This is a genomic window from Mesorhizobium sp. CNPSo 4671 (assembly GCF_057784245.1).
Window position 1 is genome coordinate 1 of record NZ_JBWLUW010000006.1, and the last position, 55,914, is coordinate 55,914.

General features: G+C 61.5%; 55 protein-coding genes, 1 tRNA gene and 2 pseudogenes (1 of these 58 only partly in view). 38 read left to right on the plus strand and 20 right to left on the minus strand.

Annotated features, from left to right (window positions below; all coding sequences use genetic code 11):
- The 7 genes from AC04SF_RS18040 to AC04SF_RS18070 form a co-directional block, all read left to right on the plus strand.
- A partial coding sequence (locus tag AC04SF_RS18040) for a 2-oxo acid dehydrogenase subunit E2 (RefSeq protein ID WP_441940751.1) occupies positions 1–149 on the plus strand: 149 nt, incomplete at its 5' end.
- Positions 150–163: 14 nt separating this feature from the next.
- Positions 164–586 (plus strand): hypothetical protein, encoded by a 423-nt coding sequence (locus AC04SF_RS18045; RefSeq protein ID WP_488478935.1) that lies wholly within the window; start codon positions 164–166, stop codon positions 584–586.
- Positions 583–1,221 (plus strand): SGNH/GDSL hydrolase family protein, encoded by a 639-nt coding sequence (locus AC04SF_RS18050; protein WP_488479180.1) that lies wholly within the window; start codon positions 583–585, stop codon positions 1,219–1,221. Before AC04SF_RS18045 ends, AC04SF_RS18050 begins: the two co-directional genes overlap by 4 nt.
- Before the next feature lie 16 nt (positions 1,222–1,237).
- Positions 1,238–2,686, plus strand: coding sequence for a dihydrolipoyl dehydrogenase (gene lpdA / locus AC04SF_RS18055; RefSeq protein ID WP_488478936.1), 1,449 nt, complete (start codon positions 1,238–1,240; stop codon positions 2,684–2,686).
- Positions 2,687–2,785: 99 nt separating this feature from the next.
- Positions 2,786–3,043, plus strand: coding sequence for a GlsB/YeaQ/YmgE family stress response membrane protein (locus tag AC04SF_RS18060; RefSeq protein ID WP_292185575.1), 258 nt, complete (start codon positions 2,786–2,788; stop codon positions 3,041–3,043).
- A 137-nt stretch (positions 3,044–3,180) separates the two neighbouring features.
- Positions 3,181–4,146 carry a lipoyl synthase gene (gene lipA, locus AC04SF_RS18065; RefSeq protein WP_488478937.1) on the plus strand — a complete coding sequence of 322 codons (966 nt, stop codon included), beginning with the start codon at positions 3,181–3,183 and terminating at the stop codon, positions 4,144–4,146.
- A 10-nt stretch (positions 4,147–4,156) separates the two neighbouring features.
- Positions 4,157–4,603 carry a type II toxin-antitoxin system RatA family toxin gene (locus tag AC04SF_RS18070; protein ID WP_488478938.1) on the plus strand — a complete coding sequence of 149 codons (447 nt, stop codon included), beginning with the start codon at positions 4,157–4,159 and terminating at the stop codon, positions 4,601–4,603.
- A gap of 133 nt (positions 4,604–4,736) precedes the next feature.
- Here AC04SF_RS18070 and AC04SF_RS18075 read toward each other — a convergent pair whose 3' ends face one another.
- Both AC04SF_RS18075 and AC04SF_RS18080 read right to left on the minus strand, forming a co-directional pair.
- On the minus strand, positions 4,737–5,219 hold the full coding sequence (locus AC04SF_RS18075; RefSeq protein ID WP_488478939.1) for a CinA family protein: 483 nt from the start codon (positions 5,217–5,219) through the stop codon (positions 4,737–4,739).
- Positions 5,216–6,439: a bifunctional 2-C-methyl-D-erythritol 4-phosphate cytidylyltransferase/2-C-methyl-D-erythritol 2,4-cyclodiphosphate synthase gene (locus AC04SF_RS18080; RefSeq protein WP_096445826.1), complete on the minus strand. Its 1,224-nt coding sequence runs from the start codon at positions 6,437–6,439 to the stop codon at positions 5,216–5,218. The genes AC04SF_RS18075 and AC04SF_RS18080 overlap by 4 nt, the downstream gene beginning before the upstream one ends.
- Positions 6,440–6,670: 231 nt before the next feature.
- Between AC04SF_RS18080 and dusB the strand changes: the two genes are divergently transcribed.
- From dusB to hflX, 8 genes are all read left to right on the plus strand, one after another.
- Entirely contained in the window at positions 6,671–7,699 is a 1,029-nt protein-coding gene (gene dusB / locus AC04SF_RS18085; protein WP_488478940.1) for a tRNA dihydrouridine synthase DusB, read from the plus strand.
- Entirely contained in the window at positions 7,696–8,838 is a 1,143-nt protein-coding gene (locus tag AC04SF_RS18090; protein ID WP_096445831.1) for a two-component system sensor histidine kinase NtrB, read from the plus strand. Before dusB ends, AC04SF_RS18090 begins: the two co-directional genes overlap by 4 nt.
- A complete protein-coding gene (gene ntrC / locus AC04SF_RS18095; RefSeq protein WP_019858034.1) occupies positions 8,835–10,295 on the plus strand; it encodes a nitrogen regulation protein NR(I) in 1,461 nt (486 codons plus the stop codon). Before AC04SF_RS18090 ends, ntrC begins: the two co-directional genes overlap by 4 nt.
- Positions 10,296–10,423: 128 nt before the next feature.
- The gene (locus AC04SF_RS18100) at positions 10,424–12,709 is read left to right on the plus strand and encodes a sensor histidine kinase NtrY-like (RefSeq protein ID WP_488478941.1); all 2,286 of its coding nucleotides are present in this window, start codon (positions 10,424–10,426) and stop codon (positions 12,707–12,709) included.
- Positions 12,699–14,060, plus strand: coding sequence for a nitrogen assimilation response regulator NtrX (gene ntrX, locus AC04SF_RS18105; protein WP_096445838.1), 1,362 nt, complete (start codon positions 12,699–12,701; stop codon positions 14,058–14,060). Before AC04SF_RS18100 ends, ntrX begins: the two co-directional genes overlap by 11 nt.
- A gap of 101 nt (positions 14,061–14,161) precedes the next feature.
- Entirely contained in the window at positions 14,162–15,025 is an 864-nt protein-coding gene (locus AC04SF_RS18110) for a D-amino-acid transaminase (protein ID WP_488478942.1), read from the plus strand.
- Between the two features lie 145 nt (positions 15,026–15,170).
- A complete protein-coding gene (hfq, locus tag AC04SF_RS18115) occupies positions 15,171–15,416 on the plus strand; it encodes an RNA chaperone Hfq (RefSeq protein ID WP_006202172.1) in 246 nt (81 codons plus the stop codon).
- Positions 15,417–16,808, plus strand: a complete 1,392-nt coding sequence (gene hflX / locus AC04SF_RS18120) for a GTPase HflX (protein WP_488478943.1) — start codon at positions 15,417–15,419, stop codon at positions 16,806–16,808.
- 62 nt (positions 16,809–16,870) lie between these two features.
- Here the strand turns inward: hflX and mazG are convergent, their stop codons facing one another.
- Both mazG and AC04SF_RS18130 read right to left on the minus strand, forming a co-directional pair.
- Positions 16,871–17,695 carry a nucleoside triphosphate pyrophosphohydrolase gene (gene mazG / locus AC04SF_RS18125; RefSeq protein ID WP_488478944.1) on the minus strand — a complete coding sequence of 275 codons (825 nt, stop codon included), beginning with the start codon at positions 17,693–17,695 and terminating at the stop codon, positions 16,871–16,873.
- 80 nt (positions 17,696–17,775) lie between these two features.
- A complete protein-coding gene (locus AC04SF_RS18130) occupies positions 17,776–18,960 on the minus strand; it encodes an amino acid aminotransferase (RefSeq protein WP_488479181.1) in 1,185 nt (394 codons plus the stop codon).
- A 181-nt stretch (positions 18,961–19,141) separates the two neighbouring features.
- On the opposite strand from AC04SF_RS18130, the gene AC04SF_RS18135 reads away from it, so the two are divergent.
- From AC04SF_RS18135 to AC04SF_RS18155, 5 genes are all read left to right on the plus strand, one after another.
- Positions 19,142–19,735: a histidine phosphatase family protein gene (locus AC04SF_RS18135; protein ID WP_488478945.1), complete on the plus strand. Its 594-nt coding sequence runs from the start codon at positions 19,142–19,144 to the stop codon at positions 19,733–19,735.
- An 89-nt stretch (positions 19,736–19,824) separates the two neighbouring features.
- Entirely contained in the window at positions 19,825–20,376 is a 552-nt protein-coding gene (locus AC04SF_RS18140; RefSeq protein WP_488478946.1) for a sigma-70 family RNA polymerase sigma factor, read from the plus strand.
- On the plus strand, positions 20,373–21,146 hold the full coding sequence (locus AC04SF_RS18145) for an anti-sigma factor family protein (protein ID WP_096445853.1): 774 nt from the start codon (positions 20,373–20,375) through the stop codon (positions 21,144–21,146). The genes AC04SF_RS18140 and AC04SF_RS18145 overlap by 4 nt, the downstream gene beginning before the upstream one ends.
- Before the next feature lie 23 nt (positions 21,147–21,169).
- Complete coding sequence (locus AC04SF_RS18150; protein WP_095203348.1) at positions 21,170–21,886, plus strand: Bax inhibitor-1/YccA family protein; 717 nt, start codon at positions 21,170–21,172, stop codon at positions 21,884–21,886.
- 166 nt (positions 21,887–22,052) lie between these two features.
- Positions 22,053–22,952 (plus strand): aldose 1-epimerase family protein, encoded by a 900-nt coding sequence (locus AC04SF_RS18155; protein ID WP_488478947.1) that lies wholly within the window; start codon positions 22,053–22,055, stop codon positions 22,950–22,952.
- A gap of 54 nt (positions 22,953–23,006) precedes the next feature.
- Here the strand turns inward: AC04SF_RS18155 and AC04SF_RS18160 are convergent, their stop codons facing one another.
- From AC04SF_RS18160 to AC04SF_RS18170, 3 genes and pseudogenes are all read right to left on the minus strand, one after another.
- A complete protein-coding gene (locus AC04SF_RS18160; RefSeq protein ID WP_488478948.1) occupies positions 23,007–23,753 on the minus strand; it encodes an outer membrane protein in 747 nt (248 codons plus the stop codon).
- Positions 23,754–23,821: 68 nt separating this feature from the next.
- A pseudogene (locus tag AC04SF_RS18165) lies at positions 23,822–24,750 on the minus strand (agmatinase).
- A gap of 227 nt (positions 24,751–24,977) precedes the next feature.
- A complete protein-coding gene (locus tag AC04SF_RS18170; protein ID WP_488479182.1) occupies positions 24,978–25,574 on the minus strand; it encodes a VOC family protein in 597 nt (198 codons plus the stop codon).
- A gap of 199 nt (positions 25,575–25,773) precedes the next feature.
- Here AC04SF_RS18170 and AC04SF_RS18175 point away from each other — a divergent pair, with 199 nt between their 5' ends.
- Complete coding sequence (locus AC04SF_RS18175; protein WP_488478949.1) at positions 25,774–26,115, plus strand: hypothetical protein; 342 nt, start codon at positions 25,774–25,776, stop codon at positions 26,113–26,115.
- 293 nt (positions 26,116–26,408) lie between these two features.
- Here AC04SF_RS18175 and AC04SF_RS18180 read toward each other — a convergent pair whose 3' ends face one another.
- On the minus strand, positions 26,409–27,833 hold the full coding sequence (locus AC04SF_RS18180) for an ISNCY family transposase (protein WP_488478950.1): 1,425 nt from the start codon (positions 27,831–27,833) through the stop codon (positions 26,409–26,411).
- Between the two features lie 395 nt (positions 27,834–28,228).
- On the opposite strand from AC04SF_RS18180, the gene AC04SF_RS18185 reads away from it, so the two are divergent.
- Complete coding sequence (locus AC04SF_RS18185) at positions 28,229–28,873, plus strand: GNAT family N-acetyltransferase (RefSeq protein ID WP_488478951.1); 645 nt, start codon at positions 28,229–28,231, stop codon at positions 28,871–28,873.
- Between the two features lie 13 nt (positions 28,874–28,886).
- Here the strand turns inward: AC04SF_RS18185 and AC04SF_RS18190 are convergent, their stop codons facing one another.
- From AC04SF_RS18190 to AC04SF_RS18225, 8 genes are all read right to left on the minus strand, one after another.
- Positions 28,887–29,705 carry an MBL fold metallo-hydrolase gene (locus AC04SF_RS18190; RefSeq protein ID WP_488478952.1) on the minus strand — a complete coding sequence of 273 codons (819 nt, stop codon included), beginning with the start codon at positions 29,703–29,705 and terminating at the stop codon, positions 28,887–28,889.
- 4 nt (positions 29,706–29,709) lie between these two features.
- Positions 29,710–30,504 (minus strand): TatD family hydrolase, encoded by a 795-nt coding sequence (locus AC04SF_RS18195; RefSeq protein WP_488478953.1) that lies wholly within the window; start codon positions 30,502–30,504, stop codon positions 29,710–29,712.
- On the minus strand, positions 30,504–32,057 hold the full coding sequence (metG, locus tag AC04SF_RS18200; protein WP_488478954.1) for a methionine--tRNA ligase: 1,554 nt from the start codon (positions 32,055–32,057) through the stop codon (positions 30,504–30,506). Before metG ends, AC04SF_RS18195 begins: the two co-directional genes overlap by 1 nt.
- A 141-nt stretch (positions 32,058–32,198) precedes the next feature.
- Complete coding sequence (locus AC04SF_RS18205) at positions 32,199–33,254, minus strand: DNA polymerase III subunit delta' (RefSeq protein WP_488478955.1); 1,056 nt, start codon at positions 33,252–33,254, stop codon at positions 32,199–32,201.
- On the minus strand, positions 33,251–33,925 hold the full coding sequence (tmk, locus tag AC04SF_RS18210; RefSeq protein ID WP_488478956.1) for a dTMP kinase: 675 nt from the start codon (positions 33,923–33,925) through the stop codon (positions 33,251–33,253). The genes AC04SF_RS18205 and tmk overlap by 4 nt, the downstream gene beginning before the upstream one ends.
- A 76-nt stretch (positions 33,926–34,001) precedes the next feature.
- A complete protein-coding gene (locus AC04SF_RS18215; RefSeq protein WP_202350381.1) occupies positions 34,002–35,168 on the minus strand; it encodes a D-alanyl-D-alanine carboxypeptidase family protein in 1,167 nt (388 codons plus the stop codon).
- 83 nt (positions 35,169–35,251) lie between these two features.
- Positions 35,252–36,481, minus strand: coding sequence for a septal ring lytic transglycosylase RlpA family protein (locus AC04SF_RS18220; protein WP_488478957.1), 1,230 nt, complete (start codon positions 36,479–36,481; stop codon positions 35,252–35,254).
- Positions 36,482–36,757: 276 nt separating this feature from the next.
- Complete coding sequence (locus AC04SF_RS18225; RefSeq protein ID WP_488478958.1) at positions 36,758–36,919, minus strand: hypothetical protein; 162 nt, start codon at positions 36,917–36,919, stop codon at positions 36,758–36,760.
- 938 nt (positions 36,920–37,857) lie between these two features.
- Between AC04SF_RS18225 and AC04SF_RS18230 the strand changes: the two genes are divergently transcribed.
- Positions 37,858–38,049, plus strand: coding sequence for a hypothetical protein (locus AC04SF_RS18230; protein WP_096445889.1), 192 nt, complete (start codon positions 37,858–37,860; stop codon positions 38,047–38,049).
- 797 nt (positions 38,050–38,846) lie between these two features.
- A tRNA-Ser gene (locus AC04SF_RS18235) sits at positions 38,847–38,936 on the plus strand.
- A gap of 1,046 nt (positions 38,937–39,982) precedes the next feature.
- Here AC04SF_RS18235 and AC04SF_RS18240 read toward each other — a convergent pair.
- Together AC04SF_RS18240 and traA are read right to left on the minus strand one after the other, a co-directional pair.
- Positions 39,983–40,660 carry an outer membrane protein gene (locus AC04SF_RS18240; RefSeq protein WP_488478959.1) on the minus strand — a complete coding sequence of 226 codons (678 nt, stop codon included), beginning with the start codon at positions 40,658–40,660 and terminating at the stop codon, positions 39,983–39,985.
- Positions 40,661–40,820: 160 nt separating this feature from the next.
- Entirely contained in the window at positions 40,821–43,868 is a 3,048-nt protein-coding gene (gene traA, locus AC04SF_RS18245) for a Ti-type conjugative transfer relaxase TraA (protein WP_488478960.1), read from the minus strand.
- A 172-nt stretch (positions 43,869–44,040) separates the two neighbouring features.
- Between traA and AC04SF_RS18250 the strand changes: the two genes are divergently transcribed.
- The 4 genes from AC04SF_RS18250 to AC04SF_RS18265 all read left to right on the plus strand — a co-directional run bounded on the left by AC04SF_RS18250 (position 44,041) and on the right by AC04SF_RS18265 (position 45,463).
- Positions 44,041–44,367, plus strand: a complete 327-nt coding sequence (locus tag AC04SF_RS18250) for a conjugal transfer protein TraD (protein ID WP_488478961.1) — start codon at positions 44,041–44,043, stop codon at positions 44,365–44,367.
- Position 44,368: 1 nt separating this feature from the next.
- Positions 44,369–44,599: a conjugal transfer protein TraD gene (locus AC04SF_RS18255; RefSeq protein WP_488478962.1), complete on the plus strand. Its 231-nt coding sequence runs from the start codon at positions 44,369–44,371 to the stop codon at positions 44,597–44,599.
- A gap of 320 nt (positions 44,600–44,919) precedes the next feature.
- A complete protein-coding gene (locus AC04SF_RS18260) occupies positions 44,920–45,138 on the plus strand; it encodes a hypothetical protein (protein ID WP_488478963.1) in 219 nt (72 codons plus the stop codon).
- Positions 45,139–45,241: 103 nt separating this feature from the next.
- On the plus strand, positions 45,242–45,463 hold the full coding sequence (locus AC04SF_RS18265) for a hypothetical protein (RefSeq protein WP_488478964.1): 222 nt from the start codon (positions 45,242–45,244) through the stop codon (positions 45,461–45,463).
- A gap of 110 nt (positions 45,464–45,573) precedes the next feature.
- On the opposite strand, the gene AC04SF_RS18270 is transcribed toward AC04SF_RS18265, so the two are convergent.
- Complete coding sequence (locus tag AC04SF_RS18270; protein ID WP_488478965.1) at positions 45,574–45,783, minus strand: hypothetical protein; 210 nt, start codon at positions 45,781–45,783, stop codon at positions 45,574–45,576.
- 518 nt (positions 45,784–46,301) lie between these two features.
- Here AC04SF_RS18270 and AC04SF_RS18275 point away from each other — a divergent pair.
- The 4 genes from AC04SF_RS18275 to AC04SF_RS18290 all read left to right on the plus strand — a co-directional run bounded on the left by AC04SF_RS18275 (position 46,302) and on the right by AC04SF_RS18290 (position 48,362).
- Positions 46,302–46,586: a hypothetical protein gene (locus tag AC04SF_RS18275; RefSeq protein ID WP_488478966.1), complete on the plus strand. Its 285-nt coding sequence runs from the start codon at positions 46,302–46,304 to the stop codon at positions 46,584–46,586.
- A 111-nt stretch (positions 46,587–46,697) separates the two neighbouring features.
- On the plus strand, positions 46,698–47,054 hold the full coding sequence (locus AC04SF_RS18280; RefSeq protein WP_488478967.1) for a hypothetical protein: 357 nt from the start codon (positions 46,698–46,700) through the stop codon (positions 47,052–47,054).
- Positions 47,055–47,608: 554 nt separating this feature from the next.
- Positions 47,609–48,052: a Ros/MucR family transcriptional regulator gene (locus AC04SF_RS18285; protein WP_488478968.1), complete on the plus strand. Its 444-nt coding sequence runs from the start codon at positions 47,609–47,611 to the stop codon at positions 48,050–48,052.
- 97 nt (positions 48,053–48,149) lie between these two features.
- On the plus strand, positions 48,150–48,362 hold the full coding sequence (locus AC04SF_RS18290) for a hypothetical protein (RefSeq protein ID WP_488478969.1): 213 nt from the start codon (positions 48,150–48,152) through the stop codon (positions 48,360–48,362).
- Positions 48,363–49,160: 798 nt separating this feature from the next.
- On the opposite strand, the pseudogene AC04SF_RS18295 reads toward AC04SF_RS18290, so the two are convergent.
- Positions 49,161–49,319 (minus strand): annotated as a pseudogene (locus AC04SF_RS18295) (transposase domain-containing protein); the annotation flags it as partial.
- Positions 49,320–50,434: 1,115 nt separating this feature from the next.
- Here AC04SF_RS18295 and AC04SF_RS18300 point away from each other — a divergent pair.
- The 6 genes from AC04SF_RS18300 to AC04SF_RS18325 all read left to right on the plus strand — a co-directional run.
- Positions 50,435–50,875, plus strand: a complete 441-nt coding sequence (locus tag AC04SF_RS18300) for a YidH family protein (RefSeq protein ID WP_488478970.1) — start codon at positions 50,435–50,437, stop codon at positions 50,873–50,875.
- Between the two features lie 81 nt (positions 50,876–50,956).
- The gene (locus AC04SF_RS18305; protein WP_488478971.1) at positions 50,957–52,261 is read left to right on the plus strand and encodes an alpha/beta hydrolase; all 1,305 of its coding nucleotides are present in this window, start codon (positions 50,957–50,959) and stop codon (positions 52,259–52,261) included.
- Positions 52,262–52,413: 152 nt separating this feature from the next.
- Positions 52,414–53,649: an anaerobic sulfatase maturase gene (locus tag AC04SF_RS18310; RefSeq protein WP_488478972.1), complete on the plus strand. Its 1,236-nt coding sequence runs from the start codon at positions 52,414–52,416 to the stop codon at positions 53,647–53,649.
- Between the two features lie 91 nt (positions 53,650–53,740).
- Entirely contained in the window at positions 53,741–54,109 is a 369-nt protein-coding gene (locus AC04SF_RS18315) for a hypothetical protein (protein ID WP_488478973.1), read from the plus strand.
- Positions 54,110–54,422: 313 nt separating this feature from the next.
- Positions 54,423–55,394: a SphA family protein gene (locus AC04SF_RS18320; protein ID WP_488478974.1), complete on the plus strand. Its 972-nt coding sequence runs from the start codon at positions 54,423–54,425 to the stop codon at positions 55,392–55,394.
- A 70-nt stretch (positions 55,395–55,464) separates the two neighbouring features.
- Positions 55,465–55,914 carry the beginning of an arylsulfatase gene (locus tag AC04SF_RS18325; RefSeq protein WP_488478975.1) on the plus strand. The gene runs 1,920 nt beyond the window's last position, so 450 of the gene's 2,370 nt are visible here — the first part of the coding sequence; it begins with the start codon at positions 55,465–55,467; its stop codon lies beyond the right edge, outside the window.

Genomic DNA, 55,914 nt, shown 5'->3' on the forward strand with positions numbered 1-55,914 from the left:
CGGTGGTCAAGAATGGCGAGATCAAAATCGCGACTGTCATGTCGGTGACCTTGTCGACCGACCATCGCGCCGTCGACGGAGCGCTCGGCGCCGAACTGCTGGTCGCCTTCAAGCGGCTCATCGAGAACCCGATGGGCATGCTGGTCTAGGAAGGGAAAAGGCGGTGCGGAAATTCTTCACCAGCCTTTTTGCCTTCATCCTTTCGGGTTTTGTCGGCGGCCTGGTCGCGCAGCAACTGGCCGTCGCTACTGGTGCCGAGGAAGAATACATCATCGTCTTCATGTTCTCGGTGCTGGTGACGTGTGTCGTCACCTTCGTCTTCTTCGTGGCGCAGTTGATGAATGATCCGGTTGCGGCCGCGGCCAGGACAGGCAAGTGGACACTGATTGTTTTTGTGGTGTTGCTCGTCCTGTTGATCGCGCTGATCCTCTACAGCGATAGCAGCGCCGCGGTGGTGAAGAAGGACATTCCAATGGTAGCCGGCCTTGGTCTGCCGGGCCTGGTGACCATCATTTTGCAATGGCTGTTCGTGCGCTGGCGCGTGAGACGCGGTTTGATCAAAGCACAAATGGGTGTGAGTGCATGAAGACAGTTCTTTGCTACGGCGACTCGCTGACCTGGGGACACAACCCGGAGACTTTGGGTCGACATGACTATGAGGATCAATGGCCGACCGCGCTGGCGACAGCGCTCGGACCGGGCTTCCGCGTCATAGCCGAGGGACTGGGCGGTCGCACCACAGCCTATGACGACTTCCTGTCGGCCGCGGACCGAAACGGCGCGCGGGTATTGCCGACGGTCCTGAGCACGCATTCGCCGATCGATCTGATCGTCATGATGCTTGGCTCGAACGACATGAAGCCGTCTATACACGGCAGCGCCGTCATAGCGTCCTATGGCATGCGGCGCCTCGTTGAGATCGTGCGAGGGCACGCTTATCCATTCGGCGGTGTCGCCCCCAAAATTATCCTGGTTTCGCCTCCGCATATCGTGGAGACCCGCAAGGCGGACTACGCCGAAATGCTGGGAACGGGCGCAATCGAGTCGCCCAAGCTCGCCGGCTTTTATCAAATCGCCGCCGAGGAGTTGGGCTGCGGCTTTTTTGATGCCGCGACCGTCGCCAGATGTACACCGCTCGACGGCGTCCATCTCGATGCAGAGAATACGCGCAGCATCGGCACGGCATTGGCGCCAGTCGTGCGCGGCGTGCTGGAATTGTGATTGAAGGAGAAAATCCGTGGCTGAGAACTACGACGTCATCATCATCGGCTCAGGCCCCGGCGGCTATGTCACGGCGGTGCGTTCCGCCCAGCTTGGCTTCAAGACGGCGATCGTCGAGCGCGAGCATCTCGGCGGCATCTGCCTCAACTGGGGCTGCATCCCGACCAAGGCGTTGCTGCGTTCGGCCGAGATCATGCACTATTCCGATCACTTGAAGGATTACGGGTTGAAGCTCGAAGGTGGCAAGATCAGCGCCGATACCGCCGCCGTCGTCGACCGCTCGCGCAAAGTTTCGCTGCGGCTCAATGGCGGCGTTGCCTTCCTGATGAAGAAGAACAAGGTCGACGTCATCTGGGGCGAAGCCAAGCTGTCGAAGCCCGGCGAGGTCGTCGTCTCCAAGACGGCCAAGAAGCCAATGGAGCCGCAGCCGCCGGTGCCGAAGGGCGTCAAAGGCGAGGGCACCTACACCGCCAAGCACATCATCCTGGCGACCGGTGCGCGCCCGCGCGCGTTGCCCGGCATCGAGCCGGACGGCAGGCTGATCTGGACCTATTTCGAAGCCATGGTGCCGAAGGAGATGCCGAAGTCGCTGCTGGTGATGGGCTCGGGCGCCATCGGCATCGAATTCGCCTCTTTCTACCGCACCATGGGCGCCGACGTGACGGTGGTCGAACTGCTGCCGGCGGTAATGCCGGTCGAGGATGCCGAAGTCTCGAAATTCGCGCAAAAGCAGTTCGAGAAGCAAGGCATGAAGATCATCCTCGAAGCCAAGGTGACCAAGGTCGAGAAGGGCGCGAACTCGGTCACCGCGCATGTCGAGATGAAGGACGGCAAGGTCGAGAAGATCACCGCCGACCGCATGATCTCGGCCGTCGGCGTGCAGGGCAATATCGAGAACCTCGGCCTCGAAGCGCTCGGCGTGAAGACCGACCGCGGCTGCGTCGTCGTCGACGGCTACGGCAAGACCAATGTGCCGGGCATCTACGCCATCGGCGATGTCGCCGGCCCGCCCATGCTTGCTCACAAGGCCGAACACGAGGGCGTTGTGTGCGTGGAGAAAATCGCGAACTTCCCCGGCGTGCACGCCATCGACAAGCTCAAGATCCCCGGCTGCACCTATTGCAACCCGCAGGTCGCCTCCGTCGGCCTGACGGAAGCCAAGGCCAAGGCCGAGGGCAAGGATATCCGCGTCGGCCGCTTCCAGTTCGCAGCCAACGGCAAGGCGATCGCGCTGGGCGAGGACCAGGGCTTCATCAAGACCATCTTCGACAAGAAGACCGGTCAGTTGCTCGGCGCCCATATGGTCGGCGCCGAAGTGACCGAGCTGATCCAGGGCTTTGTCGTGGCTATGAACCTCGAAACGACCGAGGAAGAACTGATGCACACCATCTTCCCGCATCCGACACTGTCGGAGATGATGAAGGAAAGCGTGCTCGACGCCTATGGCCGCGCCTTGAACGCATGATAGATTCGCCGCAGGAGACTCAGCCGCGAACGCCCTGGGAACTCGGCGGCAAGGCAGTTCGTTTCCGGATGCATTTTTACATGCGCAAGGAGAAGGCATATGCACTTGAACGGCGTGGGCTGGATCGCAGCCATCATCATCGGCGGCTTGGCAGGCTGGTTCGCCGAAATGTTCATGAAGAGCAACACCGGCATTTTCATGAACATTGTCATGGGCATCGTTGGTGCGGTCGTGTTGAACGCCATCCTTCAAGCGCTCAATGTCGGCCCGTTCGGCGTCGGCTGGATCGCTTATCTGATCACCGGCTTCATCGGTGCCTGCCTGCTGATCTGGGTCGGTCGCCTGGTGCGCCGCTAGCCGATATTGTTCCCTTCTATGCGAAAACGGTTGTAGCGGCATGCGCCGCTGCAGCCTTTTTCTTTGTGCCGAAAAGTCCTAGATGACGTAAAAGTGACGATCGCCGACGGGCGGTCGCAAGAAAAGCCAGGGTTCAGATGGTCACTGTCCTCGACACGATCGCCAACGCGCCGCGGCTGCGGCACCCCGAGAAGGCGCACAAGCCCGACCAGGAGGTGTTGCGCAAGCCGGACTGGATCCGCGTCAAGGCGCCGGTCTCAAAAGGGTACGCCGAGACACGCGAGATCGTGAAATCGCATAAGCTGGTGACGGTCTGCGAAGAGGCCGGCTGCCCCAACATCGGCGAGTGCTGGGAAAAGAAGCACGCCACCTTCATGATCATGGGCGAAATCTGCACGCGCGCCTGCGCCTTCTGCAATGTCGCCACCGGCATTCCGACCGCGCTCGATGCCGATGAGCCGGCCCGTGTCGCGCATGCCGTCAAGCAGATGGGGCTCAGCCACGTCGTCATCACCTCGGTCGACCGCGACGATCTCGCCGATGGCGGCGCGCAGCACTTCGCCGAAGTGATCCGGGCGATCCGCGCGGCGACGCCCTCAACAACGATCGAAATTCTGACGCCCGATTTCCTGCGCAAGGACGGCGCGCTGGAGATCGTCGTGGCGGCGAAGCCCGACGTCTTCAACCACAATCTCGAAACCGTGCCGTCGAACTATCTGACGGTTCGGCCGGGCGCCCGCTATTTCCACTCGATCCGGCTGTTGCAGCGGGTCAAGGAACTCGACCCCTCGATCTTCACCAAGTCCGGCATAATGGTCGGCCTGGGCGAGGAGCGGAATGAGATCCTGCAGCTTATGGACGATTTGCGTTCGGCCAATGTCGACTTCATGACCATCGGCCAATATCTGCAGCCGTCGAAGAAGCACCATCCGGTGATCCGCTTCGTCACCCCCGAGGAGTTCAAGTCCTTCGAGACGATCGGCCGGACCAAGGGTTTCCTGCTGGTGGCATCGAGCCCGCTGACGCGCTCATCGCACCATGCCGGCGACGATTTCGCCCGACTGCGCGCGGCGCGGGAAGCGCAGCTCCAGAAATCGGTCTAGCGCTGGTTGTATGCCGAAATTCGAAGCCACCCGCCGCGTTGCCCATACGCCGCAGCAGATGTTTGCATTGGTTGCCGATGTCGAGGCCTATCCGCAATTCCTGCCGCTTTGCGAAGCGCTGACGGTGCGTTCGCGCAAGGAACGTGACGGACGCACTGTTCTCCTCGCCGACATGAGCATCGGCTACAAGGCGATCCGCGAGACCTTCACCACGCAGGTGCTGCTGAAGCCCGACGAGAAGACCATCGACGTCAAATATATCGACGGCCCGTTCAAATACCTCAGCAACATCTGGCGCTTCGACCCGGCCGGCAGCGGTTGCGAGGTCCACTTCTTCATCGACTACGAGTTCAAGAGCCGCATTCTCGGCGTGCTGATGGGAACGATGTTCGACCGCGGCTTCCGCATGTTTTCCGAGGCCTTCGAGAAGCGTGCCGACATCATCTACGGCGTTTAGAGCAATTCCAGGAAAAGTGTGAGCGGTTTTCCGCCTGGGATTGCGTCAAAACAAAGAGTTAGAGCGTTTCTCCGTTTCCATGAAACGGTGAAACACTCTAGCCGGCCTGACGCTATCGCGGTGAATCCGCGCTTTATCCAAGCGCGCGCAGGCCGAGTTGCAGCGCGTGTCTTACCGTTTCGTGCCGGATGAATTCGCGGCCCTTGTGGCCAAACAGCTGGCGCTCGGCGACAACCGGCTGGTCGGTGAGCGCAAGGCCGAACCAGACGAGACCGACCGGCTTGTCGGCCGAACCGCCGCTTGGGCCGGCAATGCCGGTGACGGCAAGAGAAAGGCTCGCGCGCGAATGCGCCAGCGCGCCGGCCGCCATCTCCAGCACCGTTTCGCGCGACACGGCTCCGTGCGCGTCAAGTGTTTCGGCGGAAACGCCGAGCATCTCCATCTTGGCTTCGTTGGAATAGGTGATGAAGCCGCGGTCGACCACGGCGGAGGAGCCGGCAATGTCGGTGAGCGCGGCGATGATCAGGCCGCCGGTGCAGCTCTCGGCTGTCGCCAGCATGATGCCGCGTCGCTGGCAGGCGAGCAGCAGGGCGTTTGCGAGCTCGGCGTTGCTCATTCCGGCACCTCGCCAGGAAACACCACGCTGGCGGTGGCGATCGCGGCGATGCCTTCTTCGCGACCGACAAAGCCGAGTTTCTCATTGGTTGTCGCCTTGATCGAGATGCGGTCGGCGGAAATGCCCAGCATCTGCGACAGGGCTGCCGTCATCGCCTCGCGATGCGGGCCGACGCGCGGCGCCTCGCAGATCAGCGTGATGTCTGCATTGGCGATGCGTCCACCGCGCTCGCGCACCACTTTGGCCGCATGCTCGACGAAGATCCGCGACGCAGCACCCTTCCATTGCGGATCGGACGGCGGGAAATGCGTGCCGATATCGCCGGCGCCACAGGTCGCCAGCAGCGCATCGGTCAAGGCGTGCAGGCCGACATCGGCATCGGAATGGCCGGACAGTTTTTTGCCGTGCGGAATGGCGACGCCGCACAGGGTGACATGATCGCCAGGCTCGAAGGCGTGGACGTCATAGCCGTTGCCGGTGCGGATGTCGGGGAAGTGTGTGCGTTCGCTGGAAAGCCGCTGGTGCGCCATCGCGATGTCCCGTGCCCAGGTGAGTTTGACATTGTCCGGTGAGCCGGGAACCAGCTTGACCGGAATATGCGCCCATTCGGCGATGGCCGCGTCGTCGGTGAAGTCCAGCCGGCCCAGCTGATGGGCCTTGTCGTGTGCGGCAAGGATCGGCCCGTAGGGGAACCCTTGCGGTGTTTGCGCCGCATGGAGCCCGCTGCGGGAAACGGTCTCCGCGACCACGCCGGCAGCCGACTCGCGCTTCAGCGTGTCGGCGACGGGCAGGGCGGGCAACGCCCCCTCGTTCTCGCCGATGGCGGCGATGGTGCGGTCGATCAAGTCCGCGTCGACGAACGGTCGGACGGCATCATGAATCAGAACCTGGTCCGGCGCGTGGTCTTTGAGCGCAAGCAGCCCCAGCCGGACGGACTCCTGCCGGGTCGGCCCGCCAATGACGGCGGTGACACGCCGAGCCTGGGTGCCCGCCGCCTGCCGAAACAGTTCGTGGTCGTCGGCGTGGATGGCGACGACAATCCGGCCGGTTCGCGGATGCGCCAGAAACATCTCCAGCGTATGCGCAATGACGGCTCGACCACCGATGTTCTGGTACTGCTTGGGTCCGTTGGCCTGTCCGGCACGCGCGCCGCGGCCGGCGGCGACAATCACCACCGCAACCCCACCTGTCGCGCTTGCGTTTTCAGTTCCGTCAGTCATGGCGATTGGCTTAGCGCACGATCCCCAAAAGTGTAATTGGTTTTCCAAAAAGATCGTGCGTCAAATATGAACTCCAAAGCATCTTGAAGGACGCGCGGGCCCTGGTTGCGGCAAAAAATCGAAGGCCGGGATTTTCCCAATTGCGCCTTAATGTGGCGTCATTCCGCGTTGCACATTGCGGCCGATATGGCTAGAGAATGTGCAACGAATGGACGTGCTTGGTTTTTGTGCATGGTTAACCTGACCAAATTGGCCGCGCCTCTCGACGTCGGCGGCGTGGAAATCCGCAATCGCGTATTCCTCGCGCCGATGTCGGGTATCACCGACGAGCCTTTCCGGCGACGCGCCCATGCGCATGGCGCGGGCCTGGTCGTGTCCGAAATGGTGGCAAGCGGCGAACTCGCCAAGGGCAGGACCGGCTTCGACCTGCGCATACGTCATTCCGGCCTCCCCGTCCATATGGTGCAGCTGGCCGGCCGCGAAGCGGCACACATGGCCGAGGGCGCGCGCATCGCCGCCGGCGAGGGCGCCGACATCATCGATATCAACATGGGCTGCCCAGCCAAGAAGGTCACCGGCGGTTATGCCGGCTCGGCATTGATGCTGGATCTCGAGCACGCGCTGTCGCTGATCGAGGCCGTGGTCGGCGCGGTCAAGGTACCGGTGACGGTCAAGATGCGGCTCGGCTGGGACGAAGGCGCGCTCAATGCGCCCGTCCTGGCGCGCCGTGCCGAGCAGGCGGGTGTCAAGATGGTGACGGTGCACGGCCGCACGCGCTGCCAGTTCTATCAGGGCAAGGCCGACTGGCGCGCCATCGCCCGCGTCAAGGACGCCGTGTCCATACCGGTCGTTGCCAATGGGGATGTCTGCTCTCCCGCCGAGGCCGCCGCCATCCTAGACCAATCCGGCGCCGATGCGGTGATGGTCGGCCGCGCGCATTACGGCGCGCCGTGGATCGCCGGTGGCATCGCAGCCGCGGCGGCAGGCGAAACAGCCTCCGACGTGCCGCAGAATCCCACGGCTTTGGCCGATTATATCGTCGCCCATTACGAGGACATGCTGGCGCTTTATGGCGTCGAGAGCGGATTGCGCCAGGCGCGCAAGCATCTGGGCTGGTATTTCGATCGCCATGCCGTCGGCGTCGCCGATGACGACCGAAAAGCCATCCTGACCACGTTCGAGCCGGCCCGCGTCATTGCCTTGCTGCGCAATGTGTTCTCGCGTGATCCGCAACCCTTGAACCTGCGGAGCGCCGCATGAACGCCACCGCTGGCCAAGGCATCGAGACGCCGAATGCCGCCCAGATCGTCCTCAACACCATCCGTCGACCGGTGATCATGATCAGCGAGGAAGGGTTCATCACCTTCGCCAATGCTGATGCCGAGGACTTCTTTCGCTCCAGCGCGACCATGCTGGCGCGCAACACCCTGTCCAAGCTGATTCCCTTCGGCAGCCCGCTGCTGACGCTGGTCGATCAGGTGCGCGAGCGCCGGGCTCCGGTCAACGAATATCGGGTCGACGTGTCGTCGCCACGCCTCGGCATCGAGAAGGTCGTCGATCTTTATGTCGCGCCGGTGCCGGAATTCCCGGGGGCCGTCGTGGTCATGTTCCAGGAGCGGTCGATGGCCGACAAGATCGACCGGCAAATGACGCATCGCGGTGCGGCGCGCTCGGTGACCGGCCTGGCGGCGATGCTTGCCCATGAGATCAAGAACCCGCTCTCCGGCATCCGCGGCGCCGCGCAGTTGCTCGAATTGTCTGCCTCCGACGAAGACCGAGCGCTGACCCGGCTGATCACCGACGAGACGGACCGCATCGTCTCGCTGGTCGATCGCATGGAGGTGTTTTCCGACGAGCGGCCGATCGATCGTTATCCCGTCAACATCCATGTCGTGCTCGACCATGTGAAGGCGATCGCCAAGAACGGTTTTGCCAAGAAAGTCAGGATATTGGAGGACTATGATCCATCATTGCCTCCGGTATTCGCCAACCGCGACCAGCTGATCCAAGTGTTCCTGAACCTGGTCAAGAACGCCGCCGAGGCGATCGGCAGCGACCCGCAGGGCGAGATCGTGCTGTCGACCGCCTTCCGGCCGGGCATTCGCGTTTCGGTTCCAGGCACACAGGACCGTGTCTCGTTGCCGCTGGAGTTCTGCGTGCGCGACAATGGCTCCGGCGTCTCGGAGGACATTCTGCCGATCCTGTTCGATCCCTTCATCACCACCAAGCCGAACGGCTCGGGGCTGGGGTTGGCGCTGGTCGCCAAGATCGTCGGCGAGCATGGCGGCATCATCGAATGCGATTCGACCCCACGCGGAACCACCTTCCGCATCCTGATGCCGGCCTGGAAGGAAACGCCGTTCGGCGCTGAAGAAGACGGTGAAGGAGACCGCAAATGACGGTTCGCGGCAATATTCTCGTCGCCGATGACGACGCGGCGATCCGCACGGTGCTCAATCAGGCTCTCTCGCGCGTCGGTCATGAAGTGCGCGTCACCTCCAACGCCTCGACCTTGTGGCGTTGGGTGGCGGCCGGCGAGGGCGACCTCGTCATCACCGACGTGGTGATGCCGGACGAGAACGCCTTCGACATGCTGCCGCGCATCAAGAAGGCACGGCCGGAACTGCCGGTCATCGTGATGAGCGCCCAGAACACATTCATGACGGCGATCCGCGCCTCCGAGACCGGTGCCTACGAATATCTGCCAAAACCGTTCGACCTGACCGAACTGCTCAACATCGTCAACCGGGCGCTGTCGGAGCCAAGGCGGCCGAAGATCGATGCGCGGCCGGATGAGCAGCCTGAAACCATGCCGCTGGTCGGCCGCTCGGCGGCCATGCAGGACATCTACCGCATGCTGGCGCGCATGATGCAGACTGACCTGACGGTGATGATCTCGGGCGAATCCGGCACCGGCAAGGAACTAGTGGCGCGCGCCCTGCACGAATATGGCCGCCGTCGCGGCGGGCCGTTCGTTGCCATCAACATGGCGGCAATCCCGCGCGACCTGATCGAATCGGAGCTGTTCGGCCACGAGAAGGGCGCTTTCACCGGTGCCCAGAACCGTTCCACCGGCCGTTTCGAGCAGGCCGAGGGCGGCACGCTGTTCCTCGACGAGATCGGCGACATGCCGATGGAGGCGCAGACGCGCCTGCTACGCGTCCTGCAGCAGGGCGAATACACCACGGTCGGCGGCCGCACGCCGATCAAGACCGATGTGCGCATCGTCGCCGCCACCAACAAGGATCTGCGCACGCTGATCAACCAGGGACTGTTCCGCGAGGATCTGTTCTATCGCCTCAACGTCGTGCCGCTCAGGCTGCCGGCATTGCGCGAGCGTTCCGAGGACGTGCCCGACCTCGTGCGCCACTTCTTCAAGCTTGGCGAGATGGAAGGGCTGCAGACCAAGCGCATCTCTTCCGGCGGCATCGAACTCATGAAGCGCTACCCCTGGCCGGGCAATGTGCGCGAATTGGAAAACCTCGTTCGCCGGCTTGCCGCGCTCTATTCGCAGGACGAGATTTCCGCCGAGATCATCGAGGCGGAACTGAAGACCGGCGAGCGCCCCGTGGTACCCGGCGGCGGCAACCTCATTCCCGACGACCTCTCCATCGGCCAGGCGGTCGAGCATTTCCTGCAGCGTTATTTCGCCTCGTTTGCCGGCGAATTGCCGCCCGCCGGGCTCTACCAGCGCATTCTGTCCGAAGTCGAATATCCGCTGGTCCTGGCCTCGATGACGGCAACCCGCGGCAACCAGATCAAGGCTGCGGAACTGCTGGGGCTGAACCGCAACACGCTACGCAAGAAGATTCGCGAACTGGGCGTCAACGTCTACAAATCGTCGCGGCCGGGCTGAGCGCTGATCTGACGCACTCTTTTCAGGGGACTGAGCGGCGAAACATTTCCGCCATTGTCACACTTGTTGCATAATCGCCACAATGCGTTGCATAGATCGGACGCAATCATTGGCTCCCAGACGGCGACATGGCTCCGCAGGCACCTGTACTCAACCAACCGCTTTTCAGCGAACCCGGCGCGCGCGACGGGCGCCGTTTGCTGGCGCTGCCCGGCGTCGTGGCGGTCGTCGGCGCGCTGGTCATGGCCGCCATTTCGTTCACCATCCTGGTCGGCGCGACGCCGATCGCGCCTGACGCCAGGACGACCTGGGCGCTGATCGCGCTCAACGCCGCCTTCGTGCTTTTCCTCAGCGCGCTGGTCGGACGCGAGGTGCATCGCATCGTCATGGCGCGCCGGCACGGCAAGGCGGCCTCGCGCCTGCATGTGCGCATCGTCGCCATGTTCGCGCTGGTCGCCGCCATCCCCGCCATCATGGTGGCGATCATCGCCTCGATCACGCTCGACATCGGCCTCGACCGCTGGTTCGAGATCCGCACCAAGACAATCGTCAATTCCTCGCTGTCGATCGCCGATGCCTATGTTCAGGAAAATGCCCGCAATTTGCAGGGCACGACATTGTCGATGGCCTATGACCTCGATGCGTCGCGCACGCTCTACGGCCTTGATCGCACAGGCTTTCTCGACCTCCTGAACAAGGAGGCGGTGGGCCGGTCGCTGGCCCATGCGGCGCTGATCAAGCCCGACGGCTCGTTCGTCATGAGCGCCAAGACGGATGCCGACTTCGCCATGCCGGAACCGCCGGAAGGCTCAGTCAGCAGCGCCACCGAAGGAAAACCGGTGCTGATCGAGCCGCGCACCCGCAACATCATGGGCGCCATCGTCAAGCTGCGCGAGATCGAGGGCCTCTACCTCTACACCATCCGCCTTGTCGATCCCGAGGTGATCAAGGCGCGGCAGATCGTCAGGTCCAACACCGACGAATACCGCAACCTCGAAGACAACAGGCGCACCTCGCAAGTGGCCTTCGCGCTGCCCTACCTATCGCTGACCCTGATCATCATCCTGTCGGCAATCTGGACCGGCATTGCCGTCGCCGACCGTCTCGTGCGGCCCATTCGCCAGCTTATCGGTGCCGCCGATGAGGTGGCGACCGGCAATCTCGACGTCGCGGTTCCCGTCAGGCCTTCGGACGGCGATGTCGCCTCGCTCGGCGATACCTTCAACAAGATGTTGCTGGAGCTCAAATCGCAACGCAACGAGATCTTGTCGGCAAAGGACCTGATCGACGAGCGGCGGCGCTTTTCGGAAGCCGTGCTCGCGGGCGTCACTGCCGGTGTCATTGGCGTCGATCCCTACGGCATCGTCACCATCGTCAACCGTTCAGCCGAATCGATGCTGGCCATCTCCGCCAGTGCCGCACTCGGGCAGAATCTTTCCGCCATTCTGCCGCATGTCGGCCGCGTCTTCGAAATCGGCCGCCAGTCGGGCAAGCCCGTCTATCGCGAGCAGGTGACATTCTTCCGCGCCGGAACCGAGCGTACCTTCAACGTGCAGATCACCATCGAGGCGGGCGACGACGGCTCGGAGGAAAAATCCTACGTCGTGACGGTCGACGACATCACCGATCTGGTTCAGGCGCAGCGTTCTTCCGCCTGGGCCGATGTGGCGCGCCGCATCGCCCACGAGATCAAGAACCCGCTGACGCCGATCCAGCTTTCGGCCGAGCGCATCAAGCGCCGCTACGGCAAGGTCATCACCGAAGACCGCGAGGTTTTCGACCAGTGTACCGACACCATCATCCGGCAGGTCGAGGACATCGGCCGCATGGTCGACGAATTCTCCGCCTTCGCGCGCATGCCCAAGCCGGAGATGAAGGCCATCGATCTGCGCGAATCGCTACGCGAGGCGTCGTTCCTGGTCGAAGTCAGCCGCGCCGACATCACCTTCGAGCGGGTTTTCGGCAACGAACCGCTCAAGGGCACGTTCGACAGCCGCCTTCTGGCGCAGGCTTTCGGCAATGTGATCAAGAACGCCGCGGAGGCGATCGACGGACTGGAACAAAAGGACGGTTCGCACGGCATAATCCGGATTCAAGCCGGCCGTCAGAATGGCGCGATTCGAATCGACGTCATCGACAATGGCAAAGGCCTGCCGCGCGAGAATCGCCAACGGCTGCTCGAGCCCTATATGACCACGCGCGAGAAGGGCACCGGGCTCGGTCTCGCTATCGTCAAGAAGATCGTGGAGGACCATGGCGGCAGGCTGGAACTTCATGATGCGCCCGCGGACTTCCATGGCGGCCGCGGGGCGATGATCAGCATCATCCTGCCGCCGGCTGCCGCCACGCCGTTGCGCGGCGAAGGCAAGACGGAACACGAAAGAGAAACTGAAAAGGTCGGTAATGGCGTCTGATATTCTCATCGTCGATGACGAGGAAGACATCCGCGAGCTCGTCGCAGGCATATTGAGCGACGAAGGTCACGAAACCCGTACGGCATTTGATGCCGATAGCGCGCTGGCCGCCATCGCCGACCGGGCGCCGAGGTTGATTTTCCTCGACATCTGGCTGCAGGGCTCGCGCCTGGACGGACTGGCGCTGCTCGACGAGATCAAGACCATGCATCCCAGCCTGCCGGTGGTGATGATCTCCGGCCACGGCAACATCGAAACGGCGGTCTCGGCCATCCGCCGTGGCGCCTATGATTTCATCGAGAAGCCGTTCAAGGCCGACCGGCTGATCCTCATTGCAGAGCGCGCGCTGGAAACCTCGAAGTTGCGGCGCGAGGTTTCCGACCTCAAGCAGCGCAGCGGCGAGACCTTCGACCTGATCGGCATGTCGTCGGCGATGAGCCAGCTGCGCCAGACCATCGAGCGCGTCGCGCCGACCAACAGCCGTGTCATGATCATCGGCCCGTCGGGATCAGGCAAGGAACTGGCGGCGCGCGCCATCCACACGCTGTCGGCGCGCAAGAGCGCGCCGTTCGTGACGCTGAGCGCCGCCAACATCACGCCCGAGCGCATGGAGATCGAACTGTTCGGCACCGAATCGAACGGTGTCGAGCGCAAGGTCGGCGCGCTGGAGGAGGCTCATCGCGGCATCCTCTATATCGACGAAGTGGCCGACATGCCGCGCGAGACACAGAACAAGATCTTGCGCGTGCTGGTCGAGCAGCAGTTCGAGCGGGTAGGGGGCACCAAGCGGGTCAAGGTTGATGTTCGCATCATCTCCTCGACCTCGCAGAACCTGGAAGCCATGATTGCCGACGGGCGTTTCCGCGAGGACCTCTACCATCGCCTGGCGGTGGTTCCGGTGATGGTGCCGGGGCTGGCCGAGCGGCGCGAGGACATTCCCTACCTCGTCGACAATTTCATGAAGCAGATCGCCCGCCAGGCCGGCATCAAGCCGCGCCGCATCGGCGACGACGCGCTGGCCGTGCTGCAGGCGCACAATTGGCCGGGCAACGTGCGCCAGCTGCGCAACAATGTCGAGCGGCTGATGATCCTGGCGCGCGGCGACGACGTCGACGCGCCGATCACCGCAGACCTTTTGCCGTCCGAGATCGGCGATGTCATGCCGCGAACGCCGAATCAGTCCGACCAGCACATCATGGCGCTGCCGTTGCGCGAGGCGCGTGAACAGTTCGAGAAGGACTATCTGATCGCCCAGATCAACCGCTTTGGCGGCAACATCTCGAAGACAGCCGAGTTCATCGGCATGGAACGTTCCGCCCTGCACCGCAAACTGAAGTCGCTGGGCGTCTGACGCGCGCCATCTCCATTGAGCCGCGTGTGGGCCAACCATTTGCCGGTTACGGCAGCGGCGGAATCGCATAAGACAGCCCGAGAATTTCCCAGGGGTCGCCAATGCCACGCATTGCCTATGTCAACGGGCGCTACGTCGCTCACGCCGACGCTTCCGTGCATATCGAGGACCGCGGCTATCAGTTCGCCGACGGCGTCTATGAGGTCTGCGAGGTGGCGCGAGGCTTCATCGTCGACATGCCGCGCCATCTTGCACGGCTCAACCGCTCGCTCACCGAACTGTCGATCGCCTGGCCGGTCGCGCGCAACGTGCTGCCGCTCATCCTGCGCGAAGTGGTCAACCGCAACCAAGTCGTCAACGGCCTTGTCTATGTCCAGGTGACGCGCGGTGTCGCCAGCCGCGACTTTGTTTTCCCGTCGGCGGACACCAAGCCGTCTTTGGTGGTCACTGCCAAAAAGGCAGATCCGGCGGCTGGAGCAAAGCGGGCCGAGACCGGCATCGCGGTCATCACCGTGCCGGAGAATCGCTGGGACCGGGTCGACATCAAGACTGTCGGACTGCTGCCCAATGTATTGGCCAAGCAGAAAGCCAAGGAGGCCGGCGCCCAGGAGGCGTGGTTCGTCGATACCGATGGCAACGTCAAGGAAGGCGGTTCGTCGAACGCCTGGATCGTCACCCGGGACGGTGTCCTGGTCACCAGGCCGGCCGAGCACGGCATTCTGCGCGGGATCACCCGCACAACCATGTTCGAAGTGGCGGCGAAGCTCGGTCTGAAGATCGAAGAGCGCGGTTTTTCCGTTGCCGAAGCCAAGGCGGCGCGCGAGGCGTTCATCAGTTCGGCGACGACGATTGCCATGCCTGTCGTGGCCATTGACGGCGATCCGGTGGCCAACGGGCACCCCGGCTCTGTGACACTTTCGTTGCGGCAGGCCTTTTTTGACATTGCGGAAAAAAGTCCAGCCTGATAACCGCACAGGTGGAATGAACATCAATATATCTCGTTCTGCTTGTCGTTACTGACGACAAGACGGTGTTTGCGCGCTTGACATGTGCCCGACAATTTGGCGCATTGGCTTGCAAACCGAAGGGGATCGGCGAAAGACAAGAACAATGGCGGAACGATCGCAAAACCTTCAGGACCTGTTCCTGAATTCAGTTCGCAAGAGCAAGAACCCGCTCACCATCTTCCTCATCAACGGCGTGAAGCTGACCGGCGTGGTCACTTCGTTCGACAATTTCTGTGTGCTGCTGCGCCGCGACGGTCACTCCCAGCTCGTCTACAAGCACGCCATTTCCACGATCATGCCGAGCCAGCCGGTTCAGATGTTCGATGGTGAGGAAAGCCAGGGCGCCTGATTGGCACGTGAGAAGGACGCGGACGGTACGGTTCGCGGAAAACCAGCGCATCATCCCGGGACGGAAGCCAAGGGGCCGACCCGGGCTGTCGTCATTGTGCCCGTGCTTACCCGCCAGCCGCGCGGCGACGACGAGACGAACCGTCCACGGCTGACGCGTTCGGCCGATGCTCGCCATGACGAGGCGGTCGGCCTCGCCCGCGCCATCAATCTCGACCCCGTCCATACGGCCGTCGTGACCGTCAACGATCCGCGTCCGGCAACCTTGCTCGGCAGCGGCAAGGTCGAAGAGTTCGCCGAGATCGTCAAGGCGAACGACGCGGAACTGGTCATCGTCGACCATCCGCTGACCCCGGTGCAGCAGCGCAATCTCGAGAAGGAACTGCATGCCAAGGTTCTCGACCGCACCGGCTTGATCCTCGAGATCTTCGGCGAGCGAGCCCGCACCAAGGAAGGCACGCTGCAGGTCGAACTTGCGCATCTCAACTACCAGAAGGGCCGCCTGGTCCGCAGCTGGACCCACCTTGAACGCCAGCGCGGCGGCGCCGGCTTCCTAGGCGGCCCCGGCGAAACCCAGATCGAATCCGACCGGCGGCAGTTGCAGGAAAAGATCATCAAGCTGAAGCACGAGCTGGAAACAGTGCGTCGCACCCGCGACCTGCACCGCGCCAAGCGCAAGAAGGTGCCGTTCCCGGTGGTGGCGATCGTCGGCTACACCAATGCCGGCAAGTCGACGCTGTTCAACCGGCTGACCGGAGCGGACGTGCTGGCGCAGGACATGCTGTTCGCCACGCTCGACCCGACGCTGCGCCGCGTGCGCCTGCCGCATGGCACGCCGATCATCCTGTCGGACACGGTCGGTTTCATCTCCGACCTGCCGACGCATCTGATCGCGGCCTTTCGCGCGACGCTGGAAGAGGTGGTCGAGGCCGATCTCGTCATCCATCTGCGCGACATTTCCGATCCCGACACGGCTGCACAGGCCGAGGACGTCGAGCGCATCCTGGCCGACCTCGGTGTCGACGCCAGTGACACCAAGCGCGTGATCGAAGTCTGGAACAAGATCGACCTGCTGGACGAAGGCAACAGGAGCCGGCTGCTCGCCGATGCCGCCGACGGCAGCAAAGGTCCGCCAATCGCCATTTCGGCGGTGACCGGCGAGGGCATCGATGCGCTGAAGGCGGTCATCGAGACACGTATGGCGGGCGAACTCGAAGACCTGACGGTGACGATCGGGCCGGCACAATTTGGCCTCGTCGACTGGCTGTACCGCAATGGCGATATCGTTTCGCGCACCGACAATGAAGATGGCAGCGCCACCCTCTCGCTCAAGGCCACGCAAAGCGCCCGCGGGGAAATCGAAAGCCGATTGCGCCGTAAAAACAACGGCTAGGCCGGAACAATTGCTGGAAAAGTGTATAACGCTTTTCCGTCCCGAATTGCCGGTCAATAGGCCTACTTCGCAGTTTTTGCTTCCTGCCAGAACGCTTCCATCTCGTCCAAGGTGGCCTGTTCCAGCGTGTTGCCGGATTTTTCCAGGGCTCGCTCGACATAGTGGAAGCGCGACCGGAATTTTTCATTGGTGCCGCTCAGCGCGGCTTCCGAATCGAGCTTGAGATGACGGCCGAGATTGACGACGGCGAACAGCATGTCGCCGAACTCGTCCTTGATCGACGCCGTCTCGCCCTTGGCCAGCGCCTCGCGCAACTCGCCGATCTCCTCCTCGATTTTGTCGAGGATAGGGGCAGCTTCGCTCCAGTCGAAGCCGACGCGGGCGGCCTTCTCCTGCAGTTTGAGCGCCCGCGTCAAAGCGGGCAGGGCGACCGGAACGCTGTCCAGAAACCCCTTGCCATTGTCTTCGGGGTCGAGGCCGCGCGCGAGACGGGCTTGCCGCTTCTCCGTCTTCTCCTGCGCCTTGATCTTTTCCCACATGCCCTTGGCCATGCCGGCACTGCGGGCCTCCTCATCGCCGAAGACATGCGGGTGGCGGCGGATCATTTTCGTCGTGATCGCCTGGACCACATCCGGAAAGGCGAATTCACCGGCTTCTTCGGCCATTTGCGCGTGATAGACGACCTGCAGCAGCAGGTCGCCGAGCTCGTCGCGCAGATCGTCGAGGTCGCCGCGCGCGATGGCGTCTGCCACCTCATAGGCCTCCTCGATCGTGTAGGGCGCAATGGTCGAGAAATCCTGCTCGATGTCCCAGGGACAGCCGGTCTTCGGCGCGCGCAACGCCGCCATGATCTCGATCAGCCGCGAAATGTCTTTAGATGGCGTCATGCGGCGGATGCTATCGCGCCGCCCGGCGCGCGGCCAATGCTGTCAGCCGGCGAGGGCGCCTTGTCCACAGGTGAGCCGTATCAGTCGAGTACGGAGACGATCGCCTTAGCGAGGTCATCCATCCCATCCTCGGGCAGTCCGGCGACATTGATGCGGCTGTCGCCGACCATGTAGACGCCATGCTCGGCACGCAGTCGCTCGACCTGCGCTTCAGTCAGGCCAAGCCGCGAGAACATGCCGCGATGGCTGGCGACGAAGTCGAAGCGGTCGGAGTTGGACTGCCGGCGCAGTGCGTCGGCGAACGCCACACGAAGCCTCAGCATGCGCAGGCGCATCTCTTCCAGCTCGGCTTCCCAGTCGGCACGCAAGGCGGCGTCCTCCAGCACGATGCGCACCGCCGCGGCGCCATGGTCCGGCGGCATCGAATACATGGCGCGCGCCGCCGACAGCATCTGGCTCATAGCCACATCGGCTTGGGCGCTGTCCTTGGCCAGGATCATCGCCGCACCGACACGATCGCGGTAGACGGCGAAATTCTTCGAGCAGCTCGACGCCACAACCATTTCCGGAACCTTCGCCGCCAGCAGGCGCAGGCCGAGGGCGTCGGCTTCAAGCCCGTCGCCAAAGCCCTGATAGGCGATGTCTACGAATGGCAGCAGGCCACGCTCGACGACCAGATCGGTGACCGCCTCCCACTGCGCCGCATCGAGGTTGGCGCCGGTCGGGTTGTGGCAGCAGCCATGCAGCAGCACCACGTCGCCACTCTCTGCCGTCCGCAACGCTGCCAGCATGTCGTCGAAACGAACCGCACCCGAGGCCGCGTTGAAATAGGGGTATTCGCGGATCTGCAGGCCGGCGGCACGCATCACCGGCATGTGGTTCGGCCAGGTCGGGTCCGACAGCCAGACGGTGGCGTCCGAACGCGTCCGCTTGAGCAGCTCCGCCACCAGGCGCAGCGCACCGGAGCCGCCAGGCGCCTGTGCCGCCCGGATGCGCGTCATGTCGGCGCCCGGACCGAAGGCGAGCTTGGCCATCACCGCGTTGAAGCCGGTATCACCGGCCAGCCCGAAATAGGTCTTGGTGTCCTGGTTATTCAGCAGCCGCTTTTCGGCCTCACGCACGGCGCGCATGACCGGCGTCTTGCCGTCACGATCCTTATAGACGCCGACGCCGAGGTCGACTTTGTTGGGGCGCGGATCCGCGCGATAGAGGCCGATCAGGGCCAGGATCTTGTCGGCGGGAGCTGGCTGCAGGTCTTCGAACATCATTATGGTTCCGTTGGCGCGGCGGAGTGATACGCAAATCGAACGCGCTCCGCCAGCGGTTTTGGTTGCCTCAACGCGAAAGGCGGCGCCTACGGGAGCCGCCTTTCGATCGAAACGATAGCCGCTATTCTAATCCCAGCGTATGCGTCACTAGGAAAGCAGTTCAAGGAATGACAGCTTCATGCTCGTACGGCTGACGATGATTTGTAACGGCGCCACGGCCGCGACCCGGAAGGGGGCGTTCCCGTCGGACGAGCCGTTGGAGCCGCGATCACTCACGCTGGCGAAGGCGATGCGCGGGACTTTGCGCCGTGCCGACCGCGTGTGGACGGCGCCTTCGCTTCGCGCCCGGCAGACCGCCGAGGCGCTGGCGCTGAACGCATCGGTCGAACCGCTCCTGGCGGACCAGAATCATGAAGGCTGGGCCGGCAAGAGTTTCGAGGACGTGCAGGCACAACAGCCCGGCGACATCGCCGCATCGCTAACCGACCCCCATGCAGCGCCGCATGGCGGCGAGTCGCTGGCCGACGTTGCCCGCCGGGCCTCCGCATTGATGGATCGGTTGATGGCCGAGCGTGGCCATACGATCGCGATAACCCATGCCAGCGTCATTCGCACCGCGATCCTGCATGTTCTGGGTGCCCCGCTTGCCGCTAGTGGGAAGATCGACATCGAGCCGCTGAGCATCACCGATTTTCGCAGCGACGGCCGCAGATGGGTTTTGCGCGCCTGCGGCGTAGTTACGCCCAAATCGGCAAAACCGCTTCGCCCCTGAGGGCCACGCTGGGCGAGGGGGATGCAAACGCACCCTCCGGCGAATCCGGCGCAAAAGAAAATGGCACTGGTCGGGATTAAGATCCCCACATGCTCCGTAAACAGGGCATGAAACGGTCGATGCCACGCTTTGACATCATAGGGCAGCTCGGATCGCTGCGGCGCTATGCGCAGTCGCTGACGCGCGACAGCGCGGATGCCGAGGATCTCGTGCATGACGCGCTGGTGCGCGCCTATGAGCGGCGTGGCACCTTCCGCTCCGGCGGAAACCTGCGGGCCTGGCTGCTGTCCATCGTTCATAACGCGTTTATCGACCGCGTGCGTTCGCGCCGCTCGGAAGCGTCACGCATCGAACAGGCCGGGTACCTCGCCGATGCCGCCACGCCGGCGCCGCAGGAGCATTCGGTGCGACTGGCGCAGGTGCGGGAGGCCTTTTTCAATTTGCCGGAAGAGCAGCGTTCGGCGCTGCATCTGGTTGCGATCGAAGGGCTTTCCTACAGCCAAGCGGCCAATGCGACAGGCGTGCCGCTGGGCACGCTGATGTCGCGCATCGGCAGGGCGCGCGCCGCCTTGCGCCAGATGGAAGAAGCCGCCCCGGCGCGTGGGAAAAACCATCTCAGGATCGTGGGAGGTGAGCAATGACCGCTCTTGTCGACCCGGTGACCGACGCCGATCTCGACGCCTATGTCGACGAGCAGCTCGATGTCACCCGCCGCATCGAGGTCGAAGCTTTCCTGTCGACACGTCCGGAGGCCGCCGCGCGCATCATGTCGGATCTGCGGACCCGCGACGAACTGCGCGTGGCGCTTGCCGGTTCCAAGGGCATGGCACGGCCGGCGACGGCTGACGCGGCGCGGCGGCTGGAGAGGGGACTTGTCCGTGGCCGCATCTTCGGCGTCTTGCAACGCGCGGCGGCGGTTGCCGCCTTCGTTGCCGCCGGCTGGCTGGCGAATGGCATCATTGGCCCGATGTCTGTAACCAAGGTCGTCGCTTCGCCGCAGCCGCCCGCTTATGTCGACGAGGCGGTGCGGGCACACAGGACGACGCTGGTGCGCGAAACCATGCCCTCGCAGCCGGAAGCGCCCAATTACAACGCCGGCGAAATCCGCGCCGCGACGGCGATAGTCATGCCGTCGCTGCCGAAGGACTGGAAAGTGCGCGACGTGCAGATCTATCCGTCACGCTTCGGCCCGAGCGTCGAGATGGCGGTCGACACCAAGGATATGGGCCTGGTGTCGCTGTTTGCGATCCGGCCAGGAACCTTCGATGTGGTCAAGCCGACCGTCGCGCCCTCGGGGGACATTTCCTCGGCCTACTTCCAGATCGGCGAGGTCGCCTATGCGGTGGTCGCTAAGAGCGGGGTTCATGACCTCGACCGCGCGGCCGAGACGCTCGCCAGAACACTTTACTGACCGATCCAAAAAGGAGACTGCAAATGAACACGCCCAATCTGGGATATCGCGTTGGCACCGGCGCCCAGGCCGGAGCCGTCTTTGACGAGGGCCTGCGCCAGCACATGCTGCGCGTCTATAATTATATGGGCCTTGGCCTCGTGGTCACCGGCCTGGTCGCCTTCCTGGTGTCGTCGACGCCGGCGCTCTATGTCCCGATCTTCTCCAGCCCGCTGAAATATGTGGTGATGCTGGCGCCGCTCGCCTTCGTCCTGCTGTTTTCGTTCAAGATGCAGACCATGTCGGCGGCCAGCGCCCAGGCGATGTTCTGGGCCTTCTGCGCGGTGATGGGCCTGTCGCTCGCCTCCGTATTCCTGGTCTTCACCGGAACCAGCATCGCGCGCACCTTCTTCATCGCCGCCACCATGTTCGGCGCCACCAGCCTCTATGGTTACACGACCAGGCGCGACCTGACGCAGTTCTCGTCGTTCCTGATCATGGGCCTGATCGGTGTGGTGATCGCCAGCATCGTCAACATCTTCCTCGGCTCGACCGCGTTGCAGTTCGCCATCTCTGTGATCGGCATCGCCGTCTTCATCGGCCTGACCGCCTGGGACACACAGACGATCAAGGAACAATATGCCGAGAATTTCGACGCGGAATCGCGCCAGAAGCTGGCCGTCTTCGGCGCCTTCTCGCTCTATCTGAACTTCATCAACATCTTCCAGCTGCTGCTGAACTTCACTGGCGAGCGGGAGTAACGACTGTCCGCTGTGGGCAAGGGCGGGATTCTCGCCCTTGATGCGGAGAGGTGGCCGGAGGAGAAATCCTCCGGCCACAATTCGTTTCGGCAAGACTGACTACGGCTTGAGTCCTCAAAAGCCTTTGCTAGTCTGCCTCGCGACAGCCTTCAAACCGCGAGGACACATGGAACAGGACAGTCAGACCCTCCATGGCGACGGCATTTCGGCTGTAATTGTCGGGCAGGGCGCCGAACTGGTTTCTCTTCAGGATGCGAACGGATTTGAGTTCCTGTGGCAGGCCGGGCCAGAGTGGCGGCGTCATTCGCCGGTGCTGTTCCCGATCGTCGGCCGGCTGAAGGGCGACCAACTGCGCCATCGCGGCCGGACCTATCCGATGACGCAGCACGGCTTCGCCCGCGACAAGCCGTTCACCTGGGCGGAGAGGGGGCCTCGGTCCTGCACGCTGGTCCTCACCGACGACGCCGACACGCGCGCGCACTACCCCTTCGCCTTTCGCATTGCCGTCACCTATACGCTGGACCGCCAGCAGCTTGGTGTGATCTTGGAGGTCGCCAACACCGGCGACGAGCCATTGCCGGCCTCGATTGGGGCACATCCTGCGTTCAACTGGCCGTTGCTGCCGGAATTGCCCAAGGAAGCCTATCGGCTGACCTTTGCCGAGGCCGAGCCGGCCCCGATCCGTCGCCTCAAGGACGGCCTGCTGTTGCCTGCGAGGCAGCCGACGCCGATCGAAGGCAAGACGCTTGCGCTGTCGGAACGGCTGTTCGATGACGATGCCGTCATCCTGGATCGGCCCGCCAGCACCAGCGTGCGCTACGCCGCCGACCGTGGCCCGGCGATCGAAATGTCATGGCAGGGAACAAAGGAACTCGGCATCTGGTCCAAGCCCGGCGGCGCGCCGTTCCTGTGCATCGAACCCTGGCACGGTATTGCAAGCCCGGCCGGTTTCGACGGCGAATTCAGCGACAAGCCCGGCGTGATGCTGATCGAACCAGGGGCGAAGCGTTCGCTGAGCTACCGGATCAGCCTGGAGCAGGGGACTCGACAGCCTCCCAGCAGGTAGGAAAGCCCGGCCGAGGCCGGGCAAAACCCTGGCAAGCATTGTCTATCCGGTGTGTTAGCTGCCGCCGAATTTGTAGCTCAGCCGGGCCATCACCGCATCTACCCTGGCCTTGGTCTCGTAGGTCTCAGGGTTGGCCCCAAGCGAGCCGTCGTCGAACACGTTGGATCCGGTGCTCGTCTTGGAGCCGAGATCGACATGCGTATAGTCGACGCCAAGGCTCAGTCTGTCGGTGAGGGCATAGTCGATGCCAATGCCCAGCGCATAGCCATTGTGCCATTCATTCTGCTCATAGGTGACCAAAGCATTATTGTCCCGGGCCTTGAACCCGACCTCGCCGCCGGCGTAGCCGCCCTTCGCGTAGATCAGAACACGGTCGAACGCATAGCCGATCTTGCCGACCACCGTCGCATAGTGCTGGATCTTGCCGGTCTCGGTGTCGGAGTCTGGGAAGTATGGGCTGACGATCTCCTTGCGGATCCCCGTGGCAGTCCAGGTCGCTTCGCCGCCCAGGACGAATTGCTGCCACTGGTATTGGGCACCGACATGCACGCCGCCCGCTATATTCGCATTGCGGAAATCGAAACCTTCTGTTCCGGCGGGGACCAGGTCGGTGAAAAACCCGCCGTTCGGCTGTGTGACGTCCGTCGCGGTGATGTTGCCGTTGGCCACGCCGATATGCGCGCCGACATAAAAACCGCTCCAGTCATAGGCAGAGCCGGCGACTGGCGCGGCCATGTCCGCTGCTGACGCCGCGGTCGCGCTGAGCCCGGCCAGCGCAATGATTGCAAGAAGTCGTTTCACAGAATGCCTCCCGTCCCGTTGTCCAGTGAAGAGGAAAATACACGAATACAATAAAGAGGGTGTGATTATTACGTCGCACTGTCTCTAAAATCAGCAACTCGGGCGATGGTGCCGATCACATTGACGAGAAGGCGCGCGGCGGTCAGCGCCGACAGGCCGTCCATGTCGGTGGGTGGGTAGAGCTCGACAAGGTCGAATCCCGCGATCCTGGCGCGCTTGCCGAGGCCGGCGACCAGGTCGATCGCCTGAGTGTAGGTGAGGCCGCCTGGCGTACGCGCCGCCACGCCGGGCATGATGCCGGGATCGAGGCTGTCACAGTCGAAGGTGACGACGACCCGTGCGCCTTCCGGAATATGCCGAAGTGCTGCTTCCACGCCTTGAGTATGAACCTCGCGCGCGGTCACGAAACGGCTGCCATAGTGCCGCGCCGCTTCGATTTCAGCGAGGCGCGCGCTGCCGACGCCGCGCAGGCCGACTTGCACCATGCCCGCGACATGCGGCATCTCGCTCGCCCTTCGCATCGGGCTCGAATAGCCGTAACGTTCGCCATGCACCTCGTCGCGCCAATCGATATGGGCGTCGATCTGCAGAATCCAGACCGGTCCGTGATCGGCAAAGCCGGCTAGGAACGGAATGACGACGGAATCGTCACCGCCAAGCAGGATCGGCACGGCGGGTAAGGACAGAATTTCGCGCGTCTTCGCTTCGATCCGGGTCCTGTTTTCGGGATTGTCGTGCAGGATGGTCGAGATGTCGCCGACGTCGACGCAGCACACCGGCTTGTCGTCGAACAACGGACCGCCGAGATCGAAATCCCAGTGCCCGACAAGCGGGGCATCACCCTGGCTGGCCGCACGGATGGCGTCGGCGGCCAAGGCATAGCCGCTGCTGTCCTTGCCGGGATAGGTACTGCCGTGGCCGGCTCCGAAGATCACCGCACGAAGCGTGCGGCCATCGGGCGATCGGGAAGGCCGAGAAAGGAAGGTGAGGCGGTCATTCTTGATGGTCCTGAGTTCAAGCACGACCGCAGGCTAGTTGCTTCGCCGCCTCGAAGCCATCGCCGAAATCGTTGGCGGGCTATCGCGCATGGGTCAAAGCGGGCGCGTTCGATTCGTAGGACCTGAACGCAACCACATTGCGGCGTGGTGGAGGGGCGGGGTGTGACCCATGCGGAACAAGGCGATGGCGGAGCAACCGCCATCGCTTGAGGCGCAATAGCTGAGTTCAATCGGCGGGCCCAGCGAACAAGATGAGATTGCCGTCTGGATCAAGGCTCACACCGGCGGCTTGATACTCCAAAAAGAGTTGTTTGATCTCCGCTGCGGCATCGACAGTGATCGAAGCCGACAGAAGGTGTTCGCGCTGGCGTATATTCCCGACAAAGACCGGCTCGCAAACAAGCCGCATGCAAAGTCGAGCATGGTCACGCTTGACCATGCCGTAGAACGGTGGGTCACCATAAACGAAGTCGACTGTGAAGCCGAGCTTCGACGTGAAGAAATCGCAAGACGCCTTGAGGTCGGTGACATAAAGTTGCGCTTCGGTTCCGCTGAGGATCGGTGGCGTCATCGCGTGCTTGAATTGAGTGTTCATGGCCGGGGCTCCTGCTTTGAGCGCCTGCCATCCCTCGAAACCCAATTGGCGAGCTACAAGCTCCTGCGCATCGCTGAGCCTGAATGATGCCTCCAGCACTTGATTGTCATCAAGGTGCCGAAACCGCGGCAACGCGGCTCTGATCTCGGCTGCGACCGGATGGTATCGATCACGATGCCAGCGCAGATATTGCTTTGCCTGCTTCTTCAGGTTTTCGAGGTTTGGCATGGGCGCGGCTACGGTTTGCACATCGTAGGTGGGCATTGCCCCTTCGGCCTCGGCCGGTGCGCCCCACGGCAACTACCTGACAGTGCCAGTGTCGACGGCGGATTGTCACCGGCGGCAATCGTCGGCCATCCATATCCACAACGCCGCTGAAACCGTGAACACCGACGTCACGGCTGGACGATGAGCTGGCGGATCTGAAATGATATCGGTTCCGGAGGAAACGAAGCTGACAAAATTCGAGTCGCGGGCAGGGCTGCTTATCGGCCTGTGCTTCACGCCCATCGCGCTGCTGCTGGCGCTCTTCTCGGCCGGAGCTGGGCATGGGGACTATGTGCTGGCGCGCCTTCTCTATCCGATACCCATGTTGGCGACGCTATTGACCAACAACACTATCACCGGCTTGTCCGTGGGGCTGGCTGGGGTGCAATTCCCCGCTTATGGAGCCTTCGCTGCTCCAGGCGGCATCAGATGGCTGTCGCTTGGCATCCTGCACGCTGTTGCAATCGCAGCCGCCTTCAGTGGGCTTCTCGACTATTTCTAAGGACCGCAGCTGCTGCATCAAAGGACAGCCGCATTGCTATATCTAATGTCAAAGCGATTTAGAGACGCAACATCGCCAGCAAGTTGGAAATGCGACAGTGATGCTCCTACCTGGCACGACCCAAGCGCCCGATCGGGCGTCAGCTGGTCAGGGTTGCGCAGCCCAATCGGGAGCGATCCATACGGGCTCCGCGGCTTTAGCTTTGAGAGCCCGTCACGACATGGATACGAAGGGCAGGGTCCAACCAGCCTACGAGGTAGGCGCAGTGTCGCTGATGATCTTGTCGCGACATGTCATTCCGCAGCTTCCAGCTTCGCCAGCGCCTGTTCTCGCCGTGCGATGACAGCGGGATCGTTCATGAAATCCGTCCTTCGGCCAGGCTTGCGCCTACGCTTCACATAGCCGTTGCTCTGGCTGCCATCCGGGATGCCGAACATGTGGTTCGTCTGCCCGGTTCGCTGTGGTCCGTGCTGGCTGCGCTGCAAATCCCGGCCGGCCTGCATCTCGGCGACCATCGCCAGCGCTTCGTCCAGGCGCTTGTTCTCGACCACCTCTGATCTGTGAACCGAACGTAGCTTATCGAAGGTTCTGTAGGGCAGGGACGTGCTGCCTCCCATGATCTCGAGGCGGCCGTCGGGATAGTCGCAGACGACGACCTTCTTGCCGGCCAAGCGCTTCGCGAAGGCGCTTGGATCGAGAATGAACAGCACCTTGTCGTAGCGCAGTGTCAAAGCCTGGGACAGCGTGCGAAATTCCTTTCGACACATCGCGCCGTCGAGGTTCTCATGCTCGGCGAGGAGGCGGTGCATATCCTTCGGATTGCGTGGTTCCTTGCCGAAACGGACATTGAAATCGGCGGCGAACTCGGCCGCATAGGCATTAGCCGCCTCGATCGTGCTGATGCCGCGCAGACGCAGCTCCTTCACAAGCCGGTCCTGCAGCGTCTGATTGGCGCGCTCGACGCGCCCCTTGGCCTGCGGGGTATTGGCGCAGATGATGTCGATGTTCAGTTCGTAAAGCGCGCGACCGAACTGCGTCAGGCCAGTCGTTCGATCCTTCTCCGAACCATGCGTCGTGCGAAACACACCATGCTTGTCGCTGTAGAAGGAGATCGGCTTGCCCCATTCCTGCAAATAGGCCTTGGTGGCGATCAGATAGTCGAACGTATTCTCCGAACCGGCAAAGCGCAGATGCAGCAGCTTGCCCGTGGCGTCGTCGATGTAAACGAGCAGGGCGCATTTGGGGCCGCGGTTCTCGAACCACCAATGGTGCGAGCCGTCGATCTGGACGAGTTCTCCGAGGCAGTCGCGCCGGCCCCGTGGCTGGTGAAGCTGCTTCTTGCGCTCCCGACGCGATGTCCAGATGCCGGCTTCCGTCATCCATTTGCGTAGCGTCTCGATGCTGACGGCGATCTGGTGCCACTCAAGCAGCTTCTCGCGGGCAAGCGTCGGGCCGAAGTCCCGGTAGCGATCGCGCACCAGATCCAATGCGGTGTTGCGGAAGTCCTCATCATGGCGTCGATTGCTCGGCCGGCCGCGCTTCTTCGACGCCAGCCCGCCGGCGCCGTCCTGGTCATAGGCCTGCAACAGCCGGTGAACCTGACTGCGGCTGAGATGAAGAAGCTCCGCCGCCTTGACGACGCTCAGCCGCCGGTCACGGATCTTCTGGATGGCTTCAAGACGATGCAGCTCTTTTTGCGACAAGGTGACCAAAGGCATGACGGCTCCCGCAACAAGCCCGGTCTCACGCCAGGCTCCGTGAAGTCGCCAGCCTTCCTTTCCAGCTTCATGTTGACCAGCCTCGGAAGCGGGAAGTGTCGCATCTCTAACTGGGGCAACTGTCGCATTACTAAATAGCCGCTACATCTAAAAGTCGCATAAGATAGATTATGGAACTGGAGCGTTGACCAGCAGCTGGAAATTGCTGCTGATTTTCATAGGCTTGGCACGATCGATGCGTATTGCCTTGAGCTGACGGCCAACGCTACGCTGCGTGAATGACGACAGCAAAGCCCGAGATCGAAGCGGCGATTGAAGTGTTCGTGCATGGCTACAGCACGGGCAGAAGCCGCACCTTTCCTTATGCGGCCAGCCGCGTCGGACCATTGTGGCTGATGCGCGATGCCGAGCGCAAGAATCCTCGTGACTACCGCAGCGAGGAATGGGTCGTCCATGACGTCGCTGCCGAGCAAGCTGATGCGGTCGTGCGGCAGCATGCGCGGCCGGGTTTTGCCATTTCGGTGGTTGTCGCGAATGGCGAACCGGATCAGCCGGTGCGAACGGCCTACAAAGCTCTCGGCTACAGACTGCTGAGGACGGAAGGCTTTTTCGTCCAGCCACTGCGCCGGATACCGAGCCCGCCGGCTGTCGGTTCGATCGAACGCGTGCAGACCGTCGAACGTGCCGCACAATTGGCAAAGATCATCCGCAGACGGCCCATTGGCGACGATCTGCTCGGCAACGACGCGCCGTTCCGGCAGTATGTGGCGGTGGACGGCGACGCTATTGTCGGGCGCGTGCGCAGCGTGGATGCCGCCGGCGCTAGCTGGTGCGAGGCCATGTTTGTCGAGCCTTCTCATCGGCGCCGCGGCATCGGTCAGGCGCTGATGGCCAAAATGCTGCACGACGATCGGGCCCATGGATTGCGCTGCTCGGTGCTGATGGCGACGCACGCCGGAGCGCTGCTTTATCCCCGCATGGGCTATGAGCGGATTGGAACGCTGCTGATATTCAGTCCAAAGAGCCGAACGCCCTCATGAGAGGTCGTTCATATCACGCTGATTCATAAGGAATTTCGATCACCATGCCGTCATAGGCCGGCACCACATGATCAGGCGTCTCGGCCATCACTGTGGCATAGTCGAGCGGCACATGCATGTGGGTCAGCACGGCATTCCTGGGCGCCAGCCTCCCGATCCATTCCAGCGCCTGGCCGAGCGACAGATGGCTGGGATGGGTGTTGTACTGCAGCGCGTCGATGACCAGCATTTCCAGGCCGCGCAGCCGCGCGGCGGTGGCGTGGGGAAAGCCGCTGATATCAGGGCAATAGGCCAGACCGCCGATGCGGAAGCCGAGCGAGATGATGTCGCCATGGAATTGCGGCAGCGGCTCGAGGGTGAGGGCGCCCCCCTCGCCTTCGATCACGACAGGCTTCGCGTGGTCGATGATATGGGCCCGCACGATCGGCGGATAGGAACTGCCCGGTGGCGTCTCGAAGCAATAGCCGAACGCCTGCCGCAGGCGCAGCATCGTCGGCTGGTCGGCATGGATGTCGATCAGGCGGCGCTGCTCCTGCACATAGCCGCGCAGATCGTCGATGCCATGGATATGGTCGGCATGCGGGTGCGTGTAGACGACCGCATCGATGCGTTTGACCGAAGCGAGCAGCATCTGCTCTCGGAAATCCGGCCCGGTGTCGATAACCACGGTGGTGCGGCCGCCATCGGCTGCAATCCGCTCGACCAGCGCTGCCGTGCGCATGCGCCGGTTCCGTGGATTGGCCGGGTCGCAATTGCCCCAGTCGCCGGTGATGCGCGGCGTACCTGGCGACGAGCCGCAGCCGAGAATGGTGAGGCGCAGCCGGTTGGTCATCGTTTCAGGCGCTCTGTTCGGCAGGCCGTGGCATCTTGCCGAACAGCCGGAAGAAATTGTTCGTCGTCAGATCCGCGACTTCAGCCTCGCTGACGCCAATCGTTTCGGCCAACACCTTGGCTGTGTGCGCGACATAGGCCGGCTCATTGCGCTTGCCGCGAAACGGGATCGGCGCCAGATAGGGTGCGTCGGTTTCGACGAGCAGCCGGTCATGCGGCACGTCGGCGGCGACGGCGCGCAGTTCGGCCGAGTTCTTGAAGGTCAGGATGCCCGAGAACGAGACATAGCCGCCGAGCGCGACGCCCACCTCGGCCAGCCGGCGTCCGGAGGAGAAACAATGCAGGATGAAGGGGAAGGCGCCCTTCCCTGTTTCGTCCTCGAGAACGGTTGCCATGTCGTTATCGGCGTCGCGCGAATGGATGACCAGAGGCAGGCCGGTCTCGCGAGCGGCGGCAATGTGATTGCGAAAACCCTGCGCCTGCGCGTCGCGCGGCGCCTTGTCGTAGAAATAATCCAGCCCCGCCTCGCCGATCGCCACCACCTTCGGATGAGCCGACAAACGGACAAGCTCCGCAGCGGTGACGTCGAGCTCCTCGGCGGCATTGTGCGGATGGGTGCCGACCGAGCAAAAAACCTCGTCGAAAGTCTCAGCGATTTCAAGTATTTGCTGAAGGCGCTTCACACGGGTCGAGATCGTCACCATGCGGCCGATGCCGGCCGCTTTGGCGCGGGCGACAATGGCCGCCCGCTCCTCGGCGAAATCCGGAAAGTCCAAATGGCAGTGGCTGTCGACGAGCATCAGGCGTTCGCACCCGGCTGTTCGACATAACGCGGAAACACGCCTTCCGGCACCGGCAATGCCGTGCCGGAAACCAGCGCATGGTCGGCATGGACATGCTCGAAGTTCCGCTTGTCCGCCGGCACCGCCAGCAGGTCGAGCAGCTTGGCGGCCGACCCCGGAATGTAAGGCTGGCTCAGAAGTGCGACGCGACGGACGATTTCGGCGGTCGTCCACAGCACCGTTTCCATTCGCACCGGGTCGGTCTTCTTCAGCGCCCAAGGCTCCTGAGACGTGAAATAGCGATCGGCTTCGGCGGCCACGCCGAAGATCGCCGCCAATGCCAGATGAATGCCCTGCTCCGCCATTGCGTTGCGCGCCGTACCAAGCGCTTCCACTGCCTGGTCGAGGATCGCACCGTCGGCTTCGGTCAGCTCGCCACGCTGCGGCACCGCGCCGCCACAATTCGCGGCGATCATCTTCAGCGAGCGTTGTGTCAGATTGCCGAGACCATTGGCGAGGTCGGCATTGGTGCGGTTGACGATCGCTTCATGGCTGTAGCTGCCGTCCTGGCCGAACGGCACCTCGCGCAGGAAGAAATAGCGCACCTGGTCGACACCGTAATGGTCGACCATGGTGAACGGGTCGATGACGTTGCCGACCGATTTCGACATCTTCTCGCCGCGGTTGAACAGGAAGCCGTGACCGAAGACGCGCTTCGGTAGCGGGATGCCTGCCGACATCAGGAAGGCCGGCCAGTAGACTGCATGGAAGCGCACAATGTCCTTGCCGATGATGTGCGCATCGGCCGGCCAGAAACGCCATTTCTCATCATTTTCATCGGGATAACCGACGCCGGTGATGTAATTGGTCAGGGCGTCGACCCAAACATACATGACGTGCTTCTCGTCGCCAGGCACCGGCACGCCCCAGTCGAAGGTGGTGCGCGAGATCGACAAATCCCTGAGCCCGGATTTGACGAAGCTCATCACTTCGTTGCGGCGCTCGGCCGGGCCGATGAAGTCGGGCTGGTTTTCGTAGAGCGCAATGAGCTTGTCCTGATAGGCCGACAGCCGGAAGAAATAGCTTTCTTCCTCGACCCATTCGACCGGCGTTCCCTGCGGCCCGTAGCGGACATTGTCCGGGCGGACCTCGGTCTCTTCCTCGCCGTAATAGGCTTCGTCGCGCACCGAGTACCAGCCGGCATAGCCGCCCTTGTAGATGTCGCCATTGGCGTCCATCGCCCTCCAGATCGCCTGCGAGGACGCATAGTGGCGCTCTTCCGTGGTGCGGATGAAATCGTCATTGGAGGCGTTGAGCGCGGTCGCCATGCGCTTGAAATCGGCGGAGTTGCGGTCGGCCAGTTCGCGCGCCGAAATGCCTTCGCGTTTTGCCGTCTGCAGCATCTTGATGCCGTGCTCGTCCGTGCCGGTGAGGAAGAAAACGTCCTTGCCGTCGAGCCGCTGGAAGCGCGCAAGCGCGTCGGTGGCAATCAGTTCGTAGGCATGGCCGATATGCGGCTTGCCGTTCGGATAGGAAATCGCGGTCGTGATGTAGAATGTGTCGCGTGACATGAATGAACCATCATGAATGTCTGAATGGAAGCCGTGGCGGTGGATATCGCATCGGAATGGTGATTGCCATCCCGCGCCCAATGCATGCCGCCCAAAAGTGGCCCCGGTTTTGGGGCAACGGCATGCATCAAGAAAAGGCCGTCACATTCGCATCGCAGAATTCAGGCGGTCGATCATGGTCAAGGCGTGCTGCTTCTTGTCGAGATTGTAGGTGTCCGTCTCAGATATAGCGTCCAGCGCCTCATGCCAAGTGTCAGACAGGATATTGGCCCGCGCGAGATCGCCCGACAGCGCCGCCCGGCTTGCCGCATCCGACAACAGGTCGAGCGCGCGGCGGTTGAAGATGTCGAACTGGATCGCCTGGTCTTTGCCGGCGACGGCTTCGGCGAGCCGATAGGCGCCGCCGATGTCGCTCTTTCCCTTCGCCACCAGTGCATCGAGCGTCTCGGCGATCTCCAGCCCGCCATATTGCGTCAAAAGGATCGCGTTGCGGGCGCTGCCCCCTGCCCGCTCGACCAGTGCCGCCCGCGCGGTCGGATCGTCCGGTGGCGGCGGTTCGGCCGTCTGCAGCACCGCCAGCAGATCGTCGGCGTCGAGCGGCGTCAGGCGTATGACCTGGCAGCGCGAGCGGATTGTCGGCAGCAGGCTGCCCGGCGCGTGGACGATGAGAATGAACAGCGTTCGCGCCGGCGGCTCCTCGAGGTTCTTCAGCAAGGCATTGGCGGCATTGGCATTCATGTCGTCGGCTGGATCGACGATGACGACCCGGTAGCTGCCGTCATGCGAGGTCATCGACAGGAAGCGGCTGACCCTGCGGATCTCGTCGACGGTGACGACGGTCTTGAAGCTCTTGGTCTTGTCGTTCAGCGGACGGGTCAGATGCAGCACGCCCGGATGCGCCCCGGTCGCGATCTGGCGAAACAGCGGCGAGGCCGGATCGGGAACGGCCAGGCTTTCCGGCGCCTGCGCGAAGGCCGGGTGCTTCAAGAGGTGATGCGCCAGATGAAAGGCCAGCGTTGCCTTGCCGATGCCGACCGGTCCGGCAAAGATCAGCGCATGCGGAAGCTTTCCCTGGCGATAGGCGGCGGCGAGCATGCCGGCCGCCTGCCCGTGCCCGACCAGTCGAGGCGTTTCGGACGGTTCGGGTACGCCGTCCAGCGTGTCGTGCTGTTCCGGCGCGATGCGTTCGAAGATCATACCGGTGCGGCCTGCCTGTTGCGCGCGGGCGCCCTCGCCTCCAGCGCCGCGAACACCGCGGCGGTGACGACGTGCTCCACTGTATCGGGATCGGCGGACGCGTCGACGACGATGCAGCGTTCCGGCTCGGCTGCTGCGATCGCCAGAAAGGCATCGCGCCGGGCCTGATGGATGGCCAGCGTTTCCTTTTCGAAACGGTCGGCGCCGGCATCGCTGCCGCGCCGCAGCGTCGCGCGCCTGAGACCCTCGGCAGGATCGATATCGAAGATCAGCGTCATGTCGGGCATCATGCCGTTGATGGCGACCTGTTCCAGCGCCGTCATGAAGGCCGGGTCGATCCCGCCGGTGACGCCCTGGTAGACGCGCGAGGAATCCAGGAAGCGGTCGCACAACACGATCGAGCCGCGCTCGACCGCCGGCCGGATGACCTGCTCGACATGGTCGGAACGCGCGGCGGCGAAGAGCAGCGCCTCCATCTTCGGTCCAAATGGCTCGGCGGCGCCCGAAAGCAGCACATGCCGGACCGCTTCGGCGCCTGGTGAGCCGCCCGGTTCGCGCGTGAGCTGGACATCATACTTCTTGGCGCGCATCTTCCTCGCCAGCCGCTCGATCTGCGTCGACTTGCCTGCGCCCTCGCCGCCTTCGAAGGTGATGAAAAATCCGCGCGCCAATCGAAAGGGCCTTTGTCCAGGTGGATTGTTGCGCTCTAGATAGTCCGCGTTCGGGAAAACGTCCATGCCGTCGATGCTATCGCAGCCAGCCGATCGCCAGTTCCTTGACGGCATCGAGCGCGCGCTGCGGCAAGGTGCCGACACCGATCGATTCAGCGGCGAAAAGCGGCGTCTCCTGGCTCAGCGTGTCGCCGATCCAGACGCGCAGCGCGCCCACCGGCTGGCCCTCCTCCACGGGTGCCGCGACCGGGCCGGTATAGACGATCCTCGCCGTCAGCTTGTCGCGGTTGGTGATCGGCAGGAAGATGTCGATCGGCCCTTTTGCCTTCAGCGTCACGCCGGATTTGGCGCCGCCAAAAACCTGGGCCACACCGACCACCTCGTCCTTGGCGAAGATTTCGGTCTTCTCGAAGGAGCGCGCGCCCCAGTCGAGCAGCTTCCGCGCCTCCTCGGCGCGTTCCTTGTCGTTGGCCAGCCCGTTCATCGCCATGATCACCCGCGTGCCGTTATGGCTGACCGAAGCAACAATGCCGAAGCCGGACGTCTCGCTTGCACCGACAGCCAGGCCATCGGCGCCGATGTCCATCGCCAGCAGCGGGTTGCGGTTTTTCTGCGAGATCTTGTTCCAGGTGAAATCCTTCAGGCCGTAGTAGCGATAGAAATCCGGGTAATCGCGCCATAGATGCAGGGCCAATAGCGCCAGTTCGCGCACCGTCGTCTGCTGGCCGTCGGCCGGCAGGCCGGTCGAATTGACGAAGGTCGATGTTTTCAGGCCGATCTGGCGGGCCCGTTCTGTCATTTGCGCGGCAAAATTGTCCTCGGATCCGGCCATGCCTTCGGCGATGACGATGCAGCCGTCATTGGCTGCCTGCACTGTCACGCCCTGGATCAGGTCCTCGAGCCGGATCGCCGATTTGAGCTTGGCGAACATCGTCGATGTCCCCGACGGCGCACCGCCCTTGCGCCAGGCGTTTTCGCTGACCACGAACGTGTCGTCGAGCTTGAGGCGTCCTGATTTGATGGCGTTGAAAACCACTTCCATGGTCATTAGCTTGGCCATCGAGGCTGGCGGGATCGGCTTGTCGGCATCTTTCGCGAACAGCACCGTGCCGGTGTCGGCATCGATCATGAAGGCCTGTGTGGCCTTGGTCTCGAAAAGCTGCGCGTTGGCTGGGGTGAGGCAAAGCAGCAGCAAGGCCAGTCCCAGGAAGCCGGCAAATGGCGGAAAGGCGCGCAACTGCATGAAATCTCGACCCGTTTGCCGGTTTTGGCACAGCCAAGCTATCAGGGTTTTTTCCGCCGGATCAACCGCGCGGGCAAAATAGATCAGTTGCGCACAGCCAGCGCGTCCGGAGCGCCGTGCGACCATGCCGCCTGCAGCAGTTCGTCCAGGCCGCCATGGCCATTCGGATAGAGATTAACCGCATACCAGTCATTGCCGTCGAGATCGGAACGCTGGATTTCCGTTCTGCCGAAGGGCTGAAGTGCCGTGGCCACTCGTTTGGCTTCGGCGGCGTTGTCGAACGTCCCGGCGGCGACATAGTCGGCATTGGACGGTGACGCTTGCGGATTGGACTTCTTCCACGACTGCAGGATGTCGGCCGGCGACATGCCGCTATCGTCCAGCGCGGCAAAGACGTCGGCGCGCTGCACGCGTTCATCCGCATAGGACAGCGAGGCCACCGCGAACGGCGACTGCGGCGGCAGCCCGATCTCCGGACGTTCCGGCACGATCGGTCCGAAATCGGGCAGCACCAGGTCGCCGAAAGCCGGCGCCTGCGCCGACAGGGACGGTTGCGCGGCGAACGCCTGGCCGGAATTCGTCAACTGACCGGGGAACGGCACGGCGGTGGCGCCCACCGGGACGCTTGGTGACGGCCCGTTCATGGCCACCATGACGCCGGTCGGCAGGCCATCCGACGGATCCGGAATCCGGTTGCCCGGATGGTAGGATGCCATCAAATACTGATCGTCATTGCCGTCGAGCGGCGCGCGGCCGACATATTCGACCTTGACCTTCGCGGTGCCGACCTTGTCGTAGTCGAGCATCTGCGCCGCGCGCTCCGAGACGTCGATGATGCGGCCCTCATGATACGGGCCCCGGTCGTTGACGCGCACGATGACCGAACTGCCGGTTTCGAGGTTGGTGACGCGGGCGTAACTCGGCAGCGGCATGGTCGGATGCGCGGCCGTCAGTTGCGCCGTGTCATACACTTCGCCATTGGCGGTCAGCCGGCCATGGAAGGCGTCGCCGTACCAGGAGGCCAGGCCGACCTTCGCGTAGTGCCGATCTTCCTTGGGATAGTACCACTTGCCACGAACCTGGTAGGGTTTGCCGAGTTGGTCGCGACCGCCGCCGCGCCGCATGAAGTTGACGCGCGGGCTCGCCTTCACGCCATATTCGGTCTCGGCGAAATATTCCTTGGAACGATGCTTGGGATTCACCATCGCCTTTGGCTCAGGCTGCGACGCGCAAGCCGCCAGCAAGGCAGCCGACGCAGCAAGCAGCGTAAGCGTTGAAGCGCGACGAAGACGCGGGCGCGTCGTAGCCTGCATTTTTCCCGAAATCCCCTACAGTCTCAATCAAGACGCCGTCGTTTGAACAGCAGAGGAGCCAAAGCACTCACTCGACGATATCAACGACGCCCTGAACCCCGATCCTTTGTGCACAGGAATTGTTTATCACGGTATTAATCGACTATGTTCGGAACCCGGCAAGATTGTGGCGCGAATGTGCATACTGGACCGAGGTGACGGGACAGATAGCGGAGGCTGCGCGACCTTGGCGACGGCGTTACGGGAGCGATATTCGCATCGCTGCATAGTCAAGTCCTAGCGCTTCGGCTTCGGCGTGATCTCCTCGACCCGCACCTTGTCGCCGATCTCCTTGGCCGTATCGAGCGCCTTCTGCTTGTCCTTGGTGGTCGGCACGGTCCGCCAGTGCGGCTGTTCAAAGACGCTGACGATATAGGTTGTGGCCGGCTCGTCGTTCATCGCCAGGACTTTTTGCTTTTTCCTTCATTCACAGGCTGCAATCATATTAGCATTAGTGCATATATTCGCCAGCCGGCGCGCTGTTGCTCACAAAACAGCCCGTCGGCTAGGCCCGGCGTCCTATTCACATCCCAATCTATAGGTGCCGGGCCGCATTGCTTGTGAAAGCATTGGCTAAAACCGCGCGGCCATTGCGGTGGAACCTCGGGCGCCTGCTTCCCTGAAGGTCAGAGGGGCCGGCTAGGGCTCAATGGCGTGACCCGAATCTTAAGCGAAATGACGCGGCCTTATCTCTGCCGAACAGCTTCCGATCTTAACCATAAAACAGGCAAGACTAAGGTCTTGCGCCCTGCCAGCGAAGGTCTGACGTTACCGCTTTAGTTCCGCGAATGTCCGTTGGACGTTCCATTACTTTAGCCAAGCGTGATATTGGCCATTTGGTACCGTTCACACCTTGGCGCTATCCAGCGGTAGGGGAATGGCTAGGGGGCTTGTATCGCCCCGCCCTTCTACAAGGCGGGCCGTTCGCGTTATGAGTACCCTGATTGGGAGTGGGGGCTTATGTCGCGAGATACTGTAATCTCACTATTCCCGACAGTAGCAATGGGCGTTGCTACTGTCGTGTGCATATTCTTGCAAAAGTGGTACGCGATCTCGCGGGGGCATCTCGTCCGCATATTTTTGTTGGTGACGCTGGCGACGGCTTTTCTTGAGATGCAGATAGTGACAGCTGTTACGGGGAGAGAGGATCTCCACCCTATCTTGACCCACCCCCAAACCAGCGGATGAACGCCACTTCTTTCCCGGTGGCATCGGCGGTCGCCAGGCAGCTTTCCCTGTGGCGAACCAGCTTTTGCACAAAAGTCCCATCCTATGAAACCATCGGCTCCTCCGTTCGTTTTTGAGCACCGGTTTGCGAGTGGAAGAGAAGAAGTGCTATGCCCTTGTCCGACGAGTTGCGCGATGTACCGGTCGAGTTTCATTGTCCTGTCTGTTCCTATCCGACGGTGAGAAACGGCTCCTGGCTGAAGACGATCGGCAGCTTCAAATGCGATGGCTGCGAGACAAAGGTGCGGATTGGCTACGAAGAGAAGCTCACGATTTTCGAACGTCACCTGAGAAAAGGTTAGCCGAACCGCCCGGCCATCCTGATTCAGCGAACTCGTGGTTATGCCCGAGCCACTCGATCAGCGCCTGAATATTGAGCTTGGTCCACGGTCCGCGCGCCAATGCCTTGCATTTTAGCTTAATTGAATGTGAGGTGGTCATGAAATTCCGAGCGGGGGCTCATGACCACAGACCTATTTCTGACCGCTGTCGCGGCATTCTCGATACTCGTCCCGCTGTACTTCATCCTTAAGTGAGGCGTTAGGCCGCCCGTCGGCAGCGTAGGACAAGGTCGGCCGAAACGCGCGATGGCGAGGCCGACGAAGCGTCCCGCGCGTCCTGGCGCCTTCCTGTGGTCAGCGGCAGTGTCTGGTTGCCCTGCAAAATCTGCTTGAACGCAGAAACCTCGCCGCTCCATTTGCGAAGCGGCGAGGCCCGCCCCACGGCCCCAACAGCCGGCATTGCTGACAGTGCAATTGTTGGGCCATCGGCAATTGATCCACTATGGGACAGAAGCATCGGTCGCCGCATGTTTACGCGGCCGCATCGTCCGGACCGCTCAGTTGCCTCCGTTGCGCACCAGAATGGCCAGCGCACGCTCTTCCGCGGCAAGCCGGTAGCACGGCAGTGACGCTGAACATTTATGCGCACTTGCTGCAAGGTCAGCAGGAAGGCGCCGCCGCAGTGGTTGACGCGGCCCTCAATGCCGCATTACAGGAATGAACAGCGAACCGGTCGGGAACGCCTTCGGTGCCAATCCGGTGCCAACCGCTCAAAAACGGCCGATAGCGAAAGTCCTAAGTGATTGAATAATCACAACGGAGGGATGGCCGAGCGGTTTAAGGCACCGGTCTTGAAAACCGGCGTGGGCGCAAGTTCACCGTGGGTTCGAATCCCACTCCCTCCGCCAGTTCATCAACGAAATCAATAACGTAGGGCGAATTTCAGAACTTACCCGCCAAAATGCCCATCATGCAGGATGCTATTGGTTTAGACAGCATGCGACGGCATGAGACATCCAGCCGGGTGCCATTCCCATCGTAAAACGGTATCGCGGACCCCGTTAAGATCGGTGAGCGACTAGGGGATGCCCGTCCTTGACTCCTCCCGAACTAACGCCTGCTGTGGGCGGACCGGTGGGCGTTTTCTTATTGACGATGGCCGGCGGCTTCGGCTTTCGGACCGTCGCCATTCCCTCAGTCCGTCAGCGCTTCAGGCGCGGGTAGCGGTTACCTCCCGGCGCCGACGCTACGATTCCGGGCAGCCGCATACGTATCGATTAATGCGCTGCTCACAGTGGTACTTGCCGCCATGCGGACAGCCGAAAATCAAGGAATAGATGGTCGACACCGCAGCGAGTAGGAACATCAGCGCCGCAATGCCTACAATGACCTTTCCTACTAAGCCTCTCACAGCAGTTCTATTTGTGCCTTGTGCCGACCGGAGGACGCTTAATCACAACGCCGCCGCCCGGAGGATTTGATGTGGCGCTGCAATCTTCGGTTCCGGAGGTGGACGGACACAGCCCGTGACCATCGGAGCCGCACTTTCCTGTTATCGATTCGCCTTCGCTATTTGTGCAGGTGACCTGCGTGGATCCTACATTGGGCGAGCATTTGGCGCCCGTTCCGCCAACTGAGACGTGAACACTACCATTCTTACACGCTACACCATCCCCCGCAGCATGAGCCTGGCCCGAGATGCAGAGAACCGCGAGCGTCAAAATCGCTGACGTAGAAAGAATAAAACGTTGCATGGCGTCTCTCCTAACGACGCCTCTCCGTCCCGTGGGAATGATACTCCAGGTTTGTATATTAGGTCATCCTAACGCAACGAGACTTGGTAAACGAGTTCTTTCCTAACCCGCGTGGCGGCCCAAGCCGTCATGGTGTCTCTCGCCACTAACGAAAAGCCCCGGACGATGCCGGGGCTTGATCATCGTTGATGACGGTCCGATCAGAATTTGTAGCTCACGCCAACACGAACTGCGTGGTCCCGGATCTTCATGGTTTCGATCACACCCGGGAAGGACGGCGCGAGACTTCCATTGGCGGTCCCGAAGTCCGTGTAGCGATACTCAACACGCGCGCTCCATTTGTCGGCGAACGCGTACTCCAATCCGGCACCGATGGTCCAACCAGTTTTGGTCTTCGTCCAAGACTGCAAAGTTGCCGGGTCCGGACCGCCCTCGAAGCGGAAATTGCCAAAGGCCACGCCACCGGTAACATAGGGCAAGAAGCGATCGACGGCGTAACCGACCCTAACGCGCGCGGAGCCCTGCCACCGCAAATCGGCGCTACCGGCGCTCAAATTGCCAAATGGATTGTTGAAGCTGGCTTTGACATTGGCGTATTCGATATCGCCTTCCACACCGACGACGAGCGGCGAGTCGAATTGGTGATTGTACCCAACATACAGACCACCCACGAAACCGCTCGGGGTAAAGGACCCGCTTGGGACAGGACCGTTGAAGCTGTAGCTCGTCCTCGCCCACTCATAGCCAGCCTGAGCGCCGACATAGAGCCCAGTCCAGTTGTACGTAGCGGCCACAGGTTCCTGGGTTAAAACGTCAGCCGCGAATGCGCTGCCGGTTGCTGCAACAAGAGCGGCGACCGCGAGCAGAATCGATTTCATGGCAAGCCCCTTTGCGTTCGATACGAAAACTTAGAACGAACCTCCCAATCGGAAAATGGTTTGGGTGGCCCCTGGCAGCGATTTCAATATCTTGTTGCGGATGTGTCACGCCGCGAAACATAGGAAAATTTCCCTTGGTACGTCACGTATATAATTAGGTTTAGATACCTATGCCACGCCCCCTGCCAATGCCGTGGTTGAACCCGAGTTCCACACCCAGGCGCCGGCCGGATTCGACCTGGATGCCAAGCGCCTTTTTGTGATTGGCGAGCAGCGATTCCAGTTGCGGATCGCGCTCGAGGCCCTTGGCCATGTCGGACATGGCCGAGCGCGTTGACTTGTAGCCTGACATGTCGCCGGCCTGGTATTGCAGCTGGCTTGTCCGGTGGAGCTTCTGCCAGCGTTCCACAAACCGGTCGGCCCGGCCGCCCAGATCGTTGTCCAGTCCGGTGCGGATTTCCGTCTCCAGCTGGAGAGCCAGCACGATACGATTGACGCGGCCAGCGCCAGCCTCACGGACAAGCTCGGGGTTCTTCACGTAAGCCGCTTCGGCATCGCGCCAGCCATGCGGCCGAACCTTCTCGAAAGCGTCGCGGGCATTTCTCAATTCGCGCATCTGCTCGGGACTGCCTCGGCCATCCGCGTTTCCGCTACGCAGGATCGTGTCGATCGCACGCGCGTGACGCACGAGCGCCTGGGTGCGGGCTCGGCGCATTTCCGGTTCTGGGTTCCCCGGCACAGTCGTGTCGCGCTGCGCTCCCCCAGCAAGAGCTTCTCTTCCAGGCGTGGCGCCAACATCTCCGATCTGCGCCCCAACATTCTCCCTTCCTGGACTGCGCCCACGGTCCTGGCCGGCCTCGGCGTCTGCGGGCGAGCGCAATCCGTCCAGCAGCCCGCCGATCCTGTCACGCAGCTTCTCCGGAACGATCCGGCGCACGATCTCAACCACGCGCTCGCGGAAGGTGATCCCGCGCCGTTCGGCATAGCTCTGCGCCGGATCGGACTGCTTGTAATCCGACGCCATGTCCTTGGCACGGTCGCGCGACAGCGTGCGGACGAGCCGGTCTCGTGTCGCGAAGTCGTCGCTGGCGTAATGCAGGTCCATCCCGTCTCGATGACGCGATAGGGCGACATAGCTCCCATGGGCGTCCAGGCCCTGCGTCGCTAGAACGTGGGTGCGGTCAACCGTCATGCCCTGAGCCTTGTGGATGGTCGCCGCATAGCCGTGTTCGATGTGGGCATAGTCTTTCAGGTCGAAGCGCACCGACCGGTGATCGTCAGTGCGCACGGTCATGCTCTGTCCGCTGACGTTCTCCACGATGCCAAGCGTGCCGTTCTTGACGCCGAGCCCACGCTCGTTGCGCAGGAACATGACACGGTCGCCGCTGGCGAAGTTCCGTGCACCGCGTTCCACAACCACCTGAACTTCGTCGCCGAGATCTCCGGCGGCGCGCATGCGCTCGCGCGCTGCCTGGTTGAGTGCGCGCACCTCGTCGTTTGTGTGGGTGAGAATGATCCGGCTCGCCGCAGGCTCTGCCTGCCTTTCACGATCCCAGCGCTCGACCAGGTCGCTGCGCGCATCGTCCCGCGTCGCGGCCTGGTGCACCATGCCTTGCGCTTCATATGAGCTGATCGCAGCGCCGATCCTGCCGGTTGCCAGATCGCGCGTTGCCTCACGCTGCCAGTCCTCGCGCTGGCGGCGCACGTGGCCGATTTCGACGCCGCCATGACGCTCGTGGATGGAACGGAACGCGGCGCCAGCCTCGATCGCCTGCAACTGCTGCGGATCACCGACAAGTACGACCTTTGCGCCAACGTCCGCCGCATGGGAGAGCACGCGCTCCAATTGGCGCGTGCCGACCATGCCTGCTTCGTCGATCACCAGGACATCGCCCGCGGTGAGCAGATCCCTGCCCTGTCCCCAGCCATGTTCCAAGCTGGCAATCGTGCGCGAAGCAATTCCTGATCCGCTTTCAAGAGTCTCGGCCGCAATGCCGGAGAGTGCGGCGCCTTTAACCTCATAGCCCGCTGCCGCCCATGCCCGGCGCGCAACGCCGAGCACGGCGCTCTTCCCCGTTCCGGCAAACCCGACAACGACACCAAGACCGCGGCCATCGGTAATGTGACCCAACGCATCGGACTGCTCGCCCGACAAAACAAGCCCGCGTTGCGCGGCGCGCGCCAAAGCAGCCTCGTGATGTCTCTCACTGACCGGATGACGCTCCTGTCCAGCCATCAATTCCGCCGCGCGATGCAGGCGCTGTTCGGTATCGATCATCTGCAGGGTGGTGAAGCGATCCTCACCACGTCCATCCTTGCCGAGTTCGACCAGGTCGGGTGCGTTGCCGATCGCGCCCATCACCTTCTTGAACTGCTCCATTCCGTCGCTGTGGCGATGCGAGAACTTTGCAATGTCTTTTCGGGTGAAGGTCGATTGCTGATGCGTGATGGCATCGAGCGCCACGGATGGATCGGCAATGATACGCGCACCATTGTTGCGGGCGATCTCGCGATGGAGTTCGGCTCGATCTGCTTCAATACCGGCAGCGTCAAGGCCGTTGCCCTCAATGCGTTGAGCCGGAGCACCAATCTGGGTTTGCGGCTCCAAGGCAATGCCCTGCGCTTCCAGGCTGCGATGATCGATGCGGGCGTCGATGTCGAGCTCGGCAAGCCGCTCATTGGCAAGCTCGGCCCACCGTTCGCGCCAACGCTCGACCATCTGGGTAGCATTCCAGTCGCGCACCTTCGCCCCGAAACCGTTCTCATCGACCGACCGCATGGTGAGCATGACATGGGCATGCGGTTTTGGACTGCCATCCTCTGCCCTATCCCAATGCACATTGAGATCGGCGACCATCCCTCGGCTGACGAACTCCGCCTGTACGAAGTTGCGCGCCAGTTCGATGCCTTGCACCTGGCTCAGTTCGCGCGGCAGGGCAAACTCCACCTCGCGCGCAAGCTGCGCATCCTTCCTCACCTCGAAGGCTTCGACATCATTCCACAGCCGTTCGCGGTCGCTCCAGGCTTGCGGTGCATTCTCCGGCAGCATCACCTCGGAATGGACAACCCCGCGCTTGGCCGAGAAGTCATGCGTGCGATCGATCCGCTCATCGCGCAGCCGCGAGGCCGAGCGGTAGGCCGCCGAGGCAACAGCACTCGAGCCCGCCTTGCGGCCAATGACCTTGACGTGAAGATGATAGATCGCCATCGCGACCAGATCATTTGCATGTCAAAGCGCACGTCGGCACGACGTATAAGCGCGCCCTCCCTCGAAAAATTCTCGGGATGGACCAGCCCGTCCCGGGCTGTCTCGGCAACCCTGAAGCCTTCCGGCAGGCGCTTCCCTATCATCGCCGCATCGACAACCGAAGGAGGCAACCATGCGCAAACCACGCGACTTCGACGCGGAACTGAAGGCGCTGGAAGACAAGGCGCGGGAACTCAAGACGCGAAAGGTGCAGCAGCTTGGCGAGTTAGTGATCACCACCGGCGCCGATCAACTCAGCACCGACGAACTGGCTGGTGCCCTGGTCGCAATCGCTGAAACGAAAGACACCGCAAAGCGTGAAGTATGGGCCAAGCGTGGGGTGACGTTTTTCGAGAGCCGGTCCCGGCGAGCTGCTCCGGCATCTCAGCGCAACCCACGCGGCGCTCCAGCGCAACCGGGCAGCTCGCAATCGCCGGCAAGCGGCGCGGGCTCGCAATGACATGAGCACGTGGCAGGTTGACCGTCGCAAGCGCACACGGCAGCTCATCGAACTTGGCGGTCTCGTCGTCAAGGCAGGCATCGTCGAGCTCACCAATGACGATCGCGCTACCATCTACGGCGCGCTCCTCTGGATCGCTGCGAAGCTGCAGAGCCATGAAGGCGAACAAGCACAACGATTATGGGCTGCGAAGGGTCGGCAGGCGTTCGATTCTGAACGGCGTGAAGAGTAGATGGGACCGCGAACGTAGCGATAGTCGCCGAACAGCGGGCGATGCAATGCCCGCTTCAGTGTTAAATTAGTCGTTCACACCGACGAAAGCCTTGCAAACTAGATGCGGTAGCTGCGATCGCCAACAGAACACCCAAATTGTTGTTCAAGCTCTGCCGCGTATTTTTCACATTACCAGCATCGCACCAGTGGAAGCATATGACGTCGCAAGTCGAGCGACGCTTTTTGTCCATTTAACGTGGTAGCAGGGTTGGAATCCAGTTGCTTGCACTATAGAGTAAGAGGCTAAAGACGCCGCAGCCCAAAAATAGAGAGTCCCCGATGGTCACCCTCTACATTGTCGCCGTCACTGTCCTGATGCTCGGCAGCGCCGTTTGGCGCTATCGGCAGCGGGATATGCTCGGCATGGCTGCTTCGCTCCTGGTGGCCGGCCTGGGCGGCAACATCGCGCGCAAACTTCGCCCTCGCAAGGGCGTGCCCGACGATTTCCGTGAGGGGGCTTCGGGCCGACAGGGAACGCGCGCTGGCGGGGCTCTTTGAAAACAGCGGAAACAAAAGGCGTGGCTTCCTTCTTATTTATGATGCTGTGTTTCGGCTGGCAGTCGTACGCTCGCAAGGTTCGGGTGCCGCGCGGGAGGGTGCCATGCGAGAATTACCATTCGACATCGATGCGGATGCCGTGATTGAAGTCGGCCGTTATCTGGATGATCACGCGAAGACCACCGCAGTTTCGATATATGAAGCACTCCGTGTAATCAGGCGTCGCGTCAACAATTCGCGCGTCGGCGACAGCGGTTTGGAGGAACTGATCTTACAAAGCGCCGTAACCAGAAAGCTTGCTCTCTTGTTGGATAACCACAATTAAAGGGGCGCGGGCCGGCTCAGGCGGGCGCCAGGGCCGCGCGAGGCGCTTCGGCGGTGTAGAACAGCGGCCAGACTGCACGGGCGCTGGCCGGGCTAGCTTTAGGCTTGCCATTAAGTCGAGTTCTTTCGTCGGGCGATAGTGTAGGCGAATTCTTGCCCGTCAATCTCGTCCGTCACGCGGATCCAGTCCTTCGCCCATCTTTTAAAGAAGGTCTTGTGTGCATTCATTTCCGCTGCCGCCACAGCAGGACTAGTCGCTTCGACAGCCTTTGACCTGACCACGCGATCATAGTGCATTTCCGCAACAACATAGATTGGCATGCAAACCACCCACGCTATATTTCCCCAAGAGGTAGTATTGCGTAGTGCATGATCGACCGCAAGTGGTGGGCCGCATCGGAGCCACGTCACTAACTGTGCTATGGTTCTGTTCGTGGGCAAGAAAGCAAAGCACAGCCGCGAAGAGCCAATCGACCGCGAACGTGTGGCCGAGGCTGACTTCTACGCCCGCTGATGAAGTCTTACCCGAGAGGTAGCTCTGAAGCTTCTCACAGAGGCCACCCCGTCAAAGCCGGTGATCCATCTGGTCGGCAAGGGTAAGGGCCGCTAGGCGCTACCAGCCATAGGCGAAACGAGAGAGGCCCCGGCGCTGGGTGAGGCGCCGAGGCCTTTGGTCATGTACGAACTACTTAGCATGTCCGCGTATGATGGTGCGCTAATATGCTCAACAAACGGTAAATTCAGCACGCTGAAGGCAGCGGGCTTTTTGCGTGCGCACAATGGCAGGAACGAGTCGGCCAGCGTCCGCGTTGTTCACCATCGAAACGATGGAGGTAACCGTGAGGAAGCTCATATTCGCATCCGTGCTCGCGTTTGCCACAACTGCCGCTGTCACTACACCGACGCAGGCGCAATTTCTCTTCTCGCCCTTCGGCGGCTATTACGGTGGTTTTGGTGCCTTCGGGCGCCCCTTGTATCGCCCTTATTACTACGACGACCCGTATTATGCCGACTCGTATCGCCCGTACTACCGATACCACCACCGGCATTACTATCGGTACTACCACCGGCACTACTACCACCACAGGCATCACCGCCACCACGGGCACTACTACCGCTACTGAAATAGCGCATCCTGCGGTTTTGGCCCGCTGCCTCACGGTGGCGGGCTTTTTCTCTGATAGGAACCTTACGCAGCCGTTAGCCGTTGAGCTTCACAATCAAGGAGGCTGACGATGGCCGATGACAAAAATGAAGCTGCGACACCGAGACCGTCGCAGCGCGAAGCTCAGGAAGCCTTGGAGAAGCAGGTCGCGCAGCTGAAGCGCGAGATCAACAAGATCAATCGAACGCTGTCCGAGCGCGCAGAAGAGGTCGTCGAGGAAGCAGCCGGCTGGTATGACAGCGCAACGGATCGCGCAGGACGTACAGCCCAGGCGCTCCGGACCGGGGCTCTATCTGTTTCCGGTGCCGTCCAAGACAATCCGGGTACGGTGTCGACCGTCTTCGTTCTCGGCGCCGCATTAGGTCTCCTATTGGGCCTAACCCTCAACGCTAGTGCCCCTAATCGGGATAGCTGGTTCTATAAGTGACCAAAGATCCGCCACTGAAAACGGACGCGAAGAAAACACCTGTCCGTCGTCCGGACGAGGAAGCATCGCCAGAGGCTAAACATGTCGATCCGCCACCGCGAGACGCATTGTGCGGTTTTTGCGGCGTCGTAGCTGATGGCAGCACCACTCCAGAGACTTGCCCGGTGCTCTCCCCGACGGACAGCGGGCTTTTTTGCCTATAAGCGGAACGTGATATTCAACGGCTTGTTGCTGTGACGGCTACCGTGGGAACCAGAATCTACAATAGCAGTATCAGACGCTAAGAAGACGGCCGAACATCTGGCGGGAAGCCCCGGTGACTTTCTTTTAGACAACCGCAGAAGACGTCATCAACGGAACCTGTTGAGCCGGAACATGACGTAAGCTATTTCTGGCGAGCATCGGACCTGGAACGCTTGGGCGGCGCCTGCCAAAAGCTTCCCCCGCCCAAGCAGGCACCGGCTTTAGTGCTTGCTGGGACCGCGTGGCCCCGGTTGCGCGATCGCCCGCTTATCACTAGACAGCGGTTTCTGGCGATTTTCGAGGACCAAAACATGACAGATGAATCCGACCACCCTGCCGCCGACCTCATCGATCTAACTGCAGAAATAGTCTCCGCCTACGTAAGCAAGAACCCGGTGCCGGTATCTGGCCTGCCGGATGTGATAGCATCGATTCATTCTTCTTTGTCCGGTCTTGGCACGCCGATCACGCCTGCCGTCGAGCCGCAAAAACCTGCGGTCAACCCGAAGAAGTCGGTATTCCCGGATCACATTGTGAGCCTTGAAGACGGTCGCAAATTCAAGTCGATGAAGCGCCATCTCGGCTTATTAGGAATGACGCCAGACGAGTACCGTGCCAAGTGGGGCTTAGCCCACGATTACCCAATGGTCGCTCCAAACTACGCTGCTGCACGGTCTGCGCTGGCGAAGGCTAGCGGTCTTGGCCGCAAGGCTGCTCCGATCAAAAAGGCGCCAGCGAAGCGGAAAGCCAAATAGACAGAGCTAAACAGACCAACTCACAGCGGCCCGCTATAGACCGACCCAGCAACAGGGCGCATTGTTTCGCTCTCGAGGGACTGGGAACGTTGTAACGATGGTCTACACAGTGATTTGGTACGGCAAGCAGGGCGTAGTTGAAAAGACGCCCTTCGATGCCGAGAAAGATGCCAGGGATCATGCTCAGGCGTCGTTCGCTGCTCGACAGCATGATAACGGCGTCGTGGCTGTGGAAGTTCGCAAGCCGGACGGAACAGTTGTCTTTAGCCAAGCAGGAGCCAGCCGCGGCGGGCAAGACGGCGGCGGCTGAGCCATTGCTGGGGGCTAAGCTTCTGCTCGCTGTAGCCTCTATGAAGCGCGCAATTTTACCTAACCCGCAGAAGGCGTCCAGTGTCGAGTTCATCCCCGAGATGGCGGCGGCGCTGGGGTGAGGCTTAGGAAGGCTTAGGCCTAGGTGCAGGAGGCGGCGCATTCTTGTCGGGGCAATTAGACAATTGCTCACACCGATACTGCCTATCGCCAACACCGCCATAACGTTCCACGAGTTTTGTGAATCCGTAGGCGAAGGCGGAAAGAAGCGCCAGCACAGCCACTATTCGGACGGCCATGCGACGTTATAGCAGGATCATGCCGCATCTTATTCCGCAATTCCTGAACCACCTTGGTTAAATCGTCACGCGCGCCCTTGCGGGGGTGAAGCTTGCGCGGGATGCTGCGGCCGCAGCCCAAAAAATAGAGAGTCCGCGATGGTCACCCTCTACATTGTCGGGGTCACTGTCCTGATGCTCGCCAGCTCCGTTTGGCGCTATCGGCAGCGGGATATGCTCGGCATGGCTGCTTCGCTCCTGGTAGCCGGCCTGGGCGTCTTCAGCCTCTTACTCTAGCGCCTCACCCGCGGCACGAACTCCTCAATCCGCACCTTAACTCCGTCCTGCACCATCGCCTGTTCGAGCGCCGAGTGCTCATGGCGCAATGCCGGCCCGGAGCACTGGGTTTGCCGCCGGTTGTGCTGGATTTCTGGACGTCCGCTTATCAAGCGATCGAAGATTGAAGGAGGATTATAGCCGCTCGGCTTCGTAAAGTTGGGGTTTGATCGTAACCGCTGTTCTCAGGCCACTGCCTTGAGCGGCACAGGTCTGTGGGCCCAAGGCAGCAGATCGTCGATCTGGCTTTGTGGATGGCCGGCGACGATCCGGGCGATCACGTCAGCGATGTAGGTGTGAGGCTCGACGCCGTTGAGCTTGCATGTCTCGATCAGCGAAGCGATCGTTACGCGTCGCTTTTCAGCTTTGCCTTCTTTGGTTCCTAACTCCGTTCCTAACGTCTGCGGACGATGAGCGAACGTCGATCCTTGTAGACGATCGAAGCGGATCGGGCGCCGCCGCCCCGCCGCGCAAGTCCAAATCAGCTCCTGCAGTTCAATATCTTCCCGCCGATCACCGATCGCGCGCAGCGCGGCGATGCCGGCGGCGCCTGGAGGCGGCGAAAGATAAATGGGCAGAGTGTTCTGAGACCTGCTAGTCTTTCAATGGCGCTAACCTCCGGTTTCCGGAGGAGCCGGCGACGGGGTTGGCGGCTGGGCGGCCGTCAGCCTGCCGCAATTTAGCCCTCCTTGAAAGGAGCGAGCTATGCCAAACCGATATAATGAGTTCGTGCACCTTTCGAACATCAAGTCTTTCGAAAAGAAGCTTGAGACGGAAGCAGACCCGGAAAACCGAGAGATTCTGCGGAAACTTCTAGCCGAAGAGAAAGCCGGGAAACTGCCTCACCCGGCTGACCCTCCTAAGTGCTAAATGCTGTGCTCGGCCGCTCTGATATAGCCGGGTGTCCACGATCGCCATGGTCGCCATGCATTGATGGCGTTGGCCTCAGTTCACGTGGACCACGACGTACTGACTGCCGGTCCTCTGGTAATAAGTTGCGCCGCAGTGCCAGACAGCGGTTCCGTTGACAGTGACTTTGGCACAACCGGCGGGAAGTGTTCTGACGTAAACATTCGTTCTGCGGATTGTTCGCCGTGTGGTGCGTCGCACGACACCTGCAGCACCTCTACGTGCAGCCGGCCGGCGTACCACCGCCAGTGCCTCAGATGACACCGATCGCCCGGTCACGAATGAAACCGGATCAACTTGGACAAAGGTCGCCAAAGCCAACGCCAACAGTGCGCAGTTGCGGAGAGTAATCCTCATTATTTCCTCCTTCGTGAACGGTGATGGCGACATCGCGCCGCCCGATCGGAATCTCCAGCAGCGCAACTGCAAAAGACCACGCTCGTTCAGATGGTGGCAGATGCCGATGCGGCCGCATTGATGCAAATCAATGCAATGCGGGGTGGTCTCTCTATCGTCTGCAACAACGGGACCTAACCAGGAAACCATCGCAATGCTCAGAAGCAGCCATCCTGCACCGAGCAGATTCGCAGTAAAAGTCACGGCGGACAGCCATTTCGCCTGGCTACGCACGCGAGCGAGCCTTGAGCGCACGCTGATGTCTTGCATCCGGACCGCGATCTCGTCGATCGGCTTTGGCTTCACCATCGTCCAGTTCTTCGACAGGTTGCAGCAGTTCTCCGGCGTCAAGCCCGCCCTTTTCTCGGATGCGCCATGGTACATCGGGCTGGCGCTTATCTTCTCTGGCGTTCTGGCGCTTGTTGTCTCGGTTTGGCAGTACCGGCTAGGTGTTCGCTATCTATGGAGTGACAGTTTCTTGCCTTTGGCAGGCACTACAAACGAGGGCATGCAATCCTCGGCGGTTGTGGTCGCGCTCGTCCTGATCGTAGTCGGGACGCTTGCCTTCCTGGCCGTGCTGTTTCGTCTCGTCTAGGCAATGGGCCACGTTGCTCGCTGCAGAACGGCCCCTTATCGCTCGGCTCTGTTCAGTGACTCGTGGCGTGAGGGACTTCGAATGTCGTTGCCGAGCAAATCGAGAATCGGGCGCGCTAATAGTGTCTTGTTGGCATTGGCGTTTATCGGCTTGCTATCCGCTTGCGCGACGCGCCCGACGAATGTCTTGTTGCCGGTGGCCGATACATCCCCGTCATCCAGCAAGATCGAGATGCTTGTGACAACGACGCGTCGTCGGTCCGCCAATCCGGCCGAGATGTATACGGGGGAACGCGGGAGCGCTCCATCCTTTGCGGACATAACAGTGTCGATCCCGCCCGCATCGGTCCGCAAAGTTGGGGAGGTCGCATGGCCCAAGAAGCTGCCATCGAACCCTGCGACCGATTTCGCGGTCGTGAAGGCCGAAGAATTAACACTGCAGACAGCGAAGGGATGGCTGCACGCATCTGTCAGGAAGAGCCCGGATCACAGCGTTCTGGTCTTCATCCATGGGTTCAACAATCGATTCGAAGACTCTGTTTACCGCTTTGCGCAGATCGCCAAGGATACGGGAACGGACAGCGTTCCGATCCTGGTCACGTGGCCGTCACGAGGCAGTACGCTGGCCTATGGCTACGATCGCGAAAGCACCAACTATACGCGAGATGCCCTCGAGAAGTTGTTCCAGTACCTCGCTCGCGATCCCGACATAAAAGAGGTTTCGATCCTCGCTCACTCCATGGGCAATTGGCTGGCGTTGGAATCTTTACGTCAGATGGCCATCCGCAATGGCGGCCTGCCGGCGAAGTTCAAGAATGTCATGCTGGCTGCGCCTGACGTCGATGTAGACGTGTTCCGGACTCAGATTGACGACATGGGCAAACAGCATCCGCAGTTCACCCTTTTTGTATCCCAAGACGACCGCGCTCTCAAAATCTCGCGACGGGTTTGGGGCAATATCCCTCGGCTCGGATCGATCAACCCGGAGCAGTCGCCCTATAAGGATGAGCTCGCGAGCGAGAATGTCGCCGTCATCGATCTGACCAAAGTCAAATCCGGAGACAGGTTGAACCACGGCAAGTTCGCCTCTGCGCCGCAAATCGTGCAGCTCATCGGGGCACGGTTGGCAGGCGGCCAGAGCCTGACCGATAGCCGGGTAGGTATTGGAGACACAATCGTGCAAGCGACGACCGGTGCAGCAGCTGCAGCAGGCAGCGCTGCTGGATTGGTGATAGCAGCACCCGTTACGATGGTCGATCAGGATACCCGGGAAAACTATGGTAGCGAGCTCGAATCTTTGACTGGCCCGCGTGAAAGTAAAAATAAACAAGGCAACGCAAAGCAATGCGACGCAACCGCTTCAAAAACAATATTCTGTAAAAATTAGAACCCCGAAAATCGGGTCCAGTCAGCATGGAATTGAAGCAGATCGGACGATATCGCGGAATTGGCCCTATTGACCCCAGATAGCAACGAGCGCTGATGGCTGGGCACTTATGTATTACACTCTGCTCGCGCCGTTAGAAGAGGCCCACTTAGATGGATCAAGAAACTCTCGGCTACCACTTGCTGGCCAAACCGACCGGCGCCACATGCAATCTGGATTGCAAGTACTGCTTCTTTTTGTCGAAAGACGGTCTCTACCCGAATGATCGGACCCGAATGTCCGATGAGGTATTGGAGCTTTACATCAAGCAGCGTCTTTCGCAGCGAGACGAACCGGAGATCAACATCGCCTGGCAAGGCGGCGAACCCACGATCATGGGGCTCGATTTCTTCGAGCGATCGATGGAATTGGTCGCCAAACACCGCAAGCCGGGGCAGAAGATTCAGCATACGATTCAGACCAATGGATTACTGTTGGATGACGCGTGGTGCGCCTTCCTCAAAAAGCATGACTTTCTTGTCGGATTGAGTGTCGACGGCCCGAGAGAAATGCACGACGCCTACCGGGTCGACAAGCGCGGGCGCGGCTCCTTCGACCTTGTAATGCGGGGTTGGGAGGCTTTGCGCAGACATGAGGTCGATTTCAACCTGCTGTGCACGGTTCACGCCGCCAACGCAGACCATCCACTTGAGGTCTACCGCTTTTTTCGCGACGAGATGCAGGCAAAATTCATACAGTTCATTCCGATCGTAGAGCGGGCCACACCTGAACTGTTGCCGCTCGCCAACAAAGGATGGGGCGAGCGACCGGGCGGCGAGCGGCCCCTCTACCTGCAGCGCGGCAATCTCGTCACCGAGCGCTCGGTTGGAGCGGAGCAGTTCGGACGATTCCTTTGCGAGATCTTCGACGAATGGGTGAAGCGCGACGTCGGCGAGGTGTTCGTGCAGACCTTCGACGTGGCGCTGGGGAGCTGGCTCGGGCAGCACAACTTGTGCATCTTCTCGCCCACATGCGGAAACGCCCTGGCGTTGGAGCACAACGGCGACTTGTACTCGTGCGATCATTATGTCGAGCCAGATTATCTGCTTGGCAACATCAAGCAGACGCACATGCTCGAGCTGGTGGCATCCGACAAGCAGCGGCAGTTCGGCAACGACAAGTTCGACAGCCTCCCGAACTACTGCCGAGAGTGTGAAGTCCTGTTCGCCTGTTACGGCGAGTGCCCGCGCAACCGCTTCATTACGACGCCGGATGGCGAAGCCGGGCTCAATTATCTTTGCGCCGGCTACAAGAATTTTTTCAATCACATCGATGCGCCGATGCGCACGATGGCGAAGCTGGTCAACGAAGGTCGCTACGCTGACGAGATCATGCAGGTGCAGTCATGAGGTAGGTGACCGGACCATCAATGGGAAGGCATCACACCAGGAGGCGGCACACTCTGCGATAGGGTGCCAGGCGCAACGACAGGAGGCGATCATGGGTGACCACTTGAACTTCGTGGACGGTTTGCTGGCGCGAATTGACGGGCCAATGAGCTTGCGCCTCCTGCTGCAGCCGCTGATGGCTTTGTTTTTCGCTTATCGCGACGGCAGGAAGGATGCCCAGGCTGGACGTCCCCCTTATTTCTGGTCTCTTTTCAGCGATGCGGAGCATCGCCCAGCAATGCTGCAGAGCGGCTGGAAATCGGTCGGAAAGGTCTTCCTGATCGCCATCCTCCTCGATCTGATCTTCCAGTATCTGGTCTTCCAGAATTTTCGCCCTGTCGGCGCTGTAATCGCCGGACTCGTCCTGGCGATCATTCCGTATGTGCTGCTTCGCGGGCCTGTAAACCGGCTCACTCGGTAAAGGCGACGGCGGCTCGGCTGGCGGCCACCGCAGGGGCACTTCGAACCTGATGGAGGTTTGATCTGCGTCAATGAACGCGAGCATCATCGTCTACTAATATTTGGTCTGCCCGATGATGATACCTGCCGAGAGCCACCATCGTGCAGCTTTCGGCCGCCCGAAATAATCGGACAGGGGTCGAATAGGGTGGTACGTTAGTTATGGCTAATAACATGGGCTTGGCCACCCAAAGCAAAAATCTAAGCGCGAGAGGCTGAGCGTAAAAAGCCTTTGGGGATAGCGTTCTTACTAGTCAACGGATCGAGGGGTCGACATGACGAAGATGACTTGGTGGGTGGCGCAGATCGCGGCAGTCGGCGCTTTGGTGCTGGCCGAGCCGGCGGTCGCGGCTGAAGGCGGCACGAGTTTCTATCTTCTGGGATCCAAGACAACCATGGCCGGCTTCCTGCCCGGCCCGGGCTTCTACGCAAGCCTGCAGAATTATGGCTATTCGGGAAGCGGCAACATCGCATACGAGTCTGGTGGTGTGACGGTATCAGGCAATGTCAAGGCCACCGCCTACGTTGCCTTGCCGACTGTTCTTTGGGTTCTGAATAAAGATGTACTTGGCGGCAATCTCGCCTTCACCCTGACCACGCCATATGGCGGCAAATCACTCAACGCCGATGCGCTACTGACCGGGCCGGGAGGCGGCGTGATCAGCAACAATTTCCAGAAAGACAATTGGGATTTTGGCGATCCCGTGATCGGGGCAACCTGGGGCGGGAAGGACGGCGACCTGCATTACACGCTCAACGCGTTGGTGAATGTTCCTATCGGTCCCTGGGAAAAGGGCAACCCGATCAACATCAGCTTTCATCGTTGGGCCTTCGATACCACTGCGGCCCTGACCTATCTGGACCCGAAGACAGGTGTGGAGTTGTCGGGCGCGGCGGGCTTCACCTTCAACGGCGAAAATCCGGACACGAACTACAGAACCGGAACGGAATTCCATCTCGAGGCGGCAGCCATGCTGCATGTGTCTCGCCAGTTGAGCTTCGGCCTCGACGGCTACATGTACGACCAGATCAGCGGCGATAGCGGTTCGGGCGCTGTTCTGGGAGGCTTCGAGGGACGAGTATACGCCATTGGTCCGGCGCTGGACTTCACGTTCCTGGTCGGAAAAACCCCTGTCGTTACGAGCTTTCGCTATTTCCACGAATTTGGTGCCAAAAACCGGCTGGAGGGCGACGCTGGCTTCATCAACCTCGCAATCCCGCTCGGTGGCCAGACGGCGCACGAATAGGCGGATTCGGAATTACAGCCGACGACATTCGGCCGAGTCCAAGGTGCATTCTCAGACAAGGTGACGCGAGATGAGTGACCAACAGCCAAGGCATCGTTCTCACCTGCCGATGAGCAACACGGCACGAAGCGGTCTCGTAACCTTCGACGCGAAAGACCCGGATTGCAAGTTCCCGACGATCGAGCAATTGCGTCCTCCCAAGGGAGCGCCGAATGTTCTGGTGGTGCTGCTCGACGACGTCGGCTTTGGGGCGTCAAGCGCGTTTGGGGGTCCATGTCACACGCCGGTAGCGGAAAAGCTTGCGGCGCAAGGCCTCAAGTACAACCGCTTTCATACGTCCGCGTTGTGCGCCCCTACTCGACAGGCACTTCTGACTGGACGCAACCACCATTCCGCCGGGATGGGCACCATCACTGAACTCGCCACGGGCGCGCCTGGTTATTGTTCGGTACGCCCGAATTCGATGGCGCCGCTTGCGATGACCCTGAAGCTTAACGGGTATTCGACGGCACAATTCGGC

What these genes read in the sequence shown, in the direction of transcription:
- AC04SF_RS18050 (WP_488479180.1), top strand. Translation starts at nt 583, where the DNA reads ATGAAGACAGTTCTTTGCTACGGCGACTCGCTGACCTGGGGACACAAC.
- AC04SF_RS18060 (WP_292185575.1), top strand. Translation starts at nt 2,786, where the DNA reads ATGCACTTGAACGGCGTGGGCTGGATCGCAGCCATCATCATCGGCGGC.
- lipA (WP_488478937.1), top strand. Translation starts at nt 3,181, where the DNA reads ATGGTCACTGTCCTCGACACGATCGCCAACGCGCCGCGGCTGCGGCAC.
- AC04SF_RS18070 (WP_488478938.1), top strand. Translation starts at nt 4,157, where the DNA reads ATGCCGAAATTCGAAGCCACCCGCCGCGTTGCCCATACGCCGCAGCAG.
- AC04SF_RS18075 (WP_488478939.1), bottom strand. Translation starts at nt 5,219, where the DNA reads ATGAGCAACGCCGAGCTCGCAAACGCCCTGCTGCTCGCCTGCCAGCGA.
- AC04SF_RS18080 (WP_096445826.1), bottom strand. Translation starts at nt 6,439, where the DNA reads ATGACTGACGGAACTGAAAACGCAAGCGCGACAGGTGGGGTTGCGGTG.
- dusB (WP_488478940.1), top strand. Translation starts at nt 6,671, where the DNA reads ATGGTTAACCTGACCAAATTGGCCGCGCCTCTCGACGTCGGCGGCGTG.
- AC04SF_RS18090 (WP_096445831.1), top strand. Translation starts at nt 7,696, where the DNA reads ATGAACGCCACCGCTGGCCAAGGCATCGAGACGCCGAATGCCGCCCAG.
- ntrC (WP_019858034.1), top strand. Translation starts at nt 8,835, where the DNA reads ATGACGGTTCGCGGCAATATTCTCGTCGCCGATGACGACGCGGCGATC.
- AC04SF_RS18100 (WP_488478941.1), top strand. Translation starts at nt 10,424, where the DNA reads ATGGCTCCGCAGGCACCTGTACTCAACCAACCGCTTTTCAGCGAACCC.
- ntrX (WP_096445838.1), top strand. Translation starts at nt 12,699, where the DNA reads ATGGCGTCTGATATTCTCATCGTCGATGACGAGGAAGACATCCGCGAG.
- AC04SF_RS18110 (WP_488478942.1), top strand. Translation starts at nt 14,162, where the DNA reads ATGCCACGCATTGCCTATGTCAACGGGCGCTACGTCGCTCACGCCGAC.
- hfq (WP_006202172.1), top strand. Translation starts at nt 15,171, where the DNA reads ATGGCGGAACGATCGCAAAACCTTCAGGACCTGTTCCTGAATTCAGTT.
- mazG (WP_488478944.1), bottom strand. Translation starts at nt 17,695, where the DNA reads ATGACGCCATCTAAAGACATTTCGCGGCTGATCGAGATCATGGCGGCG.
- AC04SF_RS18130 (WP_488479181.1), bottom strand. Translation starts at nt 18,960, where the DNA reads ATGTTCGAAGACCTGCAGCCAGCTCCCGCCGACAAGATCCTGGCCCTG.
- AC04SF_RS18135 (WP_488478945.1), top strand. Translation starts at nt 19,142, where the DNA reads ATGCTCGTACGGCTGACGATGATTTGTAACGGCGCCACGGCCGCGACC.
- AC04SF_RS18140 (WP_488478946.1), top strand. Translation starts at nt 19,825, where the DNA reads ATGCTCCGTAAACAGGGCATGAAACGGTCGATGCCACGCTTTGACATC.
- AC04SF_RS18145 (WP_096445853.1), top strand. Translation starts at nt 20,373, where the DNA reads ATGACCGCTCTTGTCGACCCGGTGACCGACGCCGATCTCGACGCCTAT.
- AC04SF_RS18150 (WP_095203348.1), top strand. Translation starts at nt 21,170, where the DNA reads ATGAACACGCCCAATCTGGGATATCGCGTTGGCACCGGCGCCCAGGCC.
- AC04SF_RS18155 (WP_488478947.1), top strand. Translation starts at nt 22,053, where the DNA reads ATGGAACAGGACAGTCAGACCCTCCATGGCGACGGCATTTCGGCTGTA.
- AC04SF_RS18170 (WP_488479182.1), bottom strand. Translation starts at nt 25,574, where the DNA reads ATGCCAAACCTCGAAAACCTGAAGAAGCAGGCAAAGCAATATCTGCGC.
- AC04SF_RS18175 (WP_488478949.1), top strand. Translation starts at nt 25,774, where the DNA reads ATGATATCGGTTCCGGAGGAAACGAAGCTGACAAAATTCGAGTCGCGG.
- AC04SF_RS18180 (WP_488478950.1), bottom strand. Translation starts at nt 27,833, where the DNA reads ATGCCTTTGGTCACCTTGTCGCAAAAAGAGCTGCATCGTCTTGAAGCC.
- AC04SF_RS18185 (WP_488478951.1), top strand. Translation starts at nt 28,229, where the DNA reads ATGCGCGATGCCGAGCGCAAGAATCCTCGTGACTACCGCAGCGAGGAA.
- AC04SF_RS18190 (WP_488478952.1), bottom strand. Translation starts at nt 29,705, where the DNA reads ATGACCAACCGGCTGCGCCTCACCATTCTCGGCTGCGGCTCGTCGCCA.
- AC04SF_RS18195 (WP_488478953.1), bottom strand. Translation starts at nt 30,504, where the DNA reads ATGCTCGTCGACAGCCACTGCCATTTGGACTTTCCGGATTTCGCCGAG.
- metG (WP_488478954.1), bottom strand. Translation starts at nt 32,057, where the DNA reads ATGTCACGCGACACATTCTACATCACGACCGCGATTTCCTATCCGAAC.
- AC04SF_RS18205 (WP_488478955.1), bottom strand. Translation starts at nt 33,254, where the DNA reads ATGATCTTCGAACGCATCGCGCCGGAACAGCACGACACGCTGGACGGC.
- AC04SF_RS18215 (WP_202350381.1), bottom strand. Translation starts at nt 35,168, where the DNA reads ATGCAGTTGCGCGCCTTTCCGCCATTTGCCGGCTTCCTGGGACTGGCC.
- AC04SF_RS18220 (WP_488478957.1), bottom strand. Translation starts at nt 36,481, where the DNA reads ATGCAGGCTACGACGCGCCCGCGTCTTCGTCGCGCTTCAACGCTTACG.
- AC04SF_RS18225 (WP_488478958.1), bottom strand. Translation starts at nt 36,919, where the DNA reads ATGAACGACGAGCCGGCCACAACCTATATCGTCAGCGTCTTTGAACAG.
- AC04SF_RS18230 (WP_096445889.1), top strand. Translation starts at nt 37,858, where the DNA reads ATGCCCTTGTCCGACGAGTTGCGCGATGTACCGGTCGAGTTTCATTGT.
- AC04SF_RS18240 (WP_488478959.1), bottom strand. Translation starts at nt 40,660, where the DNA reads ATGAAATCGATTCTGCTCGCGGTCGCCGCTCTTGTTGCAGCAACCGGC.
- traA (WP_488478960.1), bottom strand. Translation starts at nt 43,868, where the DNA reads ATGGCGATCTATCATCTTCACGTCAAGGTCATTGGCCGCAAGGCGGGC.
- AC04SF_RS18250 (WP_488478961.1), top strand. Translation starts at nt 44,041, where the DNA reads ATGCGCAAACCACGCGACTTCGACGCGGAACTGAAGGCGCTGGAAGAC.
- AC04SF_RS18255 (WP_488478962.1), top strand. Translation starts at nt 44,369, where the DNA reads ATGAGCACGTGGCAGGTTGACCGTCGCAAGCGCACACGGCAGCTCATC.
- AC04SF_RS18260 (WP_488478963.1), top strand. Translation starts at nt 44,920, where the DNA reads ATGGTCACCCTCTACATTGTCGCCGTCACTGTCCTGATGCTCGGCAGC.
- AC04SF_RS18265 (WP_488478964.1), top strand. Translation starts at nt 45,242, where the DNA reads ATGCGAGAATTACCATTCGACATCGATGCGGATGCCGTGATTGAAGTC.
- AC04SF_RS18270 (WP_488478965.1), bottom strand. Translation starts at nt 45,783, where the DNA reads ATGCCAATCTATGTTGTTGCGGAAATGCACTATGATCGCGTGGTCAGG.
- AC04SF_RS18280 (WP_488478967.1), top strand. Translation starts at nt 46,698, where the DNA reads ATGGCCGATGACAAAAATGAAGCTGCGACACCGAGACCGTCGCAGCGC.
- AC04SF_RS18285 (WP_488478968.1), top strand. Translation starts at nt 47,609, where the DNA reads ATGACAGATGAATCCGACCACCCTGCCGCCGACCTCATCGATCTAACT.
- AC04SF_RS18290 (WP_488478969.1), top strand. Translation starts at nt 48,150, where the DNA reads ATGGTCTACACAGTGATTTGGTACGGCAAGCAGGGCGTAGTTGAAAAG.
- AC04SF_RS18300 (WP_488478970.1), top strand. Translation starts at nt 50,435, where the DNA reads ATGCTCAGAAGCAGCCATCCTGCACCGAGCAGATTCGCAGTAAAAGTC.
- AC04SF_RS18305 (WP_488478971.1), top strand. Translation starts at nt 50,957, where the DNA reads ATGTCGTTGCCGAGCAAATCGAGAATCGGGCGCGCTAATAGTGTCTTG.
- AC04SF_RS18310 (WP_488478972.1), top strand. Translation starts at nt 52,414, where the DNA reads ATGGATCAAGAAACTCTCGGCTACCACTTGCTGGCCAAACCGACCGGC.
- AC04SF_RS18315 (WP_488478973.1), top strand. Translation starts at nt 53,741, where the DNA reads ATGGGTGACCACTTGAACTTCGTGGACGGTTTGCTGGCGCGAATTGAC.
- AC04SF_RS18320 (WP_488478974.1), top strand. Translation starts at nt 54,423, where the DNA reads ATGACGAAGATGACTTGGTGGGTGGCGCAGATCGCGGCAGTCGGCGCT.